This window comes from Flavimaricola marinus (assembly GCF_900184895.1).
In the GTDB taxonomy this organism is placed as follows: Bacteria; Pseudomonadota; Alphaproteobacteria; order Rhodobacterales; family Rhodobacteraceae; genus Flavimaricola; species Flavimaricola marinus.
The window spans coordinates 57,672-108,741 of record NZ_FXZK01000012.1 but is presented as its reverse complement, the minus strand read 5'-3'; the positions used below and the strand labels follow the sequence as shown (position 1 = coordinate 108,741).

General features: G+C 59.4%; 48 protein-coding genes and 3 pseudogenes (1 of these 51 running past the window's edge). 18 read left to right on the top strand and 33 right to left on the bottom strand.

All coding sequences use genetic code 11. The annotated features are described in order from the left end of the window. Nucleotides 1-182: 182 nt before the first annotated feature. The 3 genes from LOM8899_RS19790 to LOM8899_RS19780 form a co-directional block, all read right to left on the bottom strand. Nucleotides 183-1,112, bottom strand: coding sequence for a DUF2493 domain-containing protein (locus tag LOM8899_RS19790; RefSeq protein ID WP_093993982.1), 930 nt, complete (start codon nt 1,110-1,112; stop codon nt 183-185). 597 nt (nt 1,113-1,709) lie between these two features. Then, a complete protein-coding gene (locus LOM8899_RS19785) occupies nt 1,710-2,195 on the bottom strand; it encodes a PIN domain-containing protein (protein WP_093993981.1) in 486 nt (161 codons plus the stop codon). A 7-nt stretch (nt 2,196-2,202) separates the two neighbouring features. Further along, entirely contained in the window at nt 2,203-3,264 is a 1,062-nt protein-coding gene (locus LOM8899_RS19780) for a helix-turn-helix domain-containing protein (protein WP_093993980.1), read from the bottom strand. A 181-nt stretch (nt 3,265-3,445) separates the two neighbouring features. On the opposite strand from LOM8899_RS19780, the gene LOM8899_RS19775 reads away from it, so the two are divergent. Genes LOM8899_RS19775 through LOM8899_RS19755 form a run of 5 tightly spaced genes read left to right on the top strand, consistent with a single transcriptional unit; the run spans nt 3,446 to nt 6,952 of the window. Beyond that, on the top strand, nt 3,446-4,351 hold the full coding sequence (locus LOM8899_RS19775) for an AAA family ATPase (RefSeq protein ID WP_093993979.1): 906 nt from the start codon (nt 3,446-3,448) through the stop codon (nt 4,349-4,351). Then, nucleotides 4,351-4,821 carry a CBASS system Cap8 protein gene (locus LOM8899_RS19770; RefSeq protein ID WP_093993978.1) on the top strand — a complete coding sequence of 157 codons (471 nt, stop codon included), beginning with the start codon at nt 4,351-4,353 and terminating at the stop codon, nt 4,819-4,821. Before LOM8899_RS19775 ends, LOM8899_RS19770 begins: the two co-directional genes overlap by 1 nt. Then, nucleotides 4,818-5,321 (top strand): HORMA domain containing protein, encoded by a 504-nt coding sequence (locus LOM8899_RS19765; RefSeq protein WP_093993977.1) that lies wholly within the window; start codon nt 4,818-4,820, stop codon nt 5,319-5,321. Before LOM8899_RS19770 ends, LOM8899_RS19765 begins: the two co-directional genes overlap by 4 nt. Further along, a complete protein-coding gene (locus LOM8899_RS19760; RefSeq protein WP_093993976.1) occupies nt 5,318-6,217 on the top strand; it encodes a CBASS oligonucleotide cyclase in 900 nt (299 codons plus the stop codon). Before LOM8899_RS19765 ends, LOM8899_RS19760 begins: the two co-directional genes overlap by 4 nt. 12 nt (nt 6,218-6,229) lie before the next feature. Continuing rightward, a complete protein-coding gene (locus LOM8899_RS19755) occupies nt 6,230-6,952 on the top strand; it encodes a DUF6602 domain-containing protein (RefSeq protein ID WP_093993975.1) in 723 nt (240 codons plus the stop codon). Nucleotides 6,953-7,110: 158 nt separating this feature from the next. Here the strand turns inward: LOM8899_RS19755 and LOM8899_RS19750 are convergent, their stop codons facing one another. From LOM8899_RS19750 to LOM8899_RS19650, 20 genes and pseudogenes are all read right to left on the bottom strand, one after another. After that, nucleotides 7,111-7,839 carry a DUF736 family protein gene (locus LOM8899_RS19750; RefSeq protein ID WP_093993974.1) on the bottom strand — a complete coding sequence of 243 codons (729 nt, stop codon included), beginning with the start codon at nt 7,837-7,839 and terminating at the stop codon, nt 7,111-7,113. Between the two features lie 124 nt (nt 7,840-7,963). Further along, a pseudogene (locus LOM8899_RS19745) lies at nt 7,964-8,266 on the bottom strand (hypothetical protein). Between the two features lie 10 nt (nt 8,267-8,276). Beyond that, the gene (locus tag LOM8899_RS19740) at nt 8,277-8,828 is read right to left on the bottom strand and encodes a DUF6915 family protein (protein WP_245820638.1); all 552 of its coding nucleotides are present in this window, start codon (nt 8,826-8,828) and stop codon (nt 8,277-8,279) included. A 1-nt stretch (nt 8,829) separates the two neighbouring features. Further along, nucleotides 8,830-9,216 (bottom strand): DUF6878 family protein, encoded by a 387-nt coding sequence (locus tag LOM8899_RS19735; protein WP_093993973.1) that lies wholly within the window; start codon nt 9,214-9,216, stop codon nt 8,830-8,832. Between the two features lie 121 nt (nt 9,217-9,337). Next, the gene (locus tag LOM8899_RS19730) at nt 9,338-13,600 is read right to left on the bottom strand and encodes a strawberry notch family protein (RefSeq protein ID WP_093993972.1); all 4,263 of its coding nucleotides are present in this window, start codon (nt 13,598-13,600) and stop codon (nt 9,338-9,340) included. A 102-nt stretch (nt 13,601-13,702) separates the two neighbouring features. Further along, complete coding sequence (locus LOM8899_RS19725) at nt 13,703-13,855, bottom strand: antitoxin PaaA2 family protein (protein WP_093993971.1); 153 nt, start codon at nt 13,853-13,855, stop codon at nt 13,703-13,705. 147 nt (nt 13,856-14,002) lie between these two features. Continuing rightward, nucleotides 14,003-14,521 carry a type II toxin-antitoxin system YhaV family toxin gene (locus LOM8899_RS19720; RefSeq protein WP_093993970.1) on the bottom strand — a complete coding sequence of 173 codons (519 nt, stop codon included), beginning with the start codon at nt 14,519-14,521 and terminating at the stop codon, nt 14,003-14,005. Next, nucleotides 14,518-14,844, bottom strand: coding sequence for a type II toxin-antitoxin system PrlF family antitoxin (locus LOM8899_RS19715; protein ID WP_093993969.1), 327 nt, complete (start codon nt 14,842-14,844; stop codon nt 14,518-14,520). Before LOM8899_RS19715 ends, LOM8899_RS19720 begins: the two co-directional genes overlap by 4 nt. Before the next feature lie 125 nt (nt 14,845-14,969). Further along, nucleotides 14,970-15,623, bottom strand: coding sequence for a DUF6927 domain-containing protein (locus tag LOM8899_RS19710; protein WP_093993968.1), 654 nt, complete (start codon nt 15,621-15,623; stop codon nt 14,970-14,972). A gap of 102 nt (nt 15,624-15,725) precedes the next feature. Then, entirely contained in the window at nt 15,726-16,319 is a 594-nt protein-coding gene (locus LOM8899_RS19705) for a hypothetical protein (RefSeq protein WP_037930853.1), read from the bottom strand. 72 nt (nt 16,320-16,391) lie between these two features. After that, on the bottom strand, nt 16,392-18,374 hold the full coding sequence (locus LOM8899_RS19700) for a ParB/RepB/Spo0J family partition protein (protein ID WP_093993967.1): 1,983 nt from the start codon (nt 18,372-18,374) through the stop codon (nt 16,392-16,394). A 158-nt stretch (nt 18,375-18,532) separates the two neighbouring features. Continuing rightward, a complete protein-coding gene (locus LOM8899_RS19695) occupies nt 18,533-18,922 on the bottom strand; it encodes a DUF3768 domain-containing protein (RefSeq protein ID WP_093993966.1) in 390 nt (129 codons plus the stop codon). 87 nt (nt 18,923-19,009) lie between these two features. Further along, nucleotides 19,010-19,219 carry a DUF6330 family protein gene (locus tag LOM8899_RS19690; protein ID WP_093993965.1) on the bottom strand — a complete coding sequence of 70 codons (210 nt, stop codon included), beginning with the start codon at nt 19,217-19,219 and terminating at the stop codon, nt 19,010-19,012. Nucleotides 19,220-19,242: 23 nt separating this feature from the next. After that, on the bottom strand, nt 19,243-20,181 hold the full coding sequence (locus LOM8899_RS19685; protein WP_093993964.1) for an ArdC family protein: 939 nt from the start codon (nt 20,179-20,181) through the stop codon (nt 19,243-19,245). Nucleotides 20,182-20,221: 40 nt separating this feature from the next. Beyond that, nucleotides 20,222-20,707 (bottom strand): hypothetical protein, encoded by a 486-nt coding sequence (locus tag LOM8899_RS19680; RefSeq protein ID WP_093993963.1) that lies wholly within the window; start codon nt 20,705-20,707, stop codon nt 20,222-20,224. Between the two features lie 359 nt (nt 20,708-21,066). Then, nucleotides 21,067-22,347, bottom strand: coding sequence for a plasmid replication protein RepC (gene repC, locus LOM8899_RS19675; RefSeq protein ID WP_093993962.1), 1,281 nt, complete (start codon nt 22,345-22,347; stop codon nt 21,067-21,069). Nucleotides 22,348-22,574: 227 nt separating this feature from the next. Then, complete coding sequence (locus LOM8899_RS19670) at nt 22,575-23,597, bottom strand: ParB N-terminal domain-containing protein (RefSeq protein ID WP_093993961.1); 1,023 nt, start codon at nt 23,595-23,597, stop codon at nt 22,575-22,577. Next, nucleotides 23,594-24,949, bottom strand: coding sequence for a ParA family protein (locus LOM8899_RS19665; protein WP_211096233.1), 1,356 nt, complete (start codon nt 24,947-24,949; stop codon nt 23,594-23,596). The genes LOM8899_RS19670 and LOM8899_RS19665 overlap by 4 nt, the downstream gene beginning before the upstream one ends. Before the next feature lie 779 nt (nt 24,950-25,728). Further along, a complete protein-coding gene (locus LOM8899_RS19655; protein ID WP_012187061.1) occupies nt 25,729-26,892 on the bottom strand; it encodes an ATP-binding protein in 1,164 nt (387 codons plus the stop codon). Nucleotides 26,893-27,011: 119 nt separating this feature from the next. Further along, on the bottom strand, nt 27,012-27,893 hold the full coding sequence (locus LOM8899_RS19650; protein WP_093993959.1) for a recombinase family protein: 882 nt from the start codon (nt 27,891-27,893) through the stop codon (nt 27,012-27,014). 277 nt (nt 27,894-28,170) lie between these two features. Here LOM8899_RS19650 and LOM8899_RS19645 point away from each other — a divergent pair, with 277 nt between their 5' ends. After that, a complete protein-coding gene (locus tag LOM8899_RS19645; protein WP_245820634.1) occupies nt 28,171-29,367 on the top strand; it encodes a helix-turn-helix domain-containing protein in 1,197 nt (398 codons plus the stop codon). An 18-nt stretch (nt 29,368-29,385) separates the two neighbouring features. On the opposite strand, the gene LOM8899_RS19640 is transcribed toward LOM8899_RS19645, so the two are convergent. The 3 genes from LOM8899_RS19640 to LOM8899_RS19630 form a co-directional block, all read right to left on the bottom strand. Next, nucleotides 29,386-29,832, bottom strand: a complete 447-nt coding sequence (locus LOM8899_RS19640) for an HD domain-containing protein (protein WP_093993957.1) — start codon at nt 29,830-29,832, stop codon at nt 29,386-29,388. Nucleotides 29,833-29,894: 62 nt separating this feature from the next. Then, nucleotides 29,895-31,250, bottom strand: coding sequence for a helicase-related protein (locus LOM8899_RS19635; protein WP_245820633.1), 1,356 nt, complete (start codon nt 31,248-31,250; stop codon nt 29,895-29,897). A 43-nt stretch (nt 31,251-31,293) separates the two neighbouring features. Further along, on the bottom strand, nt 31,294-32,004 hold the full coding sequence (locus LOM8899_RS19630) for an IS6 family transposase (protein WP_093993956.1): 711 nt from the start codon (nt 32,002-32,004) through the stop codon (nt 31,294-31,296). A gap of 52 nt (nt 32,005-32,056) precedes the next feature. Between LOM8899_RS19630 and LOM8899_RS19625 the strand changes: the two are divergent. Beyond that, nucleotides 32,057-32,401: pseudogene (locus LOM8899_RS19625) on the top strand (integrase core domain-containing protein); the annotation flags it as partial. 215 nt (nt 32,402-32,616) lie between these two features. On the opposite strand, the gene LOM8899_RS19620 reads toward LOM8899_RS19625, so the two are convergent. From LOM8899_RS19620 to LOM8899_RS19595, 6 genes are all read right to left on the bottom strand, one after another. Then, nucleotides 32,617-33,678 carry an ABC transporter ATP-binding protein gene (locus LOM8899_RS19620; RefSeq protein WP_093993955.1) on the bottom strand — a complete coding sequence of 354 codons (1,062 nt, stop codon included), beginning with the start codon at nt 33,676-33,678 and terminating at the stop codon, nt 32,617-32,619. 3 nt (nt 33,679-33,681) lie between these two features. Next, nucleotides 33,682-35,175, bottom strand: coding sequence for a xylulokinase (locus LOM8899_RS19615; protein WP_093993954.1), 1,494 nt, complete (start codon nt 35,173-35,175; stop codon nt 33,682-33,684). Continuing rightward, nucleotides 35,172-36,221: a mannitol dehydrogenase family protein gene (locus LOM8899_RS19610; protein ID WP_093993953.1), complete on the bottom strand. Its 1,050-nt coding sequence runs from the start codon at nt 36,219-36,221 to the stop codon at nt 35,172-35,174. Before LOM8899_RS19610 ends, LOM8899_RS19615 begins: the two co-directional genes overlap by 4 nt. After that, nucleotides 36,218-37,042, bottom strand: coding sequence for a carbohydrate ABC transporter permease (locus LOM8899_RS19605; protein ID WP_093993952.1), 825 nt, complete (start codon nt 37,040-37,042; stop codon nt 36,218-36,220). The genes LOM8899_RS19610 and LOM8899_RS19605 overlap by 4 nt, the downstream gene beginning before the upstream one ends. 1 nt (nt 37,043) lies before the next feature. Beyond that, a complete protein-coding gene (locus LOM8899_RS19600) occupies nt 37,044-37,829 on the bottom strand; it encodes a carbohydrate ABC transporter permease (protein WP_168770608.1) in 786 nt (261 codons plus the stop codon). 149 nt (nt 37,830-37,978) lie between these two features. Continuing rightward, complete coding sequence (locus LOM8899_RS19595) at nt 37,979-39,256, bottom strand: ABC transporter substrate-binding protein (RefSeq protein WP_093993950.1); 1,278 nt, start codon at nt 39,254-39,256, stop codon at nt 37,979-37,981. Nucleotides 39,257-39,462: 206 nt separating this feature from the next. Between LOM8899_RS19595 and LOM8899_RS19590 the strand changes: the two genes are divergently transcribed. From LOM8899_RS19590 to LOM8899_RS19555, 8 genes are all read left to right on the top strand, one after another. Beyond that, the gene (locus LOM8899_RS19590) at nt 39,463-41,205 is read left to right on the top strand and encodes a class I mannose-6-phosphate isomerase (protein ID WP_093993949.1); all 1,743 of its coding nucleotides are present in this window, start codon (nt 39,463-39,465) and stop codon (nt 41,203-41,205) included. Further along, nucleotides 41,202-42,218 carry a LacI family DNA-binding transcriptional regulator gene (locus LOM8899_RS19585; protein WP_093993948.1) on the top strand — a complete coding sequence of 339 codons (1,017 nt, stop codon included), beginning with the start codon at nt 41,202-41,204 and terminating at the stop codon, nt 42,216-42,218. Before LOM8899_RS19590 ends, LOM8899_RS19585 begins: the two co-directional genes overlap by 4 nt. Next, nucleotides 42,215-43,369 carry an AGE family epimerase/isomerase gene (locus LOM8899_RS19580; protein ID WP_093993947.1) on the top strand — a complete coding sequence of 385 codons (1,155 nt, stop codon included), beginning with the start codon at nt 42,215-42,217 and terminating at the stop codon, nt 43,367-43,369. Before LOM8899_RS19585 ends, LOM8899_RS19580 begins: the two co-directional genes overlap by 4 nt. Nucleotides 43,370-43,469: 100 nt before the next feature. Then, nucleotides 43,470-43,784, top strand: a complete 315-nt coding sequence (locus LOM8899_RS19575) for a MocE family 2Fe-2S type ferredoxin (RefSeq protein WP_093993987.1) — start codon at nt 43,470-43,472, stop codon at nt 43,782-43,784. 90 nt (nt 43,785-43,874) lie between these two features. Then, complete coding sequence (locus LOM8899_RS19570; protein WP_110521992.1) at nt 43,875-44,870, top strand: sterol desaturase family protein; 996 nt, start codon at nt 43,875-43,877, stop codon at nt 44,868-44,870. A 411-nt stretch (nt 44,871-45,281) separates the two neighbouring features. After that, entirely contained in the window at nt 45,282-46,667 is a 1,386-nt protein-coding gene (locus LOM8899_RS19565) for a TnsB C-terminal domain-containing protein (RefSeq protein WP_245820631.1), read from the top strand. Continuing rightward, nucleotides 46,588-47,547, top strand: a complete 960-nt coding sequence (locus LOM8899_RS19560; RefSeq protein ID WP_245820629.1) for a TniB family NTP-binding protein — start codon at nt 46,588-46,590, stop codon at nt 47,545-47,547. The genes LOM8899_RS19565 and LOM8899_RS19560 overlap by 80 nt, the downstream gene beginning before the upstream one ends. A 32-nt stretch (nt 47,548-47,579) precedes the next feature. Beyond that, nucleotides 47,580-48,335, top strand: coding sequence for a TniQ family protein (locus LOM8899_RS19555; protein WP_245820627.1), 756 nt, complete (start codon nt 47,580-47,582; stop codon nt 48,333-48,335). 54 nt (nt 48,336-48,389) lie between these two features. Here the strand turns inward: LOM8899_RS19555 and LOM8899_RS23765 are convergent. Beyond that, nucleotides 48,390-48,832 (bottom strand): annotated as a pseudogene (locus tag LOM8899_RS23765) (integrase core domain-containing protein); the annotation flags it as partial. A gap of 119 nt (nt 48,833-48,951) precedes the next feature. Between LOM8899_RS23765 and LOM8899_RS23865 the strand changes: the two are divergent. From LOM8899_RS23865 to LOM8899_RS19535, 3 genes are all read left to right on the top strand, one after another. After that, nucleotides 48,952-49,725 carry an IS5 family transposase gene (locus LOM8899_RS23865; protein WP_281253256.1) on the top strand — a complete coding sequence of 258 codons (774 nt, stop codon included), beginning with the start codon at nt 48,952-48,954 and terminating at the stop codon, nt 49,723-49,725. 204 nt (nt 49,726-49,929) lie between these two features. Then, entirely contained in the window at nt 49,930-50,907 is a 978-nt protein-coding gene (locus LOM8899_RS19540) for a TRAP transporter substrate-binding protein (protein ID WP_093993943.1), read from the top strand. Nucleotides 50,908-50,984: 77 nt separating this feature from the next. Continuing rightward, nucleotides 50,985-51,070, top strand: the 5' end (the start) of a protein-coding gene (locus LOM8899_RS19535) for a TRAP transporter small permease (RefSeq protein WP_093993942.1). The gene runs 445 nt beyond the window's last position; only the first 86 of its 531 coding nucleotides appear in the window; it begins with the start codon at nt 50,985-50,987; its stop codon lies off the right edge, out of view.

The following is a 51,070-nucleotide window of genomic DNA, read 5'->3' as shown; positions in this document are numbered from 1 at the left end:
TGCTGACGATGTGCGTGAGGTGCGCACCATCCCCAGCCCGTACCGATGCGGATGGGCCGCACTCTGACGGACCGGGTAGAGAGATAACGGTGCTGGCCGCCGCAGACTGCCGATCACGCGTGACCGACCGCAGGCGCCATGAGACATGACGAAAGGGCCGCGCCAGGCGCGACCCCCTCTCTTCAATCCTGCGCAGTCTTCTTAGCCGGGTCCGCAACCCGCATGACCGTCAGACCTTTCGCTTCCGCCTTTTGCCCGAGGTTCAGCGCGACCCCGTTGCCGCCGAAGAGTACAACCCCCGTCGCCGCGAACTTGTCGTCCAGCATTTCGTCGTTGCACTTGAACGGTGCCGCCCGCCCGTGCGCGGACCAGCGCGGATCAAAGCGCGCCTGTGCTATCCCGCGTGCCCGGGCCCACCGAGCCGCAATCATCTCCGCCCCGTGCTTGCCACCCTTGTGGCAGAGGAAGATCTCCTGGTTGCGGTTCTGCTTGATCCGGTCCCGCACCTTGTCGAGCGTGTTGAAGATCACATCGACATCGGTCCAGTCTGTAGCGCCTGAGACGATCAGGGGAACCCCCTCGACTTTCGACTTCGCGGCGGTTTCACGGTCGTGCTGCTCCAGGAGCTGCCGCGCCTCGAAGACCGCCCCGGTCTCTTGCGCCCGGACGCTCGCCCGCGACCCGGCCGCCGGGATGAAGGCGTGGCCCGTCTCGATCTCGTAGCATTCCGCCGCAGCCTCGCTCATCACCTCGATGGCGCTGACAATCTCGCGCAGCTGCAGAAAGCGCATCTGCGCCTCTTCGAGCGCGGTCTCGGCGATCTCCGATCCGTCGTGGGATTTTGCCAGAGCGCCGATCTTGTCGGCGGTGCGGTCGACCTCCTTGCTAAGCGCCACCTTGCGCCGCTGCAGGATCGTCGCGAGCCCATGGGCCAGCGGTTCGATTTCGGCTTCAAGCCCGGTATTGCGCAGCTGCCCGAGCAAAGCCTCGAAGCTTTCGCGGATGATGTGGTCGGTCAGGATGTGATCTTCCGGGATCGGCAGCTGCGCGTCCTTCTCGGTCAGTCCGAAAAGTTCGATGGTCTCGTAGGTGTTTGCGGTGTCGTAAGCCATGTCTGGTCTCCAGTATTCGGTTCCTAGGCCACCACGTGAGTGTGGGGGCATGGCCGAATGCCTGGTTTCCGAATCTGCACGGGTCAGGGACGGCGCAGCCGCCGGCTTGCCGGGCGCAAAAGTTTTCCGCGCGCAGCACCGGACGCATGCACGCCCTCACGCACGGGACCGCTCCGCGCCACGGGCGCCGCCCTCGCCGAAAAGTTTTGCGATCCTTGACGCGGGCTGATTTGGGGGCCATCCGGAGGATATGCTTCCGCACTCATGTGTGTGTGTTTTGACGGTAGGTTTGCCCGACCCGAGCAGGCAAACGGCCCGACCGGACGCGGAAGACGGATGGAGCGGCGGGATCGTTTTGGCCTCGGGCCAAAACAGACCAGAGCGCAATCCGGCGGAGCGGCCGGGGAGGGACGTGCTCGCGAGGCGGGCAAACCGGGATGCCAGGCGCGACGCCGCGGTGAGGCCGCATGGCCGAATGCGCGACGGACCGAAGGGCCGTTCTCCCCTGCGACACGCGCAGCCGAGCTGGGGAGGCCGCAAGGCTAGATCAAAGAAAAACTTGGCAACATTTGTCTTTTACCGGAGAGCGCGAACATATCAGTACCGCACGAGGCGCCGATTGACTTCTCTTATGGGAAGTCTGCATCTCGGATGATCACGAACCGCTTCGAGACCAGATTTTAGGAAGTCGGTCGAACAAACCTTGTGACGTTCCATCTCATCGAAAACCCACAAGACGCCGTGCATCGCGATTTCTTGGCGCTCGGCCTCAGCCCTGAGCGCACCGTCTCCGGTAAGGAGAACCCAATCCCTTCCAGCCGCCAGGCAAAATGCAAAGACATCTGGCGTCGACAACATAGATTTCGCCCGCTTCAGCTCTGTCGCACGTGCGGTTTCTTCTGGAGTGAGCTCTTCCACTCTCAGACCCAGATCGATCAGATCAGGACCCATCCAGTCGAGGAGTTCCGCTTCATAAAGAATATCTGGGACAACAAAATCATAGGGGAGATCAAAGAGCCTCGCCGTCAGCGAGGCTCTTTCAATGTCGATCAGGACGGAGGTATCAGAAACAAGAACTTGCACATGGGCACTATGCCATGTGGTCCAACCGTTCTTCCAGTTCTTTTACTCGTATTTCGAGAAGCTGAGCCGCGCGAGACAACCCAATCAATCCCTCGGAGAGGGCACGAAAACACAACCTTTGAAAACGGTCCGGTTCTTCTCGCTCCCAAGGAATGGAATTCGGCTCCTCGAACGGCTCATCCCGCCAACCTCGTTGCTTATAGACCTTAAACAGGCGCGCAAATGTTGCCTGGTTGATGATCTCCAAATCCTTGCATCGATACGTCAGCGCTTGAATGCTAACGCCAAACCGATCCTTCAGACTAATGAGCTCACCAATGCTTATGTCCGTTCTCCGGGCACCAATCTCCTGCCGAAGCACTTCTGCCGGAACGAGGAATGCGCCAGCAAATCGATTTGCCGCGCGTTCTGAATCGCACCCTTCGGCGACTTTAAGAACCATGTGGCCCAATTCGTGAGCTAAACTGAAGCGCTTCCGCTCAGACCAGGTCTTCTTCTTGATCATGATCACCCGCGCGGAGTGATGCTCTTTTCGACGGACTTTCGCCGCAAGCCCATCAACTCGATCAACGTCCAAAGACAACACCTTGATACCGTGCTCCTCTAAGAGTTCGGCAAGCATTGGAATCGGGTCGTGACCCAGCTGCCAGGAAGCACGCATGTTGCGAGCCGCGTCTTCGGCATCACGAACATCGGCCACCCAGTAGGGCGCTTCGTGCGGGGCATCCCATTCCTGACTCGAAAGATTCAGCAAGCTTTCGATAGCTAGATACTTTTCAACCATATTGAGCGTTTTGGCTTCGATCGTCGCGATCTCCTTGGCTGACGAGCTGGCTGACTTGCGAAACTCCACGCCCTCCAACTCAAGCTCGTCATCGCTGAGCAGGAAATCCACAGAAACGTCGAGTGCTCGGGCAAGACTTAGCAGCACGCCCGATCCGGGCATGTCTTCATTGCGCTCGTACTTGCCTATGGCTTGAGCGGATACCTTGTTCTCCATGGCATCGGAAAGTGCACGGAGCGAGAGGCCAGATGCCGCTCGGGCTCCTTTGAGTCGCTTGCCAATCATAACGTCCTCCCAGTGGATGGTTTACATTCCACCCATATTATTGATATTTTGTAAACTTCAACGCTTGAAAGCGCGGCAGATTGTCCCTAAATTGTAACACGAAGCCAAAGCGAAGGCAAATTTGTAAACCGCCAAGCCACCTGAAGAGGCGCTGAACAGGCAAAGAACCGAGGAAGCAGCCATGAACGCAACGTTTGCTGGCGACCTGCCAAAAGGAATTCAGAAGATCACGGCACTGCCGGATCCGAGTCTGGCAGAACTTTGGGACTCAATCATCGTCGAAGCCGAGATGAAGGAGCGCCTGCTTTCTCAAGCGGTGCTGAATTTCACAATGCGACCAAAGATGAGCCGAAGCGTGTTGCCACTCCATGGCGTCCTCCTGTTGGTTGGCGCACCCGGGACGGGCAAAACGTCGCTCGCGCGAGGGTTGGCCAACCGAACAGCGGCGGCTTTCAAGGGGGGAAACTTCCAACTGGTCGAGGTTGAAGCGCATGGCTTGACGAGTTCCGCCATGGGGAAAACGCAGCGGGCGGTTACTGACCTCTTCGCGCAGACACTTTCAGAACTTGCCAATGCAGGCCCGACGATTGTGCTGCTAGATGAAGTGGAAACACTTGCGGTCGACCGATCCAGACTCAGCCTCGATGCCAACCCTGTCGACATTCATCGAGCCACGGACGCTGTTCTGGTTCAGCTCGACCTGCTGGCAGAATCTCACAAGAACCTGCTGTTTGTGGCGACCAGTAACTACCCAGAAGCGGTGGACGATGCCTTCGTTTCCCGATGCGATCTGGTGCTTGAAGTACCCCTTCCCGGAAAGGAAGCCTGCAAGACCATATTGCGGGAGTGCCTGTTGGGGCTAAGCAGCACCTATCCTGAGATTGAAGGGCTGACTAGGGACCGTGGCTTCGATACCTGTGCTGGCGAATTCGTCGGCCTTGACGGAAGGACTATCCGAAAAACCGTTGCAAATGCGCTCGCCTCAAACACTCAGGTGGCACTGAACCCCGGCTCGGTAACACTGTCACAGTTGGCAGCAGCCGCGAAATCAGCCCAAACCAACAAAAAAGCAAATCGGGGGAAGTGATGGCTACTGTAACCCGCAGAACACTCCGAAGCTCTCCGCATCGCGACGCATTGGCAACATGGGCCGCCATCAGCGACTTGCTCACCCGTACAAATACCGGAGCGCAGCAAGAGCTCAGCAGTATCGCTGGCATTGCAAGCAGCATAATCGCGGACAAAGCCTGCGAAAACTCACCAATCATTGTCAGCTGTGAAGGGCCGCAGACGCGCATCTACTGCCTTTACGATGACGATGCGATCGACGGGTCGGACGCGAACGAAGACGTGCTCGGGTTTGACCCGCTGAAAGGTGATTGGTCGATTTCACTGCCATGTGAACCCGATGATCTCGGTTGGGTCCAATCTGCGCTGCAACAGAAGAGCAACCGCATCACAGCACGCGACAGAACCGAAACCAAAAAGCAAGACACAGCGAACAACTCGCAAGGTGCTACGCTCGAAATTGATCTCGAGGGGTTGTTGAAACCATGACAACAGTCATCACGTATTCCCGCACCCAGTCTGTCACCTATGTGGCCGATAACATCCTCAAGAGCCTCAAAGACATTATCCGTCTGAGTGGCATGGATCCAACAAATTTCGTGAACGACACGGAAATCAACATGCGCGGAATCAAGGCATGGTTGGAGAGCGAAGACCTCCAGAAGATCACACTCGAGATATACGATCCGGCAACCAATGGACTGATCCTGCGTTGGGATATCGACGTGAACTACAGTTGGTCTGCTGGAGATGGAAACTTCTGGACGGACACCGATCAGCTTCGTTGGGCAATTCGCAAAGCGGGAGTTGCGCCGGCAAGCGCCAAGTATGACCTCCTGCTACGTACAAAGCCGGGACGACCTGATGTCCCGGGTTGGTACCGGACCACCGCCCGATCTACAGACGGTATGGTTCGCCAAAGCCTTGGCTCCACCATCGAACACAACGGTCTGGGAGCGACGGCAGCGTATTGGAGGCAGGCATCATGATTTCACTCCCGGACGCATTCAAAAAGTTCAAGAGCCGAATGGAGTTGAACGAAAGAGAGCAGCAGAACGCATCCAAGCGGCAGAAGGAAGTTCGCGAGCATCTGGACAATGCCTTTCAGATCGACCGTAGCTTTTTGACAGGAAGCTACGCCCGCTGGACCAAGTCCAAACCACTCAAGGATGTCGATATCTTCTTCGTTCTTGGAAAGGACGAGGACCACTATCGAGACAAACATCCTGACAAGATACTGACCGCATTCTACAATACGTTGGTTGACGTTTATGGAAGCAGCGCCGTCAAAAAACAGGGACGCTCTGTGGGTGTGGACTTTGGTGTCGTCGTCGATTCCGACGACAACACAGATTACCGGGTTGTAAGTGTGGATGCAGTGCCCGCATTTGCAAAGGGCGACGACTACGAGATCCCGAACAACACAACCGGGAAGTGGATGGGAACAAATCCCGAAATCCATGCACAGAAGGCTGTTTCGGCCCACCAAGCTTATGGCAATGAGTGGAAGGGCCTGGTGCGCATGGTGAAGTACTGGAACCAAAACAGCCGCCACGGAGAAAAACCTATCAAGCCATCCTTTCTGATCGAGGTCATGGCGATGGAATGCCTCCATGGTGGATGGGGTGGTTCACATGACCGCGAAATCCAAGCGTTCTTCGCTACGCTACGCGACCGAATTCACGAGGATTGGCCAGATCCGGCCGGGCTCGGCTCTCCTGTTAGCGATCGAATGGACGCAGCGATGGTGAAGCGCGCCCAGACAATTCTGGATCAGGCAAACCGCGACATCGCTGCCGCAATCCACTTGGCGCGCCAAGGCAAGAACGGAGACGCCCTGAAAGCGTGGCGCGCTTTCTTCGGACCAAAATTTCCGCTGTCTTAGAAAGAAGAAACAATGGCTGAATGGTCGCTATCACAACTTTTATCATCGTTGCACGAGGATATTCAGCATCGGCTGTCAACGGCGCGGAAGTCGTTCAAGCATCCCGGTACAAAAGGGGACGCAAGCGAAGCGATTTGGATCGATATGCTCGCACAGTACATCCCTGAGAGATATCAGGTTGCAAGTGCTCATGTCGTCGATAGTACAGGGAATTTCAGCGATCAGATTGATGCTGTCGTTTTTGACCGCCAATACTCGCCTTTCATTTTCACGTACGAAAACCAACTCATTGTCCCGGCTGAGAGCGTTTATGCTGTCTTCGAGGCGAAGCAGACGGCAGACGCCAGTCTTGTCAAATACGCACAAGACAAGGTTGCATCAGTGCGAAGACTGCATCGGACCAGCCTACCAATCCCGCATGCTGGCGGCGTCTACCCACCAAAACAACTCATTCCCATCATCGGCGGGCTTTTGACTTTCGAGAGCGAGTGGAAACCTCCCTTGGGGGCATCGTTCGAAAAGGTCCTCGACGGAGGTGAAAATGATAGAAGGCTGGACATCGGCTGTGTCGCTTCTCATGGGCATTTTCTGTTCGACGAGGAAGGCGGGTATGACCTTGTTGAGGGATCGAAACCAGCAACGGCCTTCTTGTTTGCGCTGATCTCACGCCTCCAGTTCAGCGGCACGGTACCAATGATTGATATTGACGCTTACGGAGATTGGCTGACCAAATAGTAGCCGCAAAGTTCGTTTTCGTATTGCTATGCCGTCCAACGCCGAAAGATCCTGCTCATAGAGTAGAGCGATCTTAGACCCAAACAAACACGGAAAAAGGGGAACCGTGATCCCACGGTTCCCCTTTGGGTTCAGATCGTCTCACCCTCGCGCGCCGACTAGGCGACCAAGGAGAGCCCCGCGCCCGCGTCCTGCGGCTGCTCACCGCTGTCGATGAACGGGATGATCGAGAAGGTCTGCCCGCCGCGCTGTTCTTCGTTCTGCACGGCGTTGACGCGCAGGTCGCCATCGGGCGTGTTGATGAGGAGCGAAACATAGTCGTTCCCGGTCCGGTTGCTCTTCGCCATCCAGGCCGAACCCACACGGATCGGGTAGCCGCGCGGCGAGCTGACCTCGATCCGGTAGTCGGGGTGGGTCTCCTCGGTTTTGTAGCCGTTCTCGATCAGCATGAACTCTAGATCGAACATCATGTTGGCGATGTAGCCGTTGAAGGCGTTGTCGGCGTCCACAGCGGTGAGCTCGCCCGAGATCGAGCCGGATTTCATCAGGCCGTTCGAGACCAGCGGGATGATCTCGAATGCGCCGCTCTGGGCCGCGCGCGCCTCTTTCGTCTGCACCGCGTTGACCCGGAAGGGACCGAGGCCGACATCGATCTGCATCGAGATGTAGGGATTGCCACTGGTGTTGCCGGTCTCGTTCCAGGCCGTGCCGATGCGCACCTTGCGGCCTGATTTGTTGACTGCTGTCACGTCAAAATCCGGGCTGCGTTCGGACATCTTGGCCCGCGCCTCCAACTGGATGGCGATGTCAAAGCGCGCCGAGTGGATCATGCCGGTGTACTGAGCGGCTGCGGTCTCGACATTGCGGGTGAGGGTTCCTGCGAACATGGGATGGTTCCTTTTGGATTGGCCGGTGTCTGACGTCCTTGCCAGCGCAACCGGGATTGCTTTCTCGACCCCTCCTGGGATCACAAACCAGAAAGCCTGCTTTCCTTTCAGCCCCGCCCACGGGTCAGAGCTGCCGTCCGAGTGGGAAGGCCCCCGCGCCTCCGGGTGCTAAGCCCCTCCCCTGCCCCTGTTATCTTGATTGACCGCCCGGATATTCCGCGCCGTCCTCCGATCGCGCGATGAAGAACTCCGCCTCTTCCCCGTTCAACCCGTGCCCGCCCCGGTCGGTCAGACCGATGCAGCTACCATTCGGCACATAGGTGATGAGGTACTGACCGAGCCGGTCCTTGTGGACAACGTAGCCGGTATTGGCCCAATGTACGGTCTGGCCGGCATCAACGGCGGCCTTGATTTCATCGAGTGTCATGCGAACCTCCTTACGAAGAATGGTGGGTAAACGACGCAAGAAGCCCGATCGTCCGACCGGGCTTCCATGCAGCATTCGTTTGGCAAACGACCGAGAGCTGCCAGGCACCTTGCGTGGCTTGCGTCGCTTGCGCCGCCAGCCAATCTTTCAGACCAAGAACCGTTCTTCCGGCGGCGACTTCAGATGCCCAGGCGACCCTTGGGTCGCCGCAGGGCTCATCGCCGGAATGCCGGTCGATGTGGCCATTGGCCATCCATGGCTCAGGCTGTATCCGTCGCAGCCAGTCCGCCATGCTCGGGATGCGGCCCTGGCAGTCTTCACGGACATGCTGCTCGCCGATCCAGCGCACGGGGATGTCCCGACCCGCGCTATTGGTCAGGGTCAGGCCGAAGACACGTTCAGCATCGAACAGACCTTGGGTATGGTGGCGCAAGGCCCGGTGCGTGAAGAGCGCGAGGTGCTCTTTCGAGGCATCGAACCAGTCATGTATGGACTGATAGTCAGACGGCACCCCGCCGAATTTCCGGGCAGAGCTTTCAGCATGATGAAGCGGATGGGCCATCTCAAAGACCCTCGACATAGCTGTGCGAACATTCGACATAGCGGTCCGCGTGATCGAGGGTGATGCTGTCTAGTGCTATGTCCCAGGTCAGCGTGCCGTAGCCGCCCTCGTTATTTTCGAACCCCGGGTGATGGTGATAGGCGAGCGACCAGGCGAAATCGCCAATCTCTGTGGCAAGCGCCTCCGGCAGTCGGACCTCTGCAGGCTGAACCTTCACATTCTCGACATTGCCGGAGTCGCCATAGCCTTCGTATTCGGCAGTCACCTCGCTGATGCCAAGCGCGCGCAATTGCGCGATCAGTTCCGCTCGGGTTGCCTTCAAGGTGGTTTCGCGCTCTGCACGCCACTGAGCCGCCATTGCGGCATAATCGATCTGGGGATTGGTCATGGGTCTGTCCTCTTATCTGAATTTGGGGGGCCGGGCGTGGCATTGGTCAGCGCACGGCCGGAAAGCGCAGACCGGCCAAATCCCGATCCGCGACGCCCGACCCAAAGCCCGCTTTGACTTTTCAGGCGGCTTGTTCTGCCGCTTTGGTGGTTCCCTGCCCAACGATCCGGGCCAGAATGCGGCCCGTGTCGATCCCGTCCCCATGCGGCAGGAACACCCGTAGCTGGAAGGCGATGATCTCGGTGAAGCAGCCGAGGGCCTTGAGGCCATCAATCATGCCCCTGTCCACGCCGCCCAACTCAAGGCGCATCTCGCCTGCGACCCGGCGACGGGTCAGGGTCAGACCCCGGCCCAGATCCACAGGTACGGTGGTGCCGAGGGCGGCGGTCAGCATATCCTCCGGTGTTTGGGGATTGGAGACGAGGAAGCGGGCGCGCAGCGCGGCCGCCCCTTCCTCACTCAGCGTGCGCCCGATCATGGCGGTCGCCCCGTCCGGCGTGACGCGGTAGATACGCTCATTGGTGGTCGGAATGTCCTTCCAGATCGGCAGCAGCAGCCCAGTCAGCAGGTAAAGCTTGGTCGTGGTGGTTTTTGGCAGGGATGCAGCCTCGGCATCCCAAAGTCCTGCAAACTCGGGCCTGCTGATCTCTTCCCAGGCCGAGGACTCGAACCGCGCCTCTTCGAGATAGCTCGACCCGTTTGGCCGCACCAACTTGCGCATCAGCGTAACGATGTCCGCATCATACATCTGCATGGGCCGCGCCGAGATGAGCGCCGCGCGACCGGAGGCGCGATTAACCATCGCCAGCTTGTCGGGATTGCGCGATATGGCGTCATCCGCCGACAGCACGTGGACCGGGTCCGTCACCTCGAGCCCGATGATCCGCGTCACGGCGCCAGATTTCGGGCAGGTCCAGAGATCCTCTGTGGAGACCTGTTCGATCTTTTCGCCGCGCAGGGTTTCCACGCCGAGATCGAGCGTGCCCGCCGCGCGCGCCCGTTCCGTCTGATCAGCGATCCGGCGCATGAACTCGGCAAAGAGCGCGTTCTGCATGTGGATGGGAAGGGCAAGCACCCGGTTGAGAAACCGCTGGATCGGCGGCAGCTCTTCAAGGAGCACCCCGTCCTTGTCGATCAGCCGCAGGGCCGTCCAGTCGGTGAAGCTCTCGTAGCTCATCGCCTCGGCCCGCCCGGCGGCAAGATCGGCGAAATACCCACGTAGTGCGGCCCGCGCGATCGGGCTTTCGAGATTGTCCTCCTCGCGGAACATGCCTTGCGAGCCGGTTTCGCGCTGGCCCTTGGTCAAGGCCCCCAGCTGGTCGAGGCGCTTGGCTATAGTCGAGGTGAAGCGCTTCTCGCCATGCACATCCGAGGTGCAGACCCGGAAGAAGGGCGCGCTGACCTGGGCAGAGCGATGCGTGCGGCCCAGCCCCTGGATGGCCGCATCCGCGCGCCAGCCGGGCTCCAGCAGGTAGTGCCGCCGCCGTTTCTGGTTCTTCGCCGTTTGCGCCGCGTGATAGGACCGGCCCGTGCCGCCCGCATCGGAGAAGATCAGGATATCCTTCTCGCCGTCCATGAAGGCTTGGGTCTCCGACGAATTGCTGCTGGCGGAGCGCTTCTCGATGAAAAGATGACCATCCTCGGCTTTGAGAGGCCGGATAGACCGGCCCGTGACCTCGGCGACAGCCTCGTCCCCCAATGCCCAGAGAATCTGATCCAGCGCCGAGGGGATCGGGGCCAGCGTCATCAATTCCATCATGGCCGCGTCGCGCAGGGCGAGCGCCTCGCGCGAGACAACCAGCGCCCCGGTCTCATCCCGCAAAGGTTCCGCCACCATATTGCCGTCGATCTCGACCAACTTTTGCGCATGGATCGGGAAAGCCTGCTCGAGGTAGCCGAGAACATAGTCACGAGGCGTCAAGGCCCCCTCAACGAGTTCATCCTCCGGGTCCATCGCCTCAAGTCGGCGTTTCAGCAGGCTCTCACCCGTCGAGACGACCTGGATGACGCAAGCCTTGCCCGCCGCCACGTCTTCCCCGATGGCGCGGATGATGCTCGGGGCCTTCATGCCCATCAGGAGATGGTTGAAGAAGCGCTGCTTGGTGCTTTCAAACCGGGACTTGGCCGAGGCGCGTGCGGCCGACGCATTGGTCTCGCCAGAGGCGTCATTGACGCCAGTCGCTGTCAGCGCCGCTTCGAGATTGTGGTGGATGGTGCGGAAGGCACCCGCATAGGCGTCGTAGATCTCGATCTGGGCCGCGGTCAGCGCGTGTTCGAGCACGTCATATTCCACGCCATCGAAGCTGAGGGCACGGGCCGTGTAGAGCCCGAGCGTCTTGAGATCGCGCGCAACCACCTCCATGGCCGCCACGCCGCCCGCCTCCATGGCCGAGACAAAGCTCTCTCGGCTTGGAAAGGGGTATTCGGGGCCCTGCCCCCAGAGCCCCAGTCGCGCGGCATAGGCGAGGTTGTGGACGCTCGTGGCGCCCGTGGCCGAGATGTAGAAGACGCGGGCGCGTGGTGCCGCAAGTTGCAGCCGCAGGCCTGCAAGGCCCTGCTGCGAGGGTTTGACCCCCCTGCCCTGCTCGGAGCCTGCGGCGTTCTGCATGGCATGGGCCTCGTCAAAGGCCAGCACGCCCTCAAACCCCTCGCCCATCCAGTCGAAGATTTGGCTCAGTCGCGTGGTGCCGCATTTGCCCGCGGACCGCAGCGTGGCGTAGGTCACGAAGAGGATGCCACAGGTCACGGCGATGGGCTGGTCCGGTTTCCATTTGGAGAGCGGCTGGATGTCGGCGGGCGAACCGCCCAGATCGGTCCAGTCGCGGATCGCGTCCTCGATGAGCGTGGCGGATTTGGAGACCCAGATCGCCTTTCTGCGCCCGGCCAGCCAGTTGACAAGGATGAGGCCCGCGCATTCGCGGCCCTTGCCGCAACCGGTGCCGTCGCCGAGGAAATAGCCAAGGCGATAGGCCCGTGCATCCGGGTCATCATCGGCGCGCGTCAGCTTGGTTTGGTCGTCATCAATCGTAAACCGACCGGGCAGATCGCGCCCATGGACATCATGCGCCATGATGATGGTCTCGAGCTGCGCCTCGGAGAGATGTCCTTCCTCGATCAGTCGCGCGGGCAGGCGCAATTCCGAACTGGCGGCACATGAGGGCACCGGCGGCGCGACAGAGGCCATGGCGATGCTTTCGACCAAGGGCGTGGGATGTTCTTGCGCACCCGCGATCTCGATCCGCTGCGGGCGGTAGCGCGCATAGATGTCCGAGACGGGCGTGTTGTCGCGCGGGACATCGAAGCTTGTGAAGCTGAGCGGGATGGCAGCATTGGCGCGGGGTTTGGAGGCGGCGACTGTGGCAACTGGGCGCTTGCGCGCGACAAGTACTGGACAGACCGATCGCGCATGAGGGTTTGTCGCCGCCCGGCGGGCGGGACGCGTCTCAGGCCGGCTTGCGGCCACAGCGTCGACAAAAGGAAGGGCTTCCTCCAGATCCTGAACCGCGGCGCGGATCATCTCGCCATCCTCCTGCACCTTGTCGAAGATCATGAGCTGGGTTTCGACAGAAGTGCCGAGCTTGCGGTAGACCTGCCCCGGCATCGTCAGCGCCAATCGCGGCGTCATGAGACCGCAGGCGCGCGACCAATGCGCGGCGTCGCGTTTGGGCGTGAATCCCGGCGGCATGATCGCCACCATCCGCCCACCGGGTGCGAGGCGCTTGGCAGCGGCGATGAGATGCTTGGCGGCGATGTGCTTGTCGTGGGAGCGATCTACCGAGGAGGCGAAGGGCGGGTTCATCACCACGACGCCGGGCAGAACCGGCGTCTGCAGCAGATCGTCGATATGCTCGCCGTCGTGACCCGTCACCTCGCCGCCGAAGACCGCGCGCAGGAGGCGCTGGCGAAAGGGGTCGATTTCATTGAGCAAAAGCGTGGCACCGGCCCGGGCGGCGAAAGCAGCCAGGGCACCGGTGCCCGCCGAAGGCTCCAGCACGGTCTCGGCCTTGCGGATCGCCGCCGCGCGAACCGCCATGGCCGCGAAAGGCAGTGGCGTGGAAAACTGCTGCAGCCGGATCTGCTGCTCGGAGCGGCGGGTTTCCGTCAGCAGCCGTGAGGCAAGCAGTTTTGCGGCGAAGTAATCATCCTCACTGCTGTCGCCACGTAGCAGCGCCTGCACAGCCGCCGCCTGCATCATGTCATAGGCCTTCCGCCAGTCCCAGGCGCCTCCGGCATCGCTGCCATGAAACGCCTCGCGCATGATGCGCGCGAGCGCTGAGCTGCGTAGGGGCTGGTGGTCGATCTCCGCGCCGACTTGCGCCAGCGCAGAGGCGAGATGACCGTCGGAGGTTGAGAGAGCCGGGCTTGCCGGATTGGGCTTGGACATGGGATTTTCCTTTGGATCAGGGTCTGAGTTCCAAAGGACAAAAAGCCCGCTTTGACTTTTCAGGATGACTGGGTCAGGCCACACTGACCTTCCAAAGCGTGCTCAGGGCTTGGATTGGCCCTGGCGCTTCGCATCAATCAGGTCCTGCGCGGCCTGCATTACCTGAACCTGTGAAGTCCCGCCGCGTGCATCCTCAAGCGCGGCCTGTACCTTCACGCGAAACCACGCGTCATAAGCATTCGCTTCAGCAGCCACGGAAATGCTCCTCGAGACCGAAGTGCGGCTGTTCCTTACCCGTTGGGTCCATTGCGCTTTCTCCGACTATGCGATGGGTTGATGCTACATCACCCACAATGGTGCCGTAAACGTCAAGGCCGTAAGGTTCACAGCTAACCGGGCCACCTACCGATCGGGCGCCGCTTCAAGGGACGTCTCGAACCGCTTGTACGCCGCCGCAGCTTCTTCCAAGAGCGCGTCGAAATTGTCAGGTGGATTGCCATCTTCCAGCATCCCTTTGAACGTCGCATAAGCATCTGTCTTGCTGCCGTAGGCGCGCAGGGTCTTGTCGTCGTTCACCCATGCCACCACGATGACCTTCGCATCGCTGTTGAACCGGTAGAACAACCGATACTGCTGGAAGAATTTCGCCCGGAACCAGTGTTTGCGGTGATCGCCGAGTGTACTGCCTTGCCGGAACGCCGCGGCACCCGGATCCGCCGGTATGGCCTCGGTCACCAGCTTGAAGATGGCGGCCAGCCGTTTCGTCGGGTTTTTCTTGCGCCAGGTCTTTGGATCGCGTGCCTTACGCGCTTCAACCTCCTCAATCAGCCCTTCGAGCTGGTCCAGAAAGAGCGGATGCGCATAAATCGACCATCCGTTTACGACAAGGGGCGCTTTGGCGGGCACGCTATCGCCGGTCATTCATCCTCGGGCGATAGCGGCGCATCGAGATCGACCTCAACCTCTCCGACCAGTGCTGCAAGACGGTCATGCAAAGCCCCATCAAACGCCCGAATGCGATCCGGATGCGCCTTGATATCGGCCTCGACAAAATCGAGAAAGGCGCCGAGCGCGGGATCTTCCTCGTCGCTGCGCACGGGCTCGATATAGACCCTGCCACTCGGCTCGGTGCAGTAGCGAATCTGGTCGCCCTTGCCCAACTTGAGCTGTTTGCGCACACCCGCCGGCACGGTCGTCTGATACCGATCCGTGAGCTTCGAGACATCTTGTGCGAGGACTGTCATGGCAGTCTCCTAAAAGAAAAGGGTCTTTGCTACCCGCGACAGGTAATGCATTTGCATTGTCTTGTCAAGACAAGCCGCAGGATCTGCTGTCGCCGGGCAGGTCGATCAACGGTTCGGCGCAGGACCTAATTTCGCCCCGCGAGATACTCCGCCAGCACCGGGCTAGCAGAACCCTTCGCGGAGCTGAGCAGCTCCGAGCCCGCAAGCGAGGCTTTCGAAAGCCGTACGAGTCCACCGGTTTCCTCGATGCGGTAGCAGCGGCGCTTTTGCTGCCCCCTCTTGTAGTGCGTCGCGGTGACGATCTGGCAGGTGCTGCCATCGGTGAGCGTCACCGGTGCTGCGAGCTTGATCTTGTCGCCTTCCTCGTAGTCCGGGATCGCAGCCCAATCCCGGCAGCGCTGACGCCAGTCCTTGGCGTAGCTGTCCGGGTCTTTCAGGTCGGAGAGGAGATCGATCAGCCCAAGGGGCGCGCGCGACGCGTTCGGGCCAGCGCTTTCCTCCATGTCCTTGTAGCCCCAGCAGCCGTCATCGTATCGGGTGAGGAAGACAGCCCCGAACGTGATGGAGCCATCAACATCGGTCACATAGGTCGCGTCTTCGACAGCGGTGCCGTCGAGATTGGTGACCCTTGCCGCCGCATACCAGGTGGAGCCGACCTTGCAGGCCTTGATCAGTTCGGTTCTGCGCCTGTCGCCTTCGAAGGTACAAAGCCTGGTAATCTCCGCTTTCTCATCCGCGTAGGTTTTGACGCGGCCGTCGGTGTAGAAGAGCCAACCCATTTCAGAGTCCTTTCTCTCGTAGGGAAAATTGTTGTCGCCAATGTCCCGAGAGGGCCGCAGGCCCGGCAGGGTATTGGCGATGCTTGTTTGAGAAAGGGCGCGTTAAGCCGCCCTCCGGTCATCGAGTTCCATCAGCGCATCGAGCGGCACGCGGTAGGACTGCATGGCGTCGAAATCCTCGCAATTGCCGCAGTTCTGCACGATCGCGAAGGTGTCGCAGGCATCCTTGAGGATGACACGGAAGGTACCGCCGAGGCCCGAGGGCACTTCGTAGGTCCCGCCGATGAGATAGTCCGAAGCCCGGCGCACGAAGACGCGGATGCTGTGGCCATCGGTGGCGAGCCGGATGGCCCCCCGCCCCCGGTCGATGAGCACCTGCACGTCATCCAGGATGTCGGTGTAGAACTGGCCGGTCAGATCGCGGAACGCCATGCGGCGCTGCGCCATCCAGTCGGTATCCCGAAACGGGTTCATGCCGTCGGCGAAGGCAAAGGACGGATCGGCCTGTTCGGTGGTGACGATGCGGGTGGTCGTGCCATCGATGCCGTTCGAGCGCAGATGCACACCATTGCCGACGATGAGGATCAGGGCGGGCCTGTCCACGGGCCCGTTCCAGTTGGGCAGGAAGGTTTTGCAGGCGCGCGCATGCGCGATCTGCGCCGCAACTGCGGAGGCAGAGAACTTGAGAATAGCCATGGGGATGTCTTTCCGTTGGGTGTGGGAGGGTCGACCCGCGCAGGAAATGCCTCGCGCGGGTCGTATGATGGCTCAGGCCGCTTGCGCGACCTCGCCGTCAGGGTCCGGGGTGTCCGCAGTGAGCTCCACCTCATCACAGGCGACACCGGCCGTCTGCATCATCGGCGGGCACCAGGCGGCCACGGCAGCGCGCTGCGCGTCCGTGAGCGTGGCGAAGGGCTCGGCGAAAAGCTTGTCACAAAAGGCGACGATCTCCTTTTTGCTCGACGAGGCCAGCGTCACCGCCTCTTGGGCCAGGCCCAGATCCTCGCCGAGGATCTTCAGGAGCCAGGCTTTCTTGAAGCGGTTGAAGAGTGCAGCATTCGGCGTCCAGTGGGCGCGGATGTCGGGCATGATCTCGATCTCGAACGCATGCATCAGGTTGTCTCGCTGCCGATCCCGCGCGAAGCAGGACTGCGTGGTGCTGGCGGTTGCAAAGGCGACGAGCTTGGCCTTCTCCCCTGCCTCCAGCGCGCGAAACGCCGCGAACTGATCGGCGGGCGCGCGGGTGTCATCGAGCCAGGACAGATCAAGCGCATCATGTGCCGCCGCCACCTGCTCGAGCGAGGTCTCGTCGATCTCGTCCATCTTGGCATGGCTGCGGTATTCCTTGCGGGCATCGATCTTGATCGCCTGCGTGACACTCATGCCGCTGGCCAGAACGTCACTGACCAGCTTGAAGAGCGTCAGATCGAGCGTGGCTTCCGGATGCAGCGCCATCGCGGCCCCAAGCGCCATGGCTCGCTCGGTCTTGAGATCCTCGGCCAGTGAGGCTGGATAAGTGATTTCGCCGGCGTCCGGGGCCTCCTCCCCGGTCGGGTTGGCCGAGGTGCCGCGCGCGCCCTCCTCTTTGACGGTGTCCTCGGGGCGCACGAGGCCCACATGGAGCGTGATCTGCCCGCCCGACCACGACGCGATCACCCCAGACCGCGCGAGGTCCTCGGCACTGTAGGCCTCCTGCAGGTCGCGGGCTTCCTCTTCCAGAGCGTCCACACGGTCGTAAAGCGCGTTGTAGGCACCGTCCTCGAGCCCCTCATTCTCCATCTCGAGCTGCAATTTCTCAAGCTCGGCGGTGATCTCATCGATGCGCTTCTGGGCAGCCTCATCCGGCTCGTTGGGGCCGGGATAGACGCGGCCGTAGTCGGCCATGGTCGCGTAATCATAGCGGACCATCGCATCGGCCCAGGCAAAGCCCAGCTTTATGCGAGCCTCTTCGGCGGCGGCACCGAGCTTCTCGAGCAAAATGGTCTCGACCAGCGCCGCATCCTCAAGCACGGAATGCTCTTCCAGAAGGTCAGCCGCGACAGCACCGCCACGCGCCTCGTAGTCTTCGCGCACGAAAGCCCCGATGTCGTCGCTGACCTGCACGCCGCGGGATTTGAGGGCCTGACGGACGGTATAGGCCTGCAGATAGCCACCGTCCTTGGTGAGCGCCTCGAAGACCTCGCACTGCGCCTCCTGGCTCGGGTGCTCGGCAAAGGCCTTCATCGTATCGAGCGTGATCACCTTGCCCCGGGCTGCGGCGCGGATGTCGGGGTGGATCAGGCCATAGCGCAACCGGCCTTTCACGGCCGCCACCGTGGTGCCGAAGGTCTTTGCGATGGTCTCGGGCGTCTGGCCGTCGACCTCCATCATCCGGGCGAAAGCCTCGAACTCGTCGATGGCATTCATCGGTGCCTGGGTGATGTTCTCGGCGAGCGACAGCGCCGTGGTGACGTCGCAGTCCTCAGGGACAAGGCGGCAGTCCACCTTGGTCTTCGCTGTGAACCCCTTGGTGGCCTTGTCGGCAACCAGCTCCTTCAGGGCTGCATGGCGCCGGCCACCGGCGAGGACAGCATATTTGCCGTCGATCTTCTGGACCAGGAGAGGCTGGAGCAGGCCCAGCACAGCGATGCTGGCCTTCAGATGCGCGATGTTCTCGGGGTCATAAGTTTCCGGCGCGTTGCTGCGTACATTGGCGGGATGCGGGACGAGATCGCCGATAGCAACGGTAAGGGGAGCAAAGCTTGTGGTCATGGGATATCCTTCCAGGAGGGTGAGGTGTGGCCCGCGCGCTCACGCGCGTGACCAATCCCCGGCTTCAGGGATCACAACGACAAAAGGCCCACTTTCCCTTTGAGGGGTCAGTGGGCCTTCATCGCCTGGGGTGTCAGGAGGGGGTGTCCCCTGCCCTTCTACCAGTCGCGCGCCAGCATGATGGTCAGCATGCGCATGGTGGTGGCAGGATTGTCCGGGGTCTCAGCCCCGTAGCGGAAATCCGAGTCTGCTTCATAGAGATCGATTTTCCAGAACACGGTTTCGCCGCGGACCTCGACCGCCCCGAAATCGTGCCAGCCTTCTGGGTCATTTTCAGGCTCGAACGTGGCAAACTCGCCGGTCGCCTTCACCGCCTCGGCCATGAAGCCGTCACCGGCCTCCATAAGCGAGCGGGTCACATGCATCCGGCCCTGGATAGGCTGCGCGGGCGGCACCCCGAGGCATGCGAGCTTGCGAAACGCGTCGTTCTGCGCCGCGATCACACTCGGATCAGGGCTGTCTGTCTGGGATTGAGCGGTGCTGGTCATGGGGCTGTCCTTTGAGAAGTTGAAACACCCTTCCCGAAGCCCGCTTTTCCTTTTCCGCCCGGCGGATGAATCGAGGCCGAAGGCGCCCTACCCTAACAGCCCTTTGGGTCGGTAATTCGGGTTGGGGATGGTCTCGACCCAGCCACCCTGTTCCTTGATGGTCTCGAGCGCTGCCGAGAGTGGATAGGCACCCTCGGACGCGCTCCACCAATAGGCACTGCGCTTGAAGGTGATAATCTTGCGGCGGCCACCTTCAGAGCAGGCCACTCGCAGCGTCTTGGGTTCCTTGCGTGACATGGGCGTCTCCGTTCTCCCTGTGGTCAGGCGGCCTCGGCGTCCGCCCCTGCCCTCCCCGCCTCCGACCGTGCGATCAGGTAGTCGCAGGCGCGCTGCGCGTCAGCGGCGTGCTTGAAGATGGCGCCCTTGTCCGAGCGCAGAACGCGCAGCCAATTGTAGAGGTAAGCGGCATTCATCTCGAGCGTATGGGCCGTAAAGCCGAGCGTCTGGCCAAGGAACACCGAGGTCAGCTCGGCGACGATCTCCTCACGGGCATAGGCCGTGTTGCCGAAGCGCGAGAGGCCGTAGTCGCGGTTCAGCCGATGGCGCGCCTTGGTGGCATGGGCGAGCTCATGCGCCCAGACCCCGTAGAAATTCCGCGGGTTCTCGAAACGCGCGATCGACGGCATGAACACCTTGTCCACGGGCGGCAGGTAGTATGCTTCCGTCCCCGTGAAAACGGTCGTGATGTCGATGGCGTCGAAAAACGTCTGCATGTGGGGGATGGGCTCGGACGGCGGATGTTCGGGTGCCGGCTCCGGATCTGGGAAGAAACTGTCGGGCAGGCCCTCGATCTGGCAGGCATTGAACACGCGGTAGGATTTCTGGAAGCGGAAGATGCGGGCCTCCTCGGAAAGATCATCGTTCTCCCTGTGCTCATCCTCATCGCCGGCGTCTTTCCGGCTTTGACCGTAGTAGACAACGACAGAGGATTTTTCGCCTTTACGCACCTTTGCATCCAAAGCATTGGCCTGCGGAAGCGTCATCCAGAAAGGCGAGCTATGGCCCGCCATTACCGTTCGCATGGTGAGCAGGAAGTTGTTAACGCCCTGGTACGGCTCTCCTCCAACGCGCAGAGGACGCGAGCTGCCACCTGCCGTCCAGGGTTTGCGCCACGGCAGGACGCCGCGCTCGATGATGCGGATGATTTCGTTTGTGATGACCTCGGAAGCATCGAATTTGGGCGTGCGGGATCGGGCCATGGCTGGCGTCCTTTCGAGTTTTGGTGAAGGGGAATGGGGATCAGATTGACCGACGGGGCCGCGGATCGTTGGTGATGCTGGCACCGAGCTTTACGACCATGTCGATGTAGGTGGTCAGCGAGACGGACCTGCCAGGACCGCAAGGGTCAGGGTCGACAGATCCGTCCTGCGCCACCCGCGGCAGGTTCGCAAAGGCGATGACATCGGTGACGGGTCGGAGATCGATGAAGGGCGTCCCTCGTGCGACCGCAAGAGCGGCCAACGGAAAGCGCTCGATCGGCGCGAAACTCGAGACGGTGGTCCAGCCGAGATGGAGGAACGTCCCACCCTCCCCGCAGATCACATGCGCGTTTGGCAATGACGCCGCCTGCTTCAGATAGCCGAGATCACGCAGGACGATCTGGCGTTCGAGCCGTTGTGCCAGCGCCGTCTGGCCAGTTCCGCGCAGCTCTCTATGCCGCCACCAAGAGGCTGCGGTTGCGCGGAGCACGCGCAAGACACCTGTTTGCATGGGAATGCCCTTCATCAGGAACGGCAGACCGGAACCCGGCCCGGACCCATCTGAGGGACCCCAAAGGCCCTCATCCGTCAGTCACAAAACCCGAAGAACACTTTTACTTTCTACGGGTAAGGACTCGGTTCTTGGCAAAACCATTGAGTCCTCACCACAGGACACAATGCCGGCACGTCTACCGAAGCTCTTAATTTGGATCAGCAGAGCCAGTTGGGGATGAAAGATCGGCAATGAGCATCGGCAGTATCTCGCATAAGGTTCGATATTATTTATATACATCATATAGTTATACGATCCTCCAGATCGGCAGAGAATATCTCTACAGGCCTGCTTAAAGCTGCGAACGCGTGGTATTTCTCAATCTTGCCCGATCATGCGGCCTGCCCGTTGAGCCTGCCATAAAAGCTGCGCTCAAGATGCAGCTCCCCTGCCACAGATTTCTCGACCATGCCGCGCAGATATCCGCCAGGCGAGGCAACCTCGCCCGAGCTGTGCTTCTCGAAAACAAGCGCAAACGCGGCCGTGGCAACCTGAGTTCCCATTCGGTCCTGCGCCACGTTCCAAGCATGCTCCGAAATCCCGATCATCGGCCTGAGTTGCCCGGCAACCCGATGTAGATCGTCCCAATCCTTCAGGAAACCGCCCATATTACGCGCCCAGAACGCGAACTCTGGACAGGCCTGCATGATTGTTGGCAGGTCAAGCGCGGTTCGCTTCTTGCGCACCTCTGCAACCCAGTCTTCCAGTTCCCCATCAACCCGCTCCTCGGGTCGTGCATTGGGCACGACATCCGCCGCTTCCTCTTTTTCAGAGGAATTACCAATTACAGGAATAAGTTGATTTGTAATTAGTATATGAGGTTCAGAAATGACCTCCCTGGGGTTCATTTCTTGAGTCTTCTTCACAACTTGGGCGTCATTTTTGCCGGTGTTTTCCACAGGGTTTATCGCACCAGTCGCCTTGAGATAGGCCGCCTCGACTCGTTCCTGAAGTTCCTTGAACCACGCCAGCAGTCGCTCCAGTTGTTCAGAGGCTTGATGGCGGCGCGGAAGTCGGTCCAGAAGCTCCTCGAAGAGACCCGTGAATTGCGTCCAGGGCCCGCGCAACGCGCCGCTTACCGCCGCCTCGATCCGCGCGCGGATCATCCGGCGCGCAACCGTGATCTGACGCTTCAAGCGCTGGCAGAGCTCGCGCTCGGCCTGCAACTCGGCCTGCAGATCTTCAAACTCCTCGACTCGAGCCGAAAGCGGCGACAGATCGAAGCCGTAGGCCTCGACGATACGCCCCTCAGCGTCTCTGCGGCCCCACCGTTTGCCATTCGGGCTATCCTGGAAAGAGATCACACCGATCTCTGCCAGACGCCGCGCATGACGCTTGAGTGCCGACAGAGAGAAGCCGGTTTGCTCCATCAGATAGGCGTTCGAGGCCCAGACTATTGGGCGCTGCCCCTCCTCCCAGTCCTGAGCCTGAGTGAAGGCCCCCAGGGTATCGAGGAGCATCATGTCGCCAGCCTTCAGGCCGATATGGGCCCCAACGCGTTTGAGCGCGACAAATGCTCGTGTTTTAGGTACTGCTACCTGTTCACCGGCTTGGGCAAGCTGCTCAGCAACCCCAAGACCCGGTGTCGGCTTGCGCCAACCTGTATGTTTCATGCTTGTATCTCACCTCCGGTTATGTGGAGGCAAAAGAAAGCCGTTCGCTCAGAAGCGTTCGTCGTTGACAGTGAATCCTGTGAGACTTATCTTGAAGGCGACCAAACCATTAAGATCAGCTCTCAGGCCACACCGCTTGGGGGCTTTTCTTTTGCCGTTAATTCACTTGTCGTTCCTTTTTTGCTCCTTGCCTCATCGTTCCGAAGAACATCTCACCAACGCTGTCTTCAGTCGGTGTCCTTCTCCGTGTCTTCGACGTTCAAATAGCTTGCGACTAAGTCTCCAAGCTTTTCGAGACGCTCTTGGTCAATCGGCACTCCTGCAACCTTGATTGATAGGTTTCCATCGACGGAAGTGACCGAAAGATTTCGGTTGCCCACCTTGCGCTTTACGGTGAGTTTTTGGGGCTTTGTCTTTGGTTTTGGCTTGGCTTTGTTCGTTCTCTCCAAGCTCGCTAAGGCACCCTGTAAATCGCGAAAGCTCATGTCGTAGACGTTCTTGAACGTGTTCAAGATTTGATCCTGCGCAGCGAAAACGGACCGTGCTCGCGAGACTAGGCTCTCATGCACACCAATTTTCTTGGCGAAGGCCACAGCTGTCAGTTTCTCTTCGCCAGAAGCCAGCGTCTCATACATTTCACCAATCGAAACCAATCGCTCAAAAGGGCTGAGATTCTCGCGCTCCTCATTCTCGCGAAACCGCAGAAACAACATCTCAAACTTGCTGTTCTCAGCGTTTCGCGCGTCAGGCGGGGCAAGGATTGCACGAAGGGGTACACCGAGCTCTGACGCGGCGGCCAGTCGGCGGCGTCCTGTCAGCATCACGAATGGAACCCCCGCGATATTCGACGGGTCCAACGGATCCGGCTGCCAATCCGGATCCTCCGGCCACACTAGAATGGGCGTGTCCTGCCCGTTCGATGCGATGCTGTTTACCAAAGACCTGAAGGCTTCCTGGGACATCCAGTCTTGTCGGCGGTCGGTTCCCATCGGATCGGAGATTTGATCTGGCGACAGGCTTATCTCGTGGCGACCGTTGAGGATATCCAAACAGAGCTCTGCTCTGCTTCGCTCTACTGCAGCTTGCGACTGCGCAAGCGCTCCTGATTTCCAGGCACTGCCGGCTCCCTTGAAAGGAGTCGAAACAGCATCACTCGATTCTGTCCTGCCTTCGGAACCGCTAGCACGTTCCTTGTTTGTATCGAGATTGGTAGCCTTGGTGACCAGCGACCTTGGAATACTGCGTTTCATGCTTCACCCTCGCCGTCATCTTCATAGAATTCGTCCATCCAAGTATTGGCGTAGCCACGTTCGAGTCCTGGCCAGAGTCGCGATATTATGGCGTCGTTCACGGCATCGGCATTCGTGATGAACCGGTTGATCCCCTTGCGCTTTCCTGGCGTGTCCGGCTCGTATTCGTATACGGACTGATAGACGTCCGACGCGTTCGAGATCGCGTCGGAACGCAGATAAAACACGGGCAGAATCTCCGTGGGGCAATGTTCTAACAGGTTTCCGATGTGGTTAAGATCCTGGGCATTGGACCGTTGAACGATCGTTGGCAACAGCATGTTCGCACCGGTTCCGATCTCGATCCTTTCATGGGCCAGGATGTGCTGAAGCATCCCAAGCAGGCCAGTCACAAAGGTCGACAACGTCGCGATGTCAAACCCCTTCATGGTTTGCGGTATGACCAGCGAAGTCGACGCAATCACGTTATTCAACTGGAACAGTGTGAGCGCGGGTTGATAGTCGATGATGATGACATCCAGCGTCTCCGTTAGTGCGGTGTCGAGCCGCTCCTGGTCGACCTTGCCGTCGACTACCAATTCGTTGGGTAACGTTTTCGGTGGGTGGCCCGCTTTCCAGCGGTCGATGGCATCGCGTAGGTAGCGGTAAAAGCTCTTCCCTGCGGGGGCTTCGCGGACAAGCCGCGCAATCTGGATCTCACCCTCGGATGTTTCGCCGTGAGCTGGAAGCAGGCGCAGGCCTGGCCAGGAGGTCTTGAGAAGGAAGCTGTCGAGCGTTTGCGCATCGTGGTCGGTATATGGCGCGTCTTCCGACTGAAAGAGTCCAGCAAAGTCCACCATGGAGGCGGTGTTTTCGTCGGGCATTTGGGGAAGGCCCTCTCCCCCGACGAAGTAGAGCGTTATTGTACTTTGCGGGTCAGCATCCATGACACCGACACGCATGCCGTAGTGCAAGCTGAGATACTGGGCAAAATGCGCAGCGCTCAGACTTTTGGCGGTGCCGCCTTTCTGGCTTGCAAACGAGATGACGGGCAAAGGTGCGTCAGGCTTCCGCCAGGCCAGGTAGTCGTACGGCCGCTTTGCCGAGGCTGCCAGAAGGGCCCGCATGTGCATCAATTCTGAAAGCGTGAAAACACGCTCTCTTCCAACATATTCTCCTGCGGGAAAGTCATCGCTCGAATTGGCGAACTTGGTCAGATACTGAATACTCACATTGAGAAACCTAGCGCACTGGCGCATGGACCAGGTTCGCTTGATGCGCTGACGCAAGGTGAGTTCCTTGTTCACTGCCACCATCGTGCGCTCAAGCCCACGTGACAGATCCGTCAAAAACTGCTCTAAACTACCGCTCATTTATAAGCCCTGACTTCGGTTGGGTCCGAGTTCGACTCGATTCTGTTCCGATGGTAGCATGGTTCTGAGCAAAAGATAAAGATACCACGCGCCTATCGGTTTCAGGCGCTTATTTTGAGGCTCAGTGGCTCCAGAAACTCCAATCTTGAACGCGTTCAAGATTGGAGTTTAAGTCGGCTGACCAGAGCGAAGTCGATCAACCATGCATGTTTCACGCCGCGTCTTTCGGACCCCAGGAGATGACCGTCCTAGTTGGTGGCTTTGCCCATGTTTGCGTTGAAGCCGTGATCACAGATGCTCACCGTGAAGTAGCCAGCGCCGGTCTCCCCTTTCTGAATCTTCTAGATGCCGCCGCACTCGGTCAGCTTGCCTCACGGGGAGCGTCCGGCGACGCGTTGCGCGAAGGCCGTCCTGTTCGACCTCGCGACGGGTTCGATGGTAATTTCCAGGTCGGAGGTCAAGATGGAGATTGAGCCGAAGCCTTTGGCGGTTTCGTTGTCGGCGCTTGTGAAACTGATGCAGCCCGAAGGGTAGCTGCGCGGTTGACCAAGGCCTGACCACGCTGGATGCGAAGCGCCGCATAGAAGGGTAGGGGAGGAAGATGGGCCACAGCCGTTGTAGACGGGGCGGCCGCTCCGATGTGCATTCCATGCAACCGGTACGCACCGGGAGACCTGCGGGGACCGGAAGAAATGCCACAGGGAAATGCGCGGCGTCCTTAAAACTGAACAAAACAAGTAGACCCCTTACTCTCGTGCACGCGCGCAACAAGCGTTGCGCTATAGTGCTCTCAACAGCCCGATCCCTTGCTCAAGAGGCATTGCACGAACGCCTTCGGCCACGGGGACGTCATGCTCTCCGGCGTAGATCAACAGCTTCCGGCTGGCCTTGATGTCTTCCGCGCCCACATAGAACCCGCGCGAGACCTTTGGCGCAGTCGTGCGCTTGATCTCAACGGCCCAGATGTCGCCCCCAGGCAGGCGAAGGACCAAGTCAAGTTCAGCACCGGCAGAAGTGCGATAGAAGAAGGGTTCAGTGCCGGTTGGTGCAGCGGCAAGAAGGGCCTCGATACAGAACCCCTCCCAACTGCCGCCAACGACGGGGTGCCCGAGCAAGCCCTCGATTGTCCCAATGCTTAACAGGGCATGCACGACCCCGCTGTCGCGGACATAAACCTTTGGCGATTTCACCAAACGCTTGCCGACATTCTCATGCCAGGGCTGCAGTCGCCGCACCAGCATGAGATCAACGAGCAGATCGAGGTAGCGTCCAATCGTTTGGCCGGAGACGCCCAGCCCCTCGGCGAGGGCTGCAGCGTTCAATAGACCACCTTGCACATGCGCAAGCATTGTCCAGAAGCGCCGCAAGGTTGCGGCTGGAATACGCGGTCCGAGGGCAGGGATGTCACGTTCCAGATATGTACGCAGAAAATCCAGACGCCAATCCATGCTGGCTTGATCGCTTGAAGCCATGAAGCTGTCAGGAAAGCCACCACGCAGCCAGAGCGCATTCAACTGATCAGCCCCCACCTCGGTAAGCTGTAGAGGGGGCATTTCGATATACCTGACACGTCCAGCAAGGGATTCTGCCGACTGTTGGAGTAGGACGTTGGAGGCTGATCCCAAGAGCAGAAACTGGCCCGCTCGAAAACCGGCCCGCCTGCGCTGGTCGATCTGACCACGCAGGCTCTTGAAGAGGCCAGGCATCTGCTGCACCTCATCGAGGATGACGAGTTTTCCCGCCTGTTCATCCAGATATAGATCCGGTTCGGTCAGGATCTGCCTGTCCGCATCTCGTTCTAGATCAAGGTATACCGATGGTTGCTCCGAAGCGATGTCTAGAGCGAGCGTGGTTTTCCCAACTTGCCGGGGGCCGAGGAGGACAACAGCAGCTTGGCTCTCGAGCGCGGATTGCACAAAGTGATGAGTTTGGCGCTTATACATACCTTGCAATTACTCCGCACGATGGAAGATTTGCAAGGATAAACTGCTTAGCGGGTAAAGTTGCCACTCAATTGGAGATGTCGCCTGATGTGACGAACAGGCTTAGCGTCAAAACTCACTCATAACATCCCAAGCCGCTTCGCCCGCTCCAGCAACATCTTCACTGATGATGGCTGCCAGCTTGTCCGGCCGCGGGGTGTGCGCTCACGCATGTTCTCCAAGCGGGCGCAGATGGCCTGAAGCGTAATGTCGGGATCGGCGCCCTTGATGCCAGCAATAATGGCGGGCAGGCGATCGTCCGTTTCGCGGCGCCCGGCGCGGGCCAGCACCTCGGTAGGCAGGAAGCCGTCGCGGACATAGGCCTTCACAGCGCGCAAGAGACGGCTTTGGGTCCAGCGACGCGCCTCGGGCAGGGGGCCGTTGATGATGCGCACAACGTCTTCCCAGGCCAAGTCGGGGCGCAACCGGCGCACTTGGGGCACCCAGTCTTGAGCCGTCTCGTTCAGCCGCTCCATGTAGCCGTCTTGCCGCGCGAGCCGCACCTTGCGTAGCGCCGCTGGATCGCGGGCGCGTAAGCCCGGGTTCCCGCCGACCCGGCCCTTAGTACGGGCACTCGCCAGCCCCGCCTTGGTACGTTCGCGGATCAGCGCCCGCTCAAACTCGGCCGCGGCGCCCAGAACCTGAAGCGTGAACTTGCCTTGCGGGGATCCGGTGTCGATCGGGTCCTGAATGGACCGAAAGAACGCCCCCTTGGCCTCCAGCCGTTCGATCACCTCCAGCAGATGTGAGAGAGACCGCGCCAGCCGGTCGATCCGAACGACAACCAGCGTGTCGCCCTTGCTAATGCGCTCCAGCAAGCGGGCAAGCACCGGCCGCGCACGATTGCCGCCCGAGGCGTGCTCTTCAAAGATCTCGACGCAACCCTCAATTTGCAGGGCCTCAGACTGGGGCAGGGGGGTTTGATCCTCTGTGGAAACACGGGCGTAGCCTATCAGCGGCATGAAAACGGGCCGTTTGCAGTTTAATGTATCGCTACTAAACGACCGTTTGTGAACGCGCGCAAGGGGCGTTTCCCTCGTCGCGCAGAGTTCGGGAAGCCTTGTATCTATGGGCTGAAGCCCGCGAGAGGCGCTCCAGCGTTCTTGAGAAGACAGGGGCCTCGGGCGCCTCTATAGTAGAGAAAAACGCAGCCCCTCAAACTCCATCGTCAAGCGCGCAAAATAGCTTTATAATGCGCGCATGAGCCGATTGCGCCCGACAAACATGGACTATGACGAGATGACTCTCGAAGACTTGGAGGCGTCCGAGGGCAAGGATGAAGTCGACCTCTGGTTCCTGCCCGGGCCGATCGAGGACGAACCGGATTACCTGCCTCCCGGACCTACACCTGAGGCGAAGGAATCCGATGTCGTCGATGCTTGGCGCGCGGCCGAGGCCGGGCAGGCGGCGCAGCTTGCTCGCGTCTCGGCCCGGTTGGGTATCCTCGATGAACGCCTGCGTCGGGGCCCGGCAGGCTGGCGGCAGCGGCTCGCCCTGATCGAGGCATCGGATCTCAGCTGGCTCACGCAGGACCGGATCGGCCTCGACCGGCTTTCCCTTTACATGGCGCTGCGGGTTTCGACCGCAACGGATGATGCGCAGGCCTTGTACCGGATCGGCTGGACCGTGCGTCGGCTGACCGGTGGACCCGCGCCGCTGACAGTTCGGTCGTGTGTGGGCGATCTCGAAACCTTCCTTGATCGATGCCAACGTCCTGGGCAGGGAGAGCGTTTCGAAGAGGCCAAAGCTCCCTCGCGCTTGCTCGAAATGGCAGAGCCCGAAGCTTTCGAGGACCGGGCTGCCGGATGGCTCGCGATGATGGGTCAGGCCGACGACCTCCACCCCGTGGCGCGGGCCTGCATGGGTTTTCATCTCTGGCATGTCGCGGAGCTCTCGCCGGTCGACGATCCGGTCGAGGCCGCGGTGACGGCGTCGCGTGTTGCGATCACCGAGCTCGCACCGTCAGGGAGCATGCCCGGCGCGATCTTCGCACCGATCGCCATGGGCGGGGGAGGGGGCTTCCGGGCGATCGGGGACCCGCCCGCCCGGTTAGCGCGCTGGCTGAATGCGATGGAGAGCGCGACATTCGCAGCCCTGCGCAGGCTCGAGGAGATCGAGGCTTGGGCGGCTGCCGCGGAACGAACGATGGCCCCCCTATCGGGCAAGACGCCGCCGATGCTGCGGAACCTCTTCACAAGCTGGCCGCTGGTCTCAGTACAAATGGCCGAGAAACTGACAGGTACGCATCGGTCAACGGTTCAGCGCAACATCGACTGGATGGACGAGCAGGGCCTCATCCGGGAAGTTACGGGGCAGGGACGATACCGAATGTGGCGGATCGTTGAGCTTCGCTCAACAGAGGTAAATTCGATGCCCGAAAGGCATGATGAGCAGCTGGCTGAAGATTTCTTCGATGTGCTGGCCGCGCGCCAGTGATCTCCGGATTTTTTTCCTTCAGGTTTCCGCGTCCCGCAGCTCTCTCAGAGCAGCCAGATAGCGGTTCATGCGGCGCATGTCATTTTCGGTCAGCGCCGACAGTCGCGAAGCGTTCAGATTGTCGAGGATGTCTGCCGTTTTGGCCCGGCGCGCGATCTTGTTGCCCTTGGCGCGTCGGACGAAGGCCACGTAGACGGCCTCGCTGTCGCCTTCATCCTCGGGCCTCTTCGTGACAAGGCGTAAAGCGTCGAGCACAGTCGGCGAGAAACCTTCTTCCTCAAGGCGCTTGAATGTCCAGCCAGGGCCGTCTTCGATCACGTCATGCAGGACGCCAACGATCCGTTCGTCGTCGGTCTCCAATGACATCATCACCCGGAGCGGATGTAGCAGATACGGCGCGCCGGCCTTGTCGGTTTGTCCCCGATGGGCTTCCGCAGCGATTTCAATGGCGCGTTGAAGGTTCAATAGCTTCTCCTAGTGTTTGAATATGATCGTGACCATTCGGTTGGTATTTTTGGAACTTCACATCACTCCCATGGCGCAAAGTTTGGCGTGGATACAATGATACGGTTCCTAAGAGCTTCGAGTTCTGGGGAAATTGCTGCATGGGTTCCCTGATGCGGCAAAACTTCCCCGTGTAATTGTGCACGCAGCTCCATCCACCGCTCCTTCAGGACCTGCCAGTTGTGATCATCATAGGTCCCGCTGACAACGACAGGATGAATGCGTATACGTGGTGGGTCGCCCTCGGCGTGCCCATACCAATTTTCCAAGTCTCGGAGCCAACGGCTGCCCTTGCGGTCCACGCGACCGATCTGTTGTTCAACAATACCCGGGTTCCATTCTGCATGCAGTATGACTACAGTGCGGCAGGCTTCATGCAGGTTTAACCCCTCTCGCCCAACACGGGATTGAGCGAGAAGTACCATTGGCCAGCTGGAGGCGCGGTTGAATGCGGACTGCAGCAAGCGGCGTGTTTGAGGTGGGGTTGCGCCAGACATCATCCTGGCAATATTACCCTCGCGCCCGGAAAAGTCCTGAAGATACGATGCCAGCCTAGACTGCAAAACACTGTCGTGTTCTTGCTCTTCATCGGTTGATAGGTCATCCAGCAGCCCTTTGAACAGCGCCAGCATTTCGTCGCCGGACCACGGTACGTCAGCACTCTCACGCCTGTCGTCAAGCGCCTCCAGTAGTGCCCCGATATCGCCTTGCAGCTTTTCACCATCGTCATCTTGGCGCAAATAGCCAACCAACAGCGCGGCGGTATCATCCTGCGGTGCCAAGGCTTCGAGTTCACGATGCAGCCTTGCAAGCTCTGTGCGGCGCGCACTGGACCATTTCCGATATCGGTCGGTCAGCATCTGGTTGATCGAAGTGATACCGCCTGTCGTCACACAGAGATCAGGGTCGTTCATGGCGGCAAGAACGGCGGGTTCGCTCTCATCCCGTAATTTTGAGGCTGGCCAGTGCCGTCCGTCTCTGAGTCGCCGGAGCATTTCGCGCGCGTCCAGTAGCCGGGTCAGCGCATTCATCGGAGTTATGAAACGCCCGAAAACGAGAACCTTTTTGTCTCGTTCGGCATAAGACTCGATAAGTCGAACTGCGGCTAGTATCGCAGGATGGGTGTATATATCCGCAGGCTGGCCACGGAAGGCATCGAACCAGAATGACTGCGGGCCTTCTAACTCATCTTCCTGCGGCAGCTGTTCAACAGGTTCGGATTCGTGTGCGAGACCAAAACCGTACCCTTGGGCGACCGAGAGTCGCGCACACTTCACGCGATGATCCTCCTGCGGCAGGATAGAAAGCGCTTCAGCGGCACAAAATCGACGCAGCCAGTCGCGCGTAAATCCCTCTGTTTCAGGAGGGGACTGTTGCATTATTCCTCAAGTTGGCCTGTTTGCGGCTAAGGCAGAGCACCGATCATGCGGCATCCTCGAACAGTCCGCGGATTAATTCGATCTCGCCTTTGACGCTTGGTAGCTTGTGATAGATGTGACCTCGTTTGATGGTCCAGATTGTCTCGATGCCGCTTAGGGTCGCCTTGGCCGATCGCAAGGATCGAAAGCTCTGCCGGTATCCGAGCAGCCGTTTCATGGCCGAGTGATCGCTCTCGATCAGATTGTTTTGCCACTTCCGGTCGATATGCCGGATGCTGTCAAAGTGAGGATCATAATGGTGATTGATCTCACGAATGACGCGTCGATAGCTGTGCGTCTTGTCCGTCACTATCGTTAGAGGCCGGTGCAGCCGGACACGCTCGATAGCCTTGTTGAGAAAGGCACTTGCAGCCTTTCCATCGCGTCGCGCGGTGGGGCGGAAGTCGACCATCTGGCCATTGGCATCGATGGCACGCCAGAGATAGCGCCACTTGCCACCGACGCGGATGTAGGTTTCGTCGACATGCCAGTCGAGGCTCGCGCGTCGCAAGTGTTTTTCCGTACGCTTAGTCAATTCGGGACCGAACTTCTGCACCCAGCGATGGATGGTCGACCGATCAAAGGTGACATCGCGCTCCGCAGGGAGTTCGACCACATCCTGAAAGGACAGTGGGTAGCGCAGGTACCACCGCACAGCGCACAAGATGATGTCACGTGGAAAGCGGTGATGTTTGAACAGTGACTTGCCCGGCATGCTTAACCTCAAAAAGCCAAAACTTGGACAAACACGTCGATTAATGCAACAGTCCCATAATGGCTCGTCCTACGTCGCCGCCGACCTGGTCGACTATCTCGATGCCAAGGGAATGGTTCACGTTCGCGGTGCGCCGCATCATCCCCAGACCCAGGGCAAGATCGAACGCTGGCACCAGACGATGAAGAACCGCGTGCTGATAGAAAACTACTTCCTGCCCGGTGACCTGGAACGGCAGATCGGCACCTTCATCGACCACTACAACAACCATCGATACCACGAAAGCTTGGCCAACCTGACACCCGCCGACGTCTATCACGGCCGCGGCGCAAAGATCCTGAAGATGAGAGAGGAGATCAAGAAACAGACAATCCGAAAGCGTAGATTGCAGCACAAAAGCCGCCGCCGCCTAAACTCAAAAAGAAACCGAACCAGAGCCTCCGTTACGAAACGGCCCAGGAAGTCCGAAAAACCCTGACGACGGACAGCCAGCCTGTCCGTTGGATTACTTATGGCAAGGATCGGTGGCGTCCGTAGGATAGCTTTCTCATTTAGAGACAATTACTGGACATCGAAGCGATCGTCGAATTAGCGTGAAAATGCCTTCCGGACTTAGTTTAGTCGAAGGCCGGTCTCCGGCGAGAAAGCATGCATTTTTGCCGGGTCGGCACGCAATCCGACTCTGTCGCCCGTGCGAACTCCCAGTCCAGGATCGCAGCGCACCATCAGCTCGTCATCTTCCAGAGCTGCACGAAAAACTGTGTCGGAACCCAACTTCTCTACGAAGGTAATTGGCAGCATGCCTTCATCGTCGAGCAAAATGTGCTCGGGTCGCACTCCTAAAGTTAGCGCCGTGCCTGGTCGTCTGTCCGCCTCTGACAGTCCGTCGGGCATCGCCCAAGTTGCGTTCCCCGTTCGGAGTGTATTTGTTTCGGTCACAACAGCCTCGAGGAAATTCATAGGGTTAGTTCCGATAAAATCGGCGACGAAGAGGCTTGCCGGGCGCGCGTACAAATCAAGCGGCGGCGATATCTGTTCTATCTTTCCCCTATTTAAAACAACGACGCGGGTGGCCAGCGTCATCGCCTCAACTTGATCGTGGGTCACATAGAGAGCAGTCGTTCCCAGTTCCTGCTGAAGCTGCTTGATCTCGCGTCGCATCTGGCCGCGCAGCTTGGCATCCAAGTTTGACAACGGCTCGTCAAACAAGAAAGCTGCGGGGTCGCGCACGATCGAGCGCCCCATCGCGACGCGCTGACGTTGCCCGCCTGAGAGAGCGGCGGGCTTTCGGTCCATAAGTTCATATATACCCAGCTTTTCAGCAGCCAGCTTTGTACGGCTTGAAATTTCGCTGTTGGACGCCCCTGCCAAGCCGAGACCCCAGCCCATGTTTCTCGCCACGGTCATATGTGGGTAAAGGGCGTAGTTCTGAAAAACCATTGCCACGTTCCGCTTCTGCGTTGGCAGGGTGTCGACACGTGTATCGTCGAAATGAATTGATCCGCCGCTCACATCCTCGAGCCCAGCGACCATCCGCAGAATGGTAGACTTGCCGCAGCCCGATGGACCAAGCAAAACGAGAAACTCGCCATCTTCGACATGAAGGTCCAGCCCCTCAATCACGTCGACGGCACCATAAGTCTTTGCCACATTGCGCAACTCAATCCGAGCCATGTCTCAATCCTCCGATGGATGTGTTAGGGCGGCCAGCTGTTCGGACGGAGCGGCGACCGCATCCCATGCCGCACGGAACAGGTCATGGCGGCGGGCCGAAAGGGTCGACCGTGGACCGTGCCCCACTGCTGCATCGGTGACGGCCCACGACCGTGCAGCAGTCAGGTCAGGCAGACGGCCAATTCCGGCGAAACCGACCATTGCGGCACCCAAACTGGTGGTGTGTTCTGCGCTGGCCAACGACCGGACATCACAACCCAGCGTGTCGGCAAGCAGTTGGCCAAAACCAGCACCCCCGCCGAACGTGCCCGAGAAGGTCAGTACAGGCGTAAAATCACCGTGGGCCGCAAGGACATCTTTTATCGTGCGAAGCTGAAACATCACGCCTTCCAGAACCGCGCAGGCAATGTCGTCGATACCGTGTTCCCGACTTAACCCAATGAACGTTCCAGCCGGAAAGCTGATCCAGTGTGGTGTGCGCTCGCCCTGCAAATACGGCAAAAACAGCGGAGCGTTTGCAGTCGCTTGGTGCGATATCGCGCGCTGTGCAAGACTGGCCGCATCGGTACCCACAAGCCGCGCCGCCCATTCAAGCGCACCGCCCGCCGCATGCATCGCGCCCGTTTCAAGCGCCAGTCCCGGAACCACATGTGCAAACGTGGCAAGCCCGCTGTCCGGATCGCACGCGGGGCTATGGGTGGCCTTGGATATCCACGCGCTCGTCCCCAATGACGCGTTGGCGTCGCCAGCAGACAGCGTCCCGGCCCCCGCACCTGCAACGGGGCCGTCACCGCCACCCAGAACAACAGGCAGACCAGCCGTCAGGCCAAGCCGCTGTGCCGCCGCTTTCCTCAGCGGCCCAACCACCGCCGTCGACGGCAGGATCTCGGGCGCGAGACGCGACGGAATGTCATAAAGCTCAAGCAGGTCATTGGACCAGGTTCCGCCGCGCAAATCGAATAGTCCGGTGCAAGAGGCATCAGAGGGGTCGGTGACCAGCCGCCCGGTTAGTTGTGCGACCATCCAGTCCTTTGGTTGCATAAAGGCAGCCGCCTGCGGCTGTGGGTCATTCTCAGTCAACCACGCGATCTTGGGCGCGGTGTATGTCGGCGATGGCGGGTTACCGGTCAAGCGATGCAACGTGGCAGCGCCGTATGACTTGGCGGCACGCGCAGACTGAGCCGCAGCCCGCTGATCCGACCAGATAAGACAGGGCGTAAGCTGCGCGCCCGTCGCATCCACAAGCAGACCCGCCGACATCTGCCCGGTCAGCGCAAGCCCGACAACCTCGGACAACTCTGACCGATCCTCAAGATCCTTCATCGCAGCCTCAAGCGCTGACAGCCAGTCAGTTGGCGATTGTTCCGCCCAGCCATCGCGTGCGATACGTGTTTCATAGCCCCGACGCGCGGTCGCCTTGACACGGCCATCCACGGAGACAAGCGCCGCTTTCAACGACGATGTTCCAATATCTATGGCCAGCATGAGTTCCGTCATCGAACCGTCTCGACAACTTGCTCCACCAGCGGCGCGGCCTGTGTCCCGGCCCACAGTTTTGTCAGGCGCTCTGATAGAATTTCAGGATCTGGCTCGATACCGCGCAGGATTGCGGCCAGTGCTGACAGGGCCTCGTTGATGTCGCCGCCCGCCGCCCGATATGCCACCATGGGTTCCAGAAAGCGTTCATCGGGTGCGAACTTGCGCCAGGGGTCGCGAGCAACAGTCTCGATCCGACGCGAAATACCGGAGAGCGACAACCGCGCGATGCTCTTGTCCCGATACTCCACAATCTCCTGCAAAGAGTAGTCGAACCGATCCACAAGATGCTTGCATAGCATGTCGATCAGGGGGGCCACCGTGTCGCGAACCTTCGGATCAGAGACGGCTGCGTACAAGTATCCGAACCCCCGGCTTTGGCCCACGAATGCGCAGCTATCAGCCAGCGTATTGACCAGATAACGCTTGCGAAAAAACAACCCGTCTACGTTTGCCACCCTGTCCGGGCCGCGCAGGTCCATATCGCCGTCAACGACCCATTCGCTGTAGTCTTCGGTTTCGATCGTGGCTCCATCGGCACTCGTCGCGCAAATGCGATCCACCACGCAGTCGGGGCACTTCAAACCGGCAACGCCGCCCGCACGGTCAAACAGCCCCGCAATGTGGGCACCGACATTGTGCAGGTTTTCGCACCCGACGATCACGCGGGCACGCTCGGGCCCACGCTGCCACACAGGGGCAAGCCGGTCCACGACACCAGTTAGGTTGCCAACCTGCACCGAGGTCGTGACCACATCTGCATCTTCGATGGCCTTACCAAGGTCGACGGTATCCTCACCAATTAGATGGGCCGCACGGATTGGAATGAATTCGGTCCAGCACCCCTCGTCCCCCACGATTTCAAGAGTGTATCCTTCGTCCCGCCTCAACCGTGAGATCAGCGCGGCATCCGTGTCCGCGACCTCGACATCGCCGCCCGCTGAAACGATCCGTGGTAGGACAAGCCCACGGCCCAGCGCGCCCGCACCGAAATGCAAATGGGTCATTTGACGGCCCCCATCGACAATCCGCGCACCAAATAGCGTTGCAGCACAAGGACAAGAAGGACAACAGGTACGGTCGCCAGCAGGCCCGCCGCCGAAAGACGACCCCAATCGACGGCAAGAAACCCGACGTATTCCGTGGCCATATAGGTCGGCAAGGTCCGGATATTGGTGCCTGTCAACGTCAGCGCGAAGAAAAGCTCGTTCCACGACAGGATAAACGCCAGTGCTGACACCGTGACAAGACCGGGCACGGCTGACGGCAATACGATATGCGTAAGCACGCGAAGACGAGACGCGCCGTCGACATAGGCAGCCTCTTCGACTTCCACGGGCAATGCGTCGATAAAGCTGCGCATCACCCAGACAATCAATGCCAGCACGACAAGCAGGTGCCCAAGAATGAGGCCCGTATAACTGTCCAGTAGATTTAGGTTTTGATAGACTTGCAGCAAAGGCACAACGACGACGATCGCCGGCAACATCTTTGTCGACAGGATAAACTCGGCCAGTTCGAACCGTCCCCGCATTGACGAACGTGACAGGACATAGGCAAAGGGAACACCTAGCAAAAGCCCCAGACCCACCGACCCCACACCAACGATCAGGCTGTCTTGCATCGCCGCACGAAATCCGGGGGCCGACAGCACAGCGGTGAAATTGTCCAGCGTCGGGGTGAATACAAAGCGTGGCGGAAATGCGATCTGGTCGATTGGCCGCTTGAGGGCCTGCAACAGCATCCACAGAATCGGCGCGAGGGTGATCACCGTGCCGATGATAAGCCAGAGCAAAGCGAGTGTGCGGGCGAGAAGCGAATGGCGCATATTATGTCGACTTCGTTAAGGCGCGCCCGATGGGTCGTGCCGCAATGAGAGTGGTCACCAACAAAAGCACCCCGATGCTGGCGGCAGTCTCCGGTTTGAAGAACAGGAAGGCCTCTTTATAGGCGCGGATCACCAGCGTCTCAGAGGCCCGCCCCGGCCCGCCTTGGGTCATGACATAAATGACATCAAAGGCCTTGAACGCCTCCATGAAGCGAAACACGAATGCGACGAGCAAAACACTGCCCATCATCGGAAGTGATATTGAAAAAAGTTCTTGCCGCGCCGTCGCGCCGTCAATCCGCGCCGCCTCTGACACATCAGCGGGCAGTGACCGAAAGCCTGCGTGGATGATCGCGAAACAAAACGGTGTCCACTGCCAGACATCGACCATCATAACAGTCGCAAGCGCCGTCGGCGTTTCGGTATGCCAGCCCGATCCTGACCATGCAGCCAGATCAGCCACCGCATTGACCACGCCAAGCGCAGGGTCAAGCATCATGCCAAACGTCAATGCCGAGACCACCGGCATCATGGCCAAGGGGATAATCAACACCGAAGCAAAGAAACGTCGTGTGCCTTCGACAAACTCAAGCGCATAGGCAAATGAAAAGCCAAGCAGCATCGATATCAAAGTTGACCCCACCGTAAAGATGACGGTGTTGCTCAGAACCTGCCAGAACCCTGCAGTGGAGAGCGTCTCGCGGACCACGGCCAGCGAAAGCCCGCCATCCACCCAAAACGCCTGCCCAAGCGTGACAATCAGCGGGTAGGCCAGCAGCGCCAGCAATGCGATGACAATCGGAAGTGTCAGAAGCGGGGCAAAACGGCCGTGCCGAATTAGCATGTCGACCTCCAAAGGGTGATCATGGGTCCAGTCGGGAAAAGATGCTCCGCCATGACGGGCGGAGCACCCAAAGTACACCTATCGGTTTGCACTTATTGCAGAATGCGGGCCCATTCCTCCTGAACCCCTTCAAGCGCCGAGGCTGGCTCGACATTGTCCATGATCGCTTCCTGGATCTGGACCCGCAGGGGATCCATCAACTCAAAGAACTTCAGGTTGGCGGGCGAAATGACGGCGGTGTCCAGCGATGTTTTGACCGCGTCTATGAACTCGGCGGGAAAGACCGCATCAAGCCCATCGACCTCCCAAGAGGACGCGCGCGCCCCCAGCACACCTTCGAGAGCAATCCGGCCCTGCATTTCAGGCGATGTTGCCCACTGGATAAAATACCATCCAGCCTCGGGCTGCGGGGCTGTTGCAGAAAGCGAAATACTCCAGAAATGCGAATGACCAACGGGCCCGGCAGGCCCGGCGACCATGGGCGCGATACCCACTTTGCCGACCACATTGCTCAGCTCAGGATTCTGAAGGCGGGCGAAGATCACCGAACTGTCAAGAAACATTGCCGCCTGCCCCGACAGCATTGCGGTGTTGATTTCGTCCCAGTCATAGCTGGTCACACCGCGGGGTGCGGTCGCCGCAAGGCGGTCATACATCGCCAGCGCAGCACTGGCGTCAGGTGTGTCGATGACCGGCTCCAGATCGGGCACGGTGACATAATCTCCGCCAAAGGATCGGACATAACCGTAGAAAGGCCACCAGTTCGACGCACCGCCGCGCAAGGTAAAGCCAGCAAAGTCGGTCTCCTCGGAAATGCGCTCCGCCGCTGCGGCCAATTCGTCAAATGTCGAGGGGACTTCAATGCCAAGGTCGTCGAGGATGTCGGTGCGATAGACCAGCACCTGCGCCTCGGACGTTATCGCGATCCGGTCGACGTAGCTTCCCCCGATAGAGGACACATCGCGGGCGGCAGGAAAGAAATCCTCCCAATCATAGCCCGCGGCCTCGGCGGCATCGAGATAAGGCTGCAGATCGGCCGTCCAGCCTTCGGCCTGGAAGGTGGGCGCGTCGTAATACTGCGTCATGAACACGTCCTGGGAAAAGGTGCCGCTTGTCAGATCGGCGGCCACACGGGTCATGAATTGCTGCTCCGGCAGCTTGGTCAGGTTGACCGTGATACCCGTCAACTCCTCGAACTCGGGAATGAAGGGCTCGATCGCCTCCTGCCAGGGGTGGCGCGACATCATGACATTGATATCGGTGCCATCATGGGCACGCCAATCGAACGTCTCCTGCGCCATCACAGGCGCGCCGCCAGACGCTGCCATCATGACAATCATCGCAGTTGAGTAAACCTTCTTACTAAGCATCCTGACTCCTCCCAAAATGTGTTAATTAGGTATTTCGATATACCTTCGCCGTCACACCTGTCAATGAATTTTTCGTACAGTGAATCTATGCTCAGCATTTATTGCCTCGCATCTTCGAAAAAAACAAACTTTCATCGTGCGAGAGGTTGATATTTTTGATATATCGAAATATCAGATCTGAGCACGGCATAGGATAAGCGGTTCACATGACATACGATGTTCGTCCAGAAATAACGGTCTCGGGCACGGCATTTGCAGGGTGGCAGGCCATTCGCACAACGCCGATTGTGACAGACAATCCGTCATTGCGAATCGAGTGCTATCCGGGCGTCGATGTCACCGGGGTCCTTGATGCTTTTGATCCGGGACACGAAAAACTGCACGTCGATACGCACGATTTACGGCTCCCCCCCAATGAGCGCGCCGATCTGCTGTCGCCCTTTCTGACTGACGACAGGGTGTTCGGCACGTTCGCGCCGCCAGACACGGCACCGCTGGAGATCGCAGATTTCCTCGACGACGTGCTCGTCTCCTCGGTGAGGGACTGTATAAACACACATGTAAGAGACGGAGGTTCGGTTCTTATTGCGGGGCCGGGTGCGGCTTATGTCGCAACCGGGACAGAGCTTGACGCCGCTCCATTGATCTATGCCGACATGCCGCGCTGGGAAATACAGACGCGGCTGCGCGCAGGGCGGGGCACATGGCTTGCGCCGGAACCGTTCGATGACATGCTGCGGGCCTTCAAGCTTGGCTATTTCGTCGAGTGGCGCAGTGCAGACCGGTGCAAGATGGCGCTGTTTGATGATGTGGACCTGTTTCTGGACACCACCGACCCTGAAAACCCGCTTGCGACGACGGGAGAGGACATGCGGAGGGCACTTGGGGCGGTTGTTCAAAGGCCGTTCCGAACGGTGCCGTTTTTCGACCCGGGTGTCTGGGGTGGTCAATGGATGAAGCGGGAATTCGACCTCCCCGATGGCCCGGACAATTATGCCTGGGGCTTTGATTGCGTCCCGGAAGAAAACTCTCTGCTGTTGGCGTTTGATGGCGGAACGCTTGAGGTGCCCGCGATCAATGTCGTCTTGCGGCACCCCGAAGACCTGCTCGGCAAACCCGTTTTTCAGCGTTTCGGCGCCGAGTTTCCAATCAGGTTCGATTTTCTCGACACGATCGAAGGCGGAAACCTGTCGCTGCAGGTGCATCCTGATGCAGATTATGCCCGCGACCGGTTCGGCCTGTCATACACCCAGGACGAAAGCTATTATATCCTTGCCGCAGAGCCTGATGCACACGTGTATCTGGGCTTGACCGACGGAACATCGCCGCAACACTTCTTCGACGCCCTGCACGAGGCGCAGGAAGGGGGCGGCGATCTGGATGTTGCTCGGTATGTCAACCGACTTCCCACCGCGCGGCACGACCATTTCTCCATTCCCTCGGGCACGATACATTGCGCTGGCCGCGGGTGCATGGTTCTCGAAATCAGCGCGACGCCCTACATCTTTACATTCAAACTCTGGGATTGGGGCCGTCTTGGTCTGGACGGGCGTCCCCGTCCGATCCATGCTGAACATGGACAAAACGTGTTGAAAGGTGATCGGGATCGAACGTGGGTTGATGCCGAAATTCTGGAGCAATCCGAAATTCTCGTGCGCGATGGAACCTATGTCGAGGAACGAACCGGCCTGCATGCGTCGGAGTTCATCGAAACCCGGCGCCATTGGTTCGACAGTGAGGTGCAGCAGGAGACAGGCGACAGTGTTCATGTCCTCAACCTCGTGCAGGGCGACGGCGCAATTATCGAAAGCCCGACCGCGGCGTTCAAACCCTTCGTGGTTGGCTTTGCAGAGACCTTTATCATCCCCGCAACAGTGGGTGCCTACACATTCCGGCCAGTTACCCCGGGGCAGGCTTGTGGGATGATCAATGCGGCGGTGCGGACATGACCGATGAAGCTGCTCCCTCGCGACTGACCCTCAATGACGTGGCGACCGCGTCAGGTGTATCCAAGGCCACAGTCAGCCAGGTTCTGCGCAATACGGGCCGCATCTCGCCCGAAACGCGGCGGCACGTTCTCGATACAGTCAAACGGATCGGCTATGTCTACAACCGCTCGGCAGCCAACTTGCGGGCGGGTCGTTCAACAATTGTCGGTATTGGCATCAGCAGCCTGGTGAACCCCTTCTTCGCGGATCTCGTCGAAGGTGCATCCGAAGTGCTGGAGGCGGAACAGTATTTTCCAATGGTCGTCGCGCTTGATGACGACCTGAAAAGACAGGACCGGTTCGGCGTCACGATGCGCGAAACCGCCGCTGCAGGCGCAATCCTGTGTCCCGCGCCGCACACAACGGCTGATCGCATCGCGCAGTTCGCCGCCGGGGCGGAACGCTGTGTCAGTGTCCTGCGCCGCCCGGTGCCCGGCATGCTTGATTTTGTGGGGGTCGACAACGATGCCGGAATTGAGATGGCCGTCGCACATCTGACGAACCTTGGGCACCGCGACATCGGATATATCGGCGGAAGACCATCGTCTGAATCTCGGGATGCCCGCCTCGCATCTTGGGCGCGCTCACTCCGCGATGCGGGTCTGAACCATGACGCTGCCCGAACCGAAGCCTGTGATGCAACGATAACCGCCGCGTCCCAAGCGACGGCGCGGCTGCTTTCCCGGTGCCCCGAATTGACCGCACTCGTCTGCCATCAGGACATCGTCGCCTTTGGTGCTTCAATCGGTTTGCACAAGGTCGGACGTGTTCCGGGCCAGACATTCGCGTTGGTGGGGTTTGACGACATCAGCATGGCGGCGGATTGGGATCCGCCCCTCACGACGGTCTCGGTCACACCCCGCGAATTGGGTGCAGAAGCGGCCCGGTTGCTCCTGCGCCGGATTGCCGAACCAGAGGCCCCCCTCAAGTCGGTTTTCATACAGCCCAAACTCATCATTCGAAAATCGACATGAGTGCGCACGAGGAAACCGGTCTTCTGACCCCCAACGTTGACGCGCTGCAGCAGACGCTTCTGGACGACATCCTCCCCGTCTGGATCGATGCGGGCTGGGACACGACAACCGGTCATTTTCACGAAGCGTTGTCACTGGACGGCAATCCTCTCACCTCGGATCGCCTCAGGATCAGGACAGCCGCCCGGATGATCCACGTCTACGCCGACGCGGCACGGCTGGGATGTGGGCCAGACGGGGGCCTTGCCGCTGCCGTTCGCGCAGCGGACGCGATTGAACGTGACGCAAAACGGGTCGGGGGCGGCTATGTGCATGAGATTGCGCGCAACAGCGGTAAAATAACCGATCCCAAACTTGATCTCTATGATCAGTCTTGCATGATCCTTGCCTTCGCAAGCCTGCATCATGCCACGGGCGACCCTGTGTACCAGGCAAAAGCGGATGACACTCTGGCGGTGATCGACAGGGGTCTTGCGTCCTCTTCAGGCGGCTGGCGAGAAGACAACGCCGGCAGTCTTCCGCGCCGCCAAAATCCGCATATGCATATGTTTGAAGCGCTCTCAGCGTTATACGCTGCAACTGGGGCAACCCCCTACCGCGCGCGGCTCTCGGGTCTCATAAACGGGCTGACCACACATTTCCTATCTCCCGAAGGCCTGTTGGTTGAATTCATGGGGCCGTACTGGGAACAGGATGCCCGCTATGGGTCTCATCGGCTTGATCCGGGACACATGGCCGAATGGGCTTGGCTTTTGCGCGATAACGGACCGGCGGATGGCCTTGCGCCGCCCGACTTGCCGAACCGTCTTCTCGCCACTGCGATAGACATAGGACGTGATCCGAACGACCAACGTTTCCTTTTGGACGAGGTCGATGCAAGCGGGCGACACGTCGGCAAGGGGCGACGGCTCTGGTCACAGGTGGAATATATAAAGGGATGCCTTGTCACCGGGCGATTGAACGATGCAGAGGTGACGGCGCGCGGTATTCTTGAAACCTACCTTGCCGGAGGCACCCGCGGTCTTTGGCATGACGCGATGACCGCAAAGGGTCGTCCGGTCGACGGTCCGGCGCCTGCAAGCTCCTGCTATCACCTATGGACTATGGTCGCCGGCATTACAGACCGCCGGTCTTTGAGGGCGGCGCCATGATGGCTTTCATCCACATGTCTCAACATCACCATACGCGGTTCGCGCTGCCAGCCCCGTGCACAACTCCAAAACGACCACAATCGTCAGAAAGGAACGCACCATGCCAGACTGGATAGATGCCTGTCACGTCGATGATATCGAAACCGAAGAGGTCATCCGTTTTGACCATGCGGATCGGACCTACGCCATTTACCACGCGCCCGACGATGCATTTTATTGTACCTCGGGCTTGTGCACCCACGAGGATGTCCATTTGGCTGACGGCTTGGTGATGGATTTTGAAATCGAATGCCCAAAACACTCGGCGGTGTTCGATTATCGCAGCGGTGAAGTTCTTTCACCACCGGCCTGTATCAATCTAAAAACCTATCCAACAAAAATTGAAGACGGCCGCGTCTGGGTGAATTTGAGATAATATGGTCCCTGTCCGATTGGCCGCTACGGAATTGACACAAATCTGGTCGGCAACCGCCACAAACTCTTACGCGTCTCACCGGAGGTAGACATGGATGATAATCTTTATGGCAGCCGTGACAAACGGGGCAACTGGACGCCAAATGAACCCCTGAAAAAGGCACCTGTATTCGTGTTGCCACCCCAGCCGCGTGCATTTCTTAAATGGCTTCCAACGTATTTTCTGCCCTGGAATGTCATTCTCATGTTGATCGCCGGCTTGACCTGGTACGCTCTGACGCCATCTCAGGAAACGCTCAGCGTGCTTTCAGCAGACTGGATTTTATATCTTCTTGCCAGAAACAGCTTGGGTATTTTTCTTTTTTATGGCGCATTCCAACTGCATTTCTACTGGATGCGTCGCCAAGATATTGCCTTCAAATATAACGGCAAATGGCCGCGCAAAAAAGATGACAGCTTTCTTTTCGGAAGTCAGCTAAGGGAAAACCTGTTTTGGACTTTCGCCGCAGGTGTACCCATAATGACGGCATATGAGGTTTTAATTCTGTGGGTATTTGCCAATGGCTATATGCCCTTCGTCTCATTTGGAGAAAATCCGATTTGGCTCGCGGTGCTCTTTCTCCTTGTCCCCCTGATCCACGAGGTTCACTTCTATCTCGTTCACCGGCTCATCCACATCCCGCCACTATATCAGTGGATTCACAGCCTTCACCACAACAGCGTCAACCCAGCCCCTTTTTCCAGCCTGTCGATGCATCCGGTCGAACACCTTTTGTATTTCAGTGGCATCCTTGTTCACTTTATCCTGCCCTCTAATCCATTCCTTGCGATGTACCATTTATATTTCGCAGGATACGGCGCAGTGGTCGGCCATGTCGGGTTCGACAAGGTTGTGCTGAATGATGAAAAAGCAGTTCCGACACATGCATACAACCACTATCTCCATCACAAGTATTTCGAGGTGAATTATTCGGAAGGTTTGGTCGCGCTTGATCAGATGTTTGGTACCTTTCACGATGGCTCAGAGGACGGTGATAGGTTGATGAAGGAGCGTTTTAGGCGTCGGCGCGCTAAGTTGAATAGCTAATCGCCGGGGCCGGCTGTCTATGGGTGCTGGGTGCATCCGCCGCTTCTTTCCCCATAGTAGGCTACTGTCGCGTAGCCTTTAAATGTGAGATGTTGCCTTTTATTCTGAGATTCTTGCCGTTAAAGGTGAGACAGGGTTCACAGGGCTGGTCTATAAGTGACGATGCAAGCCGATAGCGAAGAAGTCGGAGGTATCGGCGCAGAGGATCAGCGCCGAGCATCTGTCTTGCGACCCTTGGTTCAGGCCTATTTGTCAGGGTCCGGCAGTTTGGAGAGCGGGGTCCGTGACGCTGTCTGGGAGCTGGGAGTAAGCCGAGCGACGGTCTGGCGGTGGATCCAGAGGCTTGCCGAGGGCGGCGGCCGAACCAGTGCGATTGTTCCTCGAAAACGTGGCCGTCCATCGGGAACCGCCATGGTGCCCGACGAGGTTGAAGCCATCATCGAAGATCACCTAATGCGATACTACTTGCGCCGGGAGCGTCCCAGTTTGGCGCGGGTGGTTAGCGAAATCCGCAGTGCGTGCGGTCAGCAAGGTTTTCAGCAGCCGACGCGCCGGACAGTTCAGCGCCGACTCGATGCGATGGATGCGCGCGAGGTCATGAAAGCGCGCGAGGGGGCGAAGGCTGCACGGCAGCGTTTCGCGCCGGTGACAGGGCAGAACGCGGCGGAACGGCCGCTGGACGTAGTGCAGATTGATCACACACCGGCGGACGTCATCCTTGTCGACAGTTTCGAGCGTAAACCCATCGGCCGGCCTTGGGTGACCCTCGCGATCGACATCACCTCACGCATGGTGACGGGATACCACGTGAGCTTCGAGGCGCCATCTCGCCTTTCGGTGGCCTTGTGCCTTACGCAGGCTGTCGCCCCCAAAGCAGAACTGTTGGCTGACCTTGAATGCGCCGTGCCTTGGCCTGCCCAAGGCAAACCGCGCAGCATCCATGTCGACAATGGCCGCGATTTCCGGTCCCAGGCCTTTCAGTCAGCTTGTGCGGAATGGGGGATCAACCTGGTCTACCGACCGCCAGGAAGCCCTCATTTTGGGGGGCATATCGAACGGCTGATCGGCACGATGATGGGCGCAGTGCATCTCCTGCCGGGAACCACCCAGTCGTCCGTTGCGGCCAAGGGCGGCTACGATGCAGAGGCCAATGCGGCGATGACCCTGCGAGAGTTCGATCGGTGGTTTGCCCTCGAGATCTGTCGTTACAACAACAGCATTCACTCAAGCCTCAACTGCACACCCGTTGCCAAGTGGGACGCGCTCGCCGGAGAAATGTCCGACGACATCCCTTTCGACATCGAGGCGTTTCGAGTGAGTTTCCTGCCAAGTGCGCATCGGCAGGTTCGGCGCGACGGCATCCACCTGTTCGACTTGCGCTACTGGTCCGACGCTCTCGCGGGTTATGTCGGTCGTCGGGACGGAAAGGTAGTTGTCCGGTACGATCCTCGCAATCTTTCGGCCGTCTGGGTCGAACTGGATGGCGGCAGATGCGTTGAGGCCCGGTATCGCAACCTAGAAATCCCGCCTGTGTCGCTCTGGGAATACCGCGAAGCCATGCAAAAGGCACGGGCCATGGGGAAGGTGGGCACGAATGAACTGGTCCTCGCCGAATTGATCCGGCAGCAACGCCAGATCGAGGGTGAAAGCCGCGCGCTGACCAAGGCTGAGCGCAGGTCCCGTGAAAGGAATTCTTCGATGAAGGGTCTGGCTGCCGATGATCGGGGATCGGAGGGGCTGCGTCCAGTCGACACCGGTGATACATCGCGCCCCATGTTCAAGGTGGAGCGATGGTGAATTGAGGGCAGAAACTGAAGAAGACGGCCGCAGTGCCCTCATTCAATCGGACATCTGGATAGGCTTTCCTCGAGCGGAACAAGTGCTGGACCGGCTGCATGGTCTGATTGAGATGCCGCGGCAGACCCGCATGCCTGGCCTTCTGGTGCATGGGGCGTCCGGCATCGGCAAGACGATGATCGCCCGCAATCTATCACGCAGGTACGCACCGGAGTATGATCCGGAATCAGGTATCACGCACACACCGCTCCTTCTTTTGCAGGCGCCACCAGCCCCGGACGAGCGGCGGTTCTATCTGCACATCCTCGCTGCCGTCGGTGCCCCTTCGTCGACGCTGAGCATGAAGGCCCAGAGTGTTGCTTCGCTGGAAGTTCGGGTCGTGGGCCTTTTACGTGACCTCGGGTTGCGGATGATCATGATCGACGAAGTTCACAACCTTCTGGCAGGCACGCACCGGGAACAGCGCCGGTTCCTCAATGTCTTGAGGTATCTCAGCAACGAACTGGAGGCATCCTTGGTCTGCTTCGGCGTCAGTGAAGCCGTCGATGCCATTCGCGGTGATATCCAACTGGCCCGTCGGCTTGATGAACACCACTTGCCAAATTGGCGCGATGATGCCGAGTTCTCGGATATGATCCAGACCTTGATCGCGGCCATGCCGCTGGAGAGGAAGTCCAATCTGAAAGTGCGGTCGCTCAAGCAGATCCTCGCATTAACCGGCGGGGTTACGTCCCGCATCTTTGCCTTGGTCAAGGATCTGTCCATCGACGCTATCATCAGCGGTGACGAGTGCGTCACTGATGATGCCATCGCAAAGTGGACACCGGTCTGGTCGCGCCATGCAAACGCCCAGCGACGGCTCGAGAGGTCGCGGGCGTGAAGTGTCGCCCACTGCCCAAATCGGTGGCGCCGGTGCCGGACGAGTTGCTTTCTGGTTGGTTGTCGCGACTGGCCGCTTCCAATCATTGCGAGGTGGCAGATCTCCTCAACCATATCGGTATCGACGGAAAATATGCCGCAGCCCTCGATCATGATATCGACATGCTGGCTGCGGATAGGATTTCTGCTGCGGCGCGTATCGACCCCGCGTTCGTGCAATCCATGACTTTCGCGGCGATGCCGGAGGCAGAGATGCGGTTAACCGCACAGGTGCCGTTTCAAGCTTGCCCAAACTGCGCTGATGGCGGCCTTGAGCTCAGGCACTGGCGTAGGGCTTGGGCGTTCGACTGCCAGATGTGTGGTGACCGGCTTCTTCCCAAGGCAGACAGGCAGAAGGGCGCAGCTGTCTCCGAAAAGCTGATTGAGCGTGCCCGACATGGGGCAGCGGTGTTGGAGCGCGTCGCGATGTCTGGCAGCGCGCGTCAACTACGCCGATCAATGCGAGCGGTCACCTTCGCGATGGGATTGAAAGCCTTACGTGGAGATCCGTTCTTCGCGCTTCAAAGGCCCAAACCCAACATAAGGCTGTTCTGCCTGGCAGCCATTGCCTCCGGCCAATCACGTCCACTGGTAAAGGCAGCGTTGTGCAGCGTGGACATCGACGTCTACGCACGAATTGCACTGCTGCGCGCCTACGAAAAGGAGCCCCGGCTGCTTGCAATCGTCGACCAGATAGCTCAGCGAATGCGACTACGGGCCGACGTCTCAGCCATCTCATCTCATATTTAAAGGCAAGAAAAGCCGGGAAACGCGCCGTGTCTCAGATTTAAAGGCAACGCGACACTGGGCTTCGCGCAGCGTGGTGAAGATTTCGCCGTTCAGCAGTTCATCCCGGAAGCCGGCATTTAAGCTTTCGCAATAACCGTTTCCCCACGGTGATACCGGCGCGATGAAGGCCGTCTTTGCGCCAACGGCCCCGATCCAGGCCCGCACTCTCTTGGCAATGAACTCCGCGTCATAGCACGTCAAGAAGAAGGGCTGCTGGTAGGTTATGGCCACCCGCTGTACTTCAGCATCCCCGTAATCATGCGGTATCCATAGCGCCCATACTCTTCGGCCAGCGCGATGATGTCCTCGGTCAGCCGGGCTTCGTCCGGCAGACCACAGGGCACCTTGCGCTGCGTAGAGCGATGCTGACCCAATGTGCGGCAAACCCGGCGCTCGGAAACGCTGAGGGTCTGGCGCACATGGTCGATGCACTGCCTGCGGCGGGAAGGGCTTAGAAGAGCTGGTGCGTTCGGAGCTGAAAACCATGGGACTGTCAGGAATCCCGTGTGCGGGGCCATGATAATGGAATTAAGAGGAGCATCACATGGCGATCGAGAAGGACCTACTGGACTAGCTTCTGGCTGGCCGCGACCCGCAAGAGTTGTTTGCGAAGAACGGGCTGGTCGATGAGCTGAAGAAGGCGCTGTCGGAGCGGCTACTGAACACTGAGCTGGATGAGCATCTTGTCGGCGACGCCGGCCGCAGCGTCGGCAATCACCGCAACGGCAAGTTCCGAAAGACGATGCTGACCGGCACGTCGAAGGTGACGCTGGACTTTCCTCGGGACCGAAACGGCACGTTCGACCCGAAGCTGATCGCGAAGTATCAGCGGCGATTTCCTGATTTCGATGACAAGGTGATCTCGATGTATGCGCGGGGGATGAGCGTGCGCGAGATCCGGGCGGTCGAGGTCACCGGGAACCACATCGGCGACGCGCCAGTGCTGCCCGATTTGCTCAGCCAGATCGCACCTGAGCAGGAGATCGGCAGCGTGACCGTAGATGGCGCCTACGACACGCGCAATTGCCACGATGCCATTGCGGATAGAGGCGCCCACGCCGTCATTCCGCCCCGCAAGAATGCCAAACCCTGGAAGCCGACCACGGCCGGTGCGGTGGCACGTAACGAAGCTCTTCGAGCGTCGAAATCCCTGGGGCGGACGATCTGGCGAGACTGGAGTGGATACCACCGCCGAAGCCGGGCGGAGACAAAGATAGACTGCATGAAGCTGCTGGGGCAGCGCCTCATGGCGCGAGACTTTGACCGCCAGGTGGCCGAGGTCCAGGTCCGCATTGCTATCATGAACGGATATACCGCACTCGGAATACCCGTCACAAAGGCCGTGGGCTAAGTGTGTCTGGGGAAGGGGGAGGTCCCGTCAGCAGCCGCTTTGTGCAACAAGGCCCGACCGAAGTGTCAAGCGACCGGCAGGGTGCGTCGTGTGACCTGCGCCGTGTCTCCCTAGGCAGCTGCCCATTTCTAAACTTGGCGGATAATGCCGCTTGACTTAAAAATGAAAAAGGTTTTTGAATTGTGAAATATCAGGGAGGATACAATGAAAACGATTCTGAACCTTACTGTCGCCGGTGTCGCCGCCATGGCGGGGGCTGCGCAGGCGGAAACAACGATCCGCTTCGGCCACATGAATTCGCCCACACACTTCGTGAACACGGCGATCAGCAGCATGGCAGAGGCCATTTCGACACGCACCGACGGCGAAGTGGTGTTCGAGATGTTCCCCTCGGGCCAGCTTGGTGAGACCTCGCAGGTCGTCGAGCAGATCGCACTGGGCAGCGACATGGCAAGCCAGGTCGGACCGGGCAGCATCGCAAACTTCGTTCCCGACTTCGACATCATCGCCTTTCCCTTCATGTACGACGGGATGGAGGACGCGCAGCGCCTTCTGGATAGCGACGTGATCGCAGAACTCGAGGCGCGGGCGGAGGCAGAGGCGAACATCAAGGTGATGTGCTATTTCGCCTTCGGCATTCGCGACCTTTACACGCGCGAAACCGAAGTCCACGCTCCCGAGGATATGGCGGGCCTGTCGGTCCGGGTTCAGCCGGTCACCATGTACACCGAGCTCGTCAAGCAGGTTTTCGGGGCAGCGCCCACGCCGATGCCATGGCCGGATGTCTATTCCGCGCTTGCCCAGGGCGTGATCGACGCGGCAGAGGCCCCGCCGGCGGCCATTCTGGACCAGCGCCATTACGAAAGCGCCCGCTATCTGATCCAGACCAACCACATCCTCGATATCTCGCCCATCATAATCGCGGCATCGACGTTCAACGGTCTGGCTGAAGACCAGCAAGCCATCGTCCTTGAGGAAGCGCAAGTCGCCTGCGACGAGATGACCGCTGCGGCCCTGGGGGGCTACGAGGCCGGTATCGAAGAGCTGCGTGCCAACGGCATGACGATCATCTCCGACATCGACCGCGCGGCATTCTCGGCCCGGGCCGCGGGTATCGCGGACTCCTTCCCGAACTGGTCCGAAGGCCTGTTCGAGCGCGCCCGCGCTGCCATCGACGGCTGATTGACCGCAGGTCTGTCGGTCGCGCGCCGCCGCTTGGCGTAGCGGCGCGCGACGCCTAGGTTCGAGGAGGGACGCGCATGATCGGAACGATCTCCGACTGGATCAATAGGGCCACCTTCTTCGTTGCGGCGCTGTTACTGATCTTTCTGGTAGCATTGGTCAT

Coding starts and splice junctions, on each gene's coding strand:
- LOM8899_RS19790 (WP_093993982.1), bottom strand. CDS start 1,112: ATGGCTTACGACACCGCAAACACCTACGAGACCATCGAACTTTTCGGA.
- LOM8899_RS19780 (WP_093993980.1), bottom strand. CDS start 3,264: ATGATTGGCAAGCGACTCAAAGGAGCCCGAGCGGCATCTGGCCTCTCG.
- LOM8899_RS19775 (WP_093993979.1), top strand. CDS start 3,446: ATGAACGCAACGTTTGCTGGCGACCTGCCAAAAGGAATTCAGAAGATC.
- LOM8899_RS19770 (WP_093993978.1), top strand. CDS start 4,351: ATGGCTACTGTAACCCGCAGAACACTCCGAAGCTCTCCGCATCGCGAC.
- LOM8899_RS19765 (WP_093993977.1), top strand. CDS start 4,818: ATGACAACAGTCATCACGTATTCCCGCACCCAGTCTGTCACCTATGTG.
- LOM8899_RS19760 (WP_093993976.1), top strand. CDS start 5,318: ATGATTTCACTCCCGGACGCATTCAAAAAGTTCAAGAGCCGAATGGAG.
- LOM8899_RS19755 (WP_093993975.1), top strand. CDS start 6,230: ATGGCTGAATGGTCGCTATCACAACTTTTATCATCGTTGCACGAGGAT.
- LOM8899_RS19750 (WP_093993974.1), bottom strand. CDS start 7,839: ATGTTCGCAGGAACCCTCACCCGCAATGTCGAGACCGCAGCCGCTCAG.
- LOM8899_RS19740 (WP_245820638.1), bottom strand. CDS start 8,828: ATGGCCCATCCGCTTCATCATGCTGAAAGCTCTGCCCGGAAATTCGGC.
- LOM8899_RS19735 (WP_093993973.1), bottom strand. CDS start 9,216: ATGACCAATCCCCAGATCGATTATGCCGCAATGGCGGCTCAGTGGCGT.
- LOM8899_RS19730 (WP_093993972.1), bottom strand. CDS start 13,600: ATGTCCAAGCCCAATCCGGCAAGCCCGGCTCTCTCAACCTCCGACGGT.
- LOM8899_RS19720 (WP_093993970.1), bottom strand. CDS start 14,521: ATGACCGGCGATAGCGTGCCCGCCAAAGCGCCCCTTGTCGTAAACGGA.
- LOM8899_RS19715 (WP_093993969.1), bottom strand. CDS start 14,844: ATGACAGTCCTCGCACAAGATGTCTCGAAGCTCACGGATCGGTATCAG.
- LOM8899_RS19710 (WP_093993968.1), bottom strand. CDS start 15,623: ATGGGTTGGCTCTTCTACACCGACGGCCGCGTCAAAACCTACGCGGAT.
- LOM8899_RS19705 (WP_037930853.1), bottom strand. CDS start 16,319: ATGGCTATTCTCAAGTTCTCTGCCTCCGCAGTTGCGGCGCAGATCGCG.
- LOM8899_RS19700 (WP_093993967.1), bottom strand. CDS start 18,374: ATGACCACAAGCTTTGCTCCCCTTACCGTTGCTATCGGCGATCTCGTC.
- LOM8899_RS19695 (WP_093993966.1), bottom strand. CDS start 18,922: ATGACCAGCACCGCTCAATCCCAGACAGACAGCCCTGATCCGAGTGTG.
- LOM8899_RS19690 (WP_093993965.1), bottom strand. CDS start 19,219: ATGTCACGCAAGGAACCCAAGACGCTGCGAGTGGCCTGCTCTGAAGGT.
- LOM8899_RS19685 (WP_093993964.1), bottom strand. CDS start 20,181: ATGGCCCGATCCCGCACGCCCAAATTCGATGCTTCCGAGGTCATCACA.
- LOM8899_RS19680 (WP_093993963.1), bottom strand. CDS start 20,707: ATGAAGGGCATTCCCATGCAAACAGGTGTCTTGCGCGTGCTCCGCGCA.
- repC (WP_093993962.1), bottom strand. CDS start 22,347: ATGAAACATACAGGTTGGCGCAAGCCGACACCGGGTCTTGGGGTTGCT.
- LOM8899_RS19670 (WP_093993961.1), bottom strand. CDS start 23,597: ATGAAACGCAGTATTCCAAGGTCGCTGGTCACCAAGGCTACCAATCTC.
- LOM8899_RS19665 (WP_211096233.1), bottom strand. CDS start 24,949: ATGAGCGGTAGTTTAGAGCAGTTTTTGACGGATCTGTCACGTGGGCTT.
- LOM8899_RS19655 (WP_012187061.1), bottom strand. CDS start 26,892: ATGTATAAGCGCCAAACTCATCACTTTGTGCAATCCGCGCTCGAGAGC.
- LOM8899_RS19650 (WP_093993959.1), bottom strand. CDS start 27,893: ATGCCGCTGATAGGCTACGCCCGTGTTTCCACAGAGGATCAAACCCCC.
- LOM8899_RS19645 (WP_245820634.1), top strand. CDS start 28,171: ATGACTCTCGAAGACTTGGAGGCGTCCGAGGGCAAGGATGAAGTCGAC.
- LOM8899_RS19635 (WP_245820633.1), bottom strand. CDS start 31,250: ATGCAACAGTCCCCTCCTGAAACAGAGGGATTTACGCGCGACTGGCTG.
- LOM8899_RS19630 (WP_093993956.1), bottom strand. CDS start 32,004: ATGCCGGGCAAGTCACTGTTCAAACATCACCGCTTTCCACGTGACATC.
- LOM8899_RS19620 (WP_093993955.1), bottom strand. CDS start 33,678: ATGGCTCGGATTGAGTTGCGCAATGTGGCAAAGACTTATGGTGCCGTC.
- LOM8899_RS19615 (WP_093993954.1), bottom strand. CDS start 35,175: ATGACGGAACTCATGCTGGCCATAGATATTGGAACATCGTCGTTGAAA.
- LOM8899_RS19610 (WP_093993953.1), bottom strand. CDS start 36,221: ATGACCCATTTGCATTTCGGTGCGGGCGCGCTGGGCCGTGGGCTTGTC.
- LOM8899_RS19605 (WP_093993952.1), bottom strand. CDS start 37,042: ATGCGCCATTCGCTTCTCGCCCGCACACTCGCTTTGCTCTGGCTTATC.
- LOM8899_RS19595 (WP_093993950.1), bottom strand. CDS start 39,256: ATGCTTAGTAAGAAGGTTTACTCAACTGCGATGATTGTCATGATGGCA.
- LOM8899_RS19590 (WP_093993949.1), top strand. CDS start 39,463: ATGACATACGATGTTCGTCCAGAAATAACGGTCTCGGGCACGGCATTT.
- LOM8899_RS19585 (WP_093993948.1), top strand. CDS start 41,202: ATGACCGATGAAGCTGCTCCCTCGCGACTGACCCTCAATGACGTGGCG.
- LOM8899_RS19580 (WP_093993947.1), top strand. CDS start 42,215: ATGAGTGCGCACGAGGAAACCGGTCTTCTGACCCCCAACGTTGACGCG.
- LOM8899_RS19575 (WP_093993987.1), top strand. CDS start 43,470: ATGCCAGACTGGATAGATGCCTGTCACGTCGATGATATCGAAACCGAA.
- LOM8899_RS19570 (WP_110521992.1), top strand. CDS start 43,875: ATGGATGATAATCTTTATGGCAGCCGTGACAAACGGGGCAACTGGACG.
- LOM8899_RS19565 (WP_245820631.1), top strand. CDS start 45,282: ATGGTGCCCGACGAGGTTGAAGCCATCATCGAAGATCACCTAATGCGA.
- LOM8899_RS19560 (WP_245820629.1), top strand. CDS start 46,588: ATGATCGGGGATCGGAGGGGCTGCGTCCAGTCGACACCGGTGATACAT.
- LOM8899_RS19540 (WP_093993943.1), top strand. CDS start 49,930: ATGAAAACGATTCTGAACCTTACTGTCGCCGGTGTCGCCGCCATGGCG.